The organism is Cohnella panacarvi Gsoil 349, from assembly GCF_000515335.1.
Classification (GTDB): Bacteria; Bacillota; Bacilli; order Paenibacillales; family Paenibacillaceae; genus Cohnella; species Cohnella panacarvi.
This window is the reverse complement of sequence record NZ_KI911563.1, coordinates 865,744-921,359: the sequence shown is the minus strand read 5'-3', so window position 1 is coordinate 921,359 and position 55,616 is coordinate 865,744. Positions and strand designations below refer to the sequence as shown.

Annotated in this window: 63 protein-coding genes and 1 tRNA gene (1 of these 64 running past the window's edge); 61 read left to right on the top strand and 3 right to left on the bottom strand. The window is 56.5% G+C overall.

What is annotated here, in order from left to right:
- A protein-coding gene (locus tag COHPA_RS0104320; protein ID WP_027084972.1) for a hypothetical protein crosses the window boundary here: on the bottom strand, positions 1–445 show its 5' portion. The gene continues 62 nt to the left of window position 1, outside the view; the window shows 445 of its 507 coding nt (coding positions 1–445); its start codon is at positions 443–445; its stop codon lies off the left edge, out of view.
- Positions 446–770: 325 nt separating this feature from the next.
- Here COHPA_RS0104320 and COHPA_RS0104315 point away from each other — a divergent pair, with 325 nt between their 5' ends.
- The 10 genes from COHPA_RS0104315 to COHPA_RS0104270 all read left to right on the top strand — a co-directional run bounded on the left by COHPA_RS0104315 (position 771) and on the right by COHPA_RS0104270 (position 9,081).
- The gene (locus COHPA_RS0104315; RefSeq protein ID WP_027084971.1) at positions 771–983 is read left to right on the top strand and encodes a DUF2768 family protein; all 213 of its coding nucleotides are present in this window, start codon (positions 771–773) and stop codon (positions 981–983) included.
- Between the two features lie 27 nt (positions 984–1,010).
- The gene (locus COHPA_RS0104310) at positions 1,011–1,304 is read left to right on the top strand and encodes a 2Fe-2S iron-sulfur cluster-binding protein (protein WP_027084970.1); all 294 of its coding nucleotides are present in this window, start codon (positions 1,011–1,013) and stop codon (positions 1,302–1,304) included.
- A gap of 28 nt (positions 1,305–1,332) precedes the next feature.
- Positions 1,333–1,938 (top strand): nucleotidyltransferase domain-containing protein, encoded by a 606-nt coding sequence (locus COHPA_RS0104305; RefSeq protein WP_027084969.1) that lies wholly within the window; start codon positions 1,333–1,335, stop codon positions 1,936–1,938.
- Positions 1,935–2,294, top strand: a complete 360-nt coding sequence (locus COHPA_RS0104300; RefSeq protein ID WP_027084968.1) for a 2Fe-2S iron-sulfur cluster-binding protein — start codon at positions 1,935–1,937, stop codon at positions 2,292–2,294. The genes COHPA_RS0104305 and COHPA_RS0104300 overlap by 4 nt, the downstream gene beginning before the upstream one ends.
- A gap of 24 nt (positions 2,295–2,318) precedes the next feature.
- Positions 2,319–3,062: a DUF3939 domain-containing protein gene (locus COHPA_RS0104295; protein ID WP_027084967.1), complete on the top strand. Its 744-nt coding sequence runs from the start codon at positions 2,319–2,321 to the stop codon at positions 3,060–3,062.
- Between the two features lie 241 nt (positions 3,063–3,303).
- Positions 3,304–4,782, top strand: a complete 1,479-nt coding sequence (gene spoIVA, locus COHPA_RS0104290; RefSeq protein WP_027084966.1) for a stage IV sporulation protein A — start codon at positions 3,304–3,306, stop codon at positions 4,780–4,782.
- Positions 4,783–4,949: 167 nt separating this feature from the next.
- Positions 4,950–6,083, top strand: coding sequence for a sugar ABC transporter substrate-binding protein (locus COHPA_RS0104285; protein WP_027084965.1), 1,134 nt, complete (start codon positions 4,950–4,952; stop codon positions 6,081–6,083).
- Between the two features lie 133 nt (positions 6,084–6,216).
- A complete protein-coding gene (locus tag COHPA_RS0104280) occupies positions 6,217–7,710 on the top strand; it encodes a sugar ABC transporter ATP-binding protein (RefSeq protein ID WP_035120041.1) in 1,494 nt (497 codons plus the stop codon).
- Positions 7,707–8,693 carry an ABC transporter permease gene (locus COHPA_RS0104275; protein WP_027084963.1) on the top strand — a complete coding sequence of 329 codons (987 nt, stop codon included), beginning with the start codon at positions 7,707–7,709 and terminating at the stop codon, positions 8,691–8,693. Before COHPA_RS0104280 ends, COHPA_RS0104275 begins: the two co-directional genes overlap by 4 nt.
- A gap of 115 nt (positions 8,694–8,808) precedes the next feature.
- Positions 8,809–9,081, top strand: a complete 273-nt coding sequence (locus COHPA_RS0104270) for an HU family DNA-binding protein (protein WP_027084962.1) — start codon at positions 8,809–8,811, stop codon at positions 9,079–9,081.
- 74 nt (positions 9,082–9,155) lie between these two features.
- Here the strand turns inward: COHPA_RS0104270 and COHPA_RS0104265 are convergent, their stop codons facing one another.
- The gene (locus COHPA_RS0104265; RefSeq protein ID WP_156926592.1) at positions 9,156–9,554 is read right to left on the bottom strand and encodes a hypothetical protein; all 399 of its coding nucleotides are present in this window, start codon (positions 9,552–9,554) and stop codon (positions 9,156–9,158) included.
- Positions 9,555–9,936: 382 nt separating this feature from the next.
- Between COHPA_RS0104265 and COHPA_RS0104260 the strand changes: the two genes are divergently transcribed.
- The 35 genes from COHPA_RS0104260 (at position 9,937) to COHPA_RS0104090 (ending at position 39,361) form a co-directional block, all read left to right on the top strand.
- A tRNA-Pro gene (locus tag COHPA_RS0104260) sits at positions 9,937–10,013 on the top strand.
- Positions 10,014–10,107: 94 nt separating this feature from the next.
- Positions 10,108–10,329: a trp RNA-binding attenuation protein MtrB gene (gene mtrB, locus COHPA_RS0104255; RefSeq protein ID WP_027084960.1), complete on the top strand. Its 222-nt coding sequence runs from the start codon at positions 10,108–10,110 to the stop codon at positions 10,327–10,329.
- 94 nt (positions 10,330–10,423) lie between these two features.
- A complete protein-coding gene (locus COHPA_RS0104250) occupies positions 10,424–10,957 on the top strand; it encodes a hypothetical protein (protein ID WP_027084959.1) in 534 nt (177 codons plus the stop codon).
- A 126-nt stretch (positions 10,958–11,083) separates the two neighbouring features.
- Complete coding sequence (locus COHPA_RS0104245) at positions 11,084–11,962, top strand: heptaprenyl diphosphate synthase component 1 (RefSeq protein ID WP_035119373.1); 879 nt, start codon at positions 11,084–11,086, stop codon at positions 11,960–11,962.
- 7 nt (positions 11,963–11,969) lie between these two features.
- Complete coding sequence (locus COHPA_RS0104240) at positions 11,970–12,689, top strand: demethylmenaquinone methyltransferase (RefSeq protein ID WP_035120040.1); 720 nt, start codon at positions 11,970–11,972, stop codon at positions 12,687–12,689.
- Positions 12,686–13,561 (top strand): UbiA-like polyprenyltransferase, encoded by an 876-nt coding sequence (locus COHPA_RS0104235; protein ID WP_027084956.1) that lies wholly within the window; start codon positions 12,686–12,688, stop codon positions 13,559–13,561. The genes COHPA_RS0104240 and COHPA_RS0104235 overlap by 4 nt, the downstream gene beginning before the upstream one ends.
- Complete coding sequence (locus tag COHPA_RS0104230) at positions 13,555–14,160, top strand: UbiX family flavin prenyltransferase (RefSeq protein ID WP_035119372.1); 606 nt, start codon at positions 13,555–13,557, stop codon at positions 14,158–14,160. The genes COHPA_RS0104235 and COHPA_RS0104230 overlap by 7 nt, the downstream gene beginning before the upstream one ends.
- A complete protein-coding gene (locus COHPA_RS0104225) occupies positions 14,153–15,040 on the top strand; it encodes a menaquinone biosynthetic enzyme MqnA/MqnD family protein (protein ID WP_027084954.1) in 888 nt (295 codons plus the stop codon). Before COHPA_RS0104230 ends, COHPA_RS0104225 begins: the two co-directional genes overlap by 8 nt.
- Positions 15,037–16,011, top strand: a complete 975-nt coding sequence (locus tag COHPA_RS0104220; RefSeq protein ID WP_027084953.1) for a polyprenyl synthetase family protein — start codon at positions 15,037–15,039, stop codon at positions 16,009–16,011. The genes COHPA_RS0104225 and COHPA_RS0104220 overlap by 4 nt, the downstream gene beginning before the upstream one ends.
- Positions 16,012–16,074: 63 nt before the next feature.
- Positions 16,075–16,518, top strand: a complete 444-nt coding sequence (ndk, locus tag COHPA_RS0104215) for a nucleoside-diphosphate kinase (protein ID WP_027084952.1) — start codon at positions 16,075–16,077, stop codon at positions 16,516–16,518.
- 62 nt (positions 16,519–16,580) lie between these two features.
- On the top strand, positions 16,581–17,360 hold the full coding sequence (locus COHPA_RS0104210; protein WP_035120036.1) for a CheR family methyltransferase: 780 nt from the start codon (positions 16,581–16,583) through the stop codon (positions 17,358–17,360).
- 63 nt (positions 17,361–17,423) lie between these two features.
- Positions 17,424–17,585: a hypothetical protein gene (locus COHPA_RS25780; protein WP_169733245.1), complete on the top strand. Its 162-nt coding sequence runs from the start codon at positions 17,424–17,426 to the stop codon at positions 17,583–17,585.
- An 89-nt stretch (positions 17,586–17,674) separates the two neighbouring features.
- Positions 17,675–18,844: a chorismate synthase gene (aroC, locus tag COHPA_RS0104200; RefSeq protein WP_027084950.1), complete on the top strand. Its 1,170-nt coding sequence runs from the start codon at positions 17,675–17,677 to the stop codon at positions 18,842–18,844.
- 2 nt (positions 18,845–18,846) lie between these two features.
- Entirely contained in the window at positions 18,847–19,953 is a 1,107-nt protein-coding gene (gene aroB, locus COHPA_RS0104195; protein WP_027084949.1) for a 3-dehydroquinate synthase, read from the top strand.
- 6 nt (positions 19,954–19,959) lie between these two features.
- Complete coding sequence (gene aroH / locus COHPA_RS0104190; RefSeq protein ID WP_027084948.1) at positions 19,960–20,331, top strand: chorismate mutase; 372 nt, start codon at positions 19,960–19,962, stop codon at positions 20,329–20,331.
- 490 nt (positions 20,332–20,821) lie between these two features.
- Positions 20,822–21,478, top strand: coding sequence for a MarR family transcriptional regulator (locus COHPA_RS0104185; RefSeq protein ID WP_027084947.1), 657 nt, complete (start codon positions 20,822–20,824; stop codon positions 21,476–21,478).
- Positions 21,479–21,755: 277 nt separating this feature from the next.
- Positions 21,756–23,318: an anthranilate synthase component I gene (trpE, locus tag COHPA_RS0104180; RefSeq protein ID WP_027084946.1), complete on the top strand. Its 1,563-nt coding sequence runs from the start codon at positions 21,756–21,758 to the stop codon at positions 23,316–23,318.
- Positions 23,319–23,371: 53 nt separating this feature from the next.
- The gene (trpD, locus tag COHPA_RS0104175; RefSeq protein WP_027084945.1) at positions 23,372–24,418 is read left to right on the top strand and encodes an anthranilate phosphoribosyltransferase; all 1,047 of its coding nucleotides are present in this window, start codon (positions 23,372–23,374) and stop codon (positions 24,416–24,418) included.
- Positions 24,408–25,214, top strand: coding sequence for an indole-3-glycerol phosphate synthase TrpC (gene trpC, locus COHPA_RS0104170; protein ID WP_027084944.1), 807 nt, complete (start codon positions 24,408–24,410; stop codon positions 25,212–25,214). The genes trpD and trpC overlap by 11 nt, the downstream gene beginning before the upstream one ends.
- Positions 25,211–25,879, top strand: coding sequence for a phosphoribosylanthranilate isomerase (locus COHPA_RS0104165; RefSeq protein WP_027084943.1), 669 nt, complete (start codon positions 25,211–25,213; stop codon positions 25,877–25,879). The genes trpC and COHPA_RS0104165 overlap by 4 nt, the downstream gene beginning before the upstream one ends.
- Entirely contained in the window at positions 25,876–27,111 is a 1,236-nt protein-coding gene (gene trpB, locus COHPA_RS0104160; RefSeq protein ID WP_027084942.1) for a tryptophan synthase subunit beta, read from the top strand. Before COHPA_RS0104165 ends, trpB begins: the two co-directional genes overlap by 4 nt.
- On the top strand, positions 27,108–27,944 hold the full coding sequence (trpA, locus tag COHPA_RS0104155) for a tryptophan synthase subunit alpha (RefSeq protein ID WP_027084941.1): 837 nt from the start codon (positions 27,108–27,110) through the stop codon (positions 27,942–27,944). The genes trpB and trpA overlap by 4 nt, the downstream gene beginning before the upstream one ends.
- A 222-nt stretch (positions 27,945–28,166) precedes the next feature.
- Positions 28,167–29,258 (top strand): histidinol-phosphate transaminase, encoded by a 1,092-nt coding sequence (hisC, locus tag COHPA_RS0104150; RefSeq protein WP_027084940.1) that lies wholly within the window; start codon positions 28,167–28,169, stop codon positions 29,256–29,258.
- 4 nt (positions 29,259–29,262) lie between these two features.
- The gene (locus COHPA_RS0104145; protein ID WP_027084939.1) at positions 29,263–30,384 is read left to right on the top strand and encodes a prephenate dehydrogenase; all 1,122 of its coding nucleotides are present in this window, start codon (positions 29,263–29,265) and stop codon (positions 30,382–30,384) included.
- A gap of 813 nt (positions 30,385–31,197) precedes the next feature.
- Positions 31,198–31,794, top strand: coding sequence for an RNA polymerase sigma factor (locus COHPA_RS0104140; protein ID WP_035120031.1), 597 nt, complete (start codon positions 31,198–31,200; stop codon positions 31,792–31,794).
- The gene (locus COHPA_RS0104135; protein WP_027084937.1) at positions 31,791–32,393 is read left to right on the top strand and encodes an anti-sigma factor family protein; all 603 of its coding nucleotides are present in this window, start codon (positions 31,791–31,793) and stop codon (positions 32,391–32,393) included. Before COHPA_RS0104140 ends, COHPA_RS0104135 begins: the two co-directional genes overlap by 4 nt.
- Positions 32,390–32,986: a histidine phosphatase family protein gene (locus tag COHPA_RS0104130; protein WP_027084936.1), complete on the top strand. Its 597-nt coding sequence runs from the start codon at positions 32,390–32,392 to the stop codon at positions 32,984–32,986. The genes COHPA_RS0104135 and COHPA_RS0104130 overlap by 4 nt, the downstream gene beginning before the upstream one ends.
- A gap of 118 nt (positions 32,987–33,104) precedes the next feature.
- A complete protein-coding gene (locus COHPA_RS0104125; protein ID WP_027084935.1) occupies positions 33,105–34,325 on the top strand; it encodes a hypothetical protein in 1,221 nt (406 codons plus the stop codon).
- A gap of 134 nt (positions 34,326–34,459) precedes the next feature.
- Positions 34,460–34,642, top strand: a complete 183-nt coding sequence (locus tag COHPA_RS0104120) for an IDEAL domain-containing protein (RefSeq protein ID WP_027084934.1) — start codon at positions 34,460–34,462, stop codon at positions 34,640–34,642.
- Positions 34,643–34,792: 150 nt separating this feature from the next.
- Entirely contained in the window at positions 34,793–35,224 is a 432-nt protein-coding gene (locus COHPA_RS0104115; RefSeq protein ID WP_027084933.1) for a DUF2487 family protein, read from the top strand.
- Between the two features lie 255 nt (positions 35,225–35,479).
- Entirely contained in the window at positions 35,480–36,010 is a 531-nt protein-coding gene (locus COHPA_RS0104110) for a Rieske (2Fe-2S) protein (RefSeq protein WP_027084932.1), read from the top strand.
- A gap of 23 nt (positions 36,011–36,033) precedes the next feature.
- A complete protein-coding gene (gene qcrB / locus COHPA_RS0104105) occupies positions 36,034–36,705 on the top strand; it encodes a menaquinol-cytochrome c reductase cytochrome b subunit (protein ID WP_027084931.1) in 672 nt (223 codons plus the stop codon).
- 19 nt (positions 36,706–36,724) lie between these two features.
- Positions 36,725–37,600 (top strand): c-type cytochrome, encoded by an 876-nt coding sequence (locus tag COHPA_RS0104100; RefSeq protein ID WP_027084930.1) that lies wholly within the window; start codon positions 36,725–36,727, stop codon positions 37,598–37,600.
- A gap of 92 nt (positions 37,601–37,692) precedes the next feature.
- Positions 37,693–38,337 carry a DUF1405 domain-containing protein gene (locus tag COHPA_RS0104095; RefSeq protein ID WP_027084929.1) on the top strand — a complete coding sequence of 215 codons (645 nt, stop codon included), beginning with the start codon at positions 37,693–37,695 and terminating at the stop codon, positions 38,335–38,337.
- Positions 38,338–38,389: 52 nt separating this feature from the next.
- Positions 38,390–39,361 (top strand): sporulation protein YpjB, encoded by a 972-nt coding sequence (locus COHPA_RS0104090; protein WP_027084928.1) that lies wholly within the window; start codon positions 38,390–38,392, stop codon positions 39,359–39,361.
- A 23-nt stretch (positions 39,362–39,384) separates the two neighbouring features.
- Here the strand turns inward: COHPA_RS0104090 and COHPA_RS0104085 are convergent, their stop codons facing one another.
- The gene (locus COHPA_RS0104085; protein WP_027084927.1) at positions 39,385–40,254 is read right to left on the bottom strand and encodes a YitT family protein; all 870 of its coding nucleotides are present in this window, start codon (positions 40,252–40,254) and stop codon (positions 39,385–39,387) included.
- 88 nt (positions 40,255–40,342) lie between these two features.
- Between COHPA_RS0104085 and COHPA_RS0104080 the strand changes: the two genes are divergently transcribed.
- The 16 genes from COHPA_RS0104080 to COHPA_RS0104005 all read left to right on the top strand — a co-directional run bounded on the left by COHPA_RS0104080 (position 40,343) and on the right by COHPA_RS0104005 (position 55,539).
- A complete protein-coding gene (locus COHPA_RS0104080; protein ID WP_027084926.1) occupies positions 40,343–40,711 on the top strand; it encodes a nucleotide pyrophosphohydrolase in 369 nt (122 codons plus the stop codon).
- Positions 40,712–40,755: 44 nt separating this feature from the next.
- A complete protein-coding gene (locus COHPA_RS0104075) occupies positions 40,756–41,304 on the top strand; it encodes a tetratricopeptide repeat protein (protein WP_027084925.1) in 549 nt (182 codons plus the stop codon).
- Positions 41,305–41,309: 5 nt separating this feature from the next.
- The gene (dapB, locus tag COHPA_RS0104070) at positions 41,310–42,113 is read left to right on the top strand and encodes a 4-hydroxy-tetrahydrodipicolinate reductase (protein WP_027084924.1); all 804 of its coding nucleotides are present in this window, start codon (positions 41,310–41,312) and stop codon (positions 42,111–42,113) included.
- Positions 42,114–42,151: 38 nt separating this feature from the next.
- A complete protein-coding gene (locus tag COHPA_RS0104065; RefSeq protein ID WP_027084923.1) occupies positions 42,152–42,574 on the top strand; it encodes a methylglyoxal synthase in 423 nt (140 codons plus the stop codon).
- Between the two features lie 5 nt (positions 42,575–42,579).
- Positions 42,580–43,272 carry a bacillithiol biosynthesis deacetylase BshB1 gene (bshB1, locus tag COHPA_RS0104060; protein ID WP_084760938.1) on the top strand — a complete coding sequence of 231 codons (693 nt, stop codon included), beginning with the start codon at positions 42,580–42,582 and terminating at the stop codon, positions 43,270–43,272.
- Between the two features lie 52 nt (positions 43,273–43,324).
- A complete protein-coding gene (gene bshA, locus COHPA_RS0104055) occupies positions 43,325–44,488 on the top strand; it encodes an N-acetyl-alpha-D-glucosaminyl L-malate synthase BshA (protein ID WP_027084921.1) in 1,164 nt (387 codons plus the stop codon).
- A 33-nt stretch (positions 44,489–44,521) separates the two neighbouring features.
- Complete coding sequence (locus COHPA_RS0104050; RefSeq protein WP_027084920.1) at positions 44,522–45,802, top strand: CCA tRNA nucleotidyltransferase; 1,281 nt, start codon at positions 44,522–44,524, stop codon at positions 45,800–45,802.
- 91 nt (positions 45,803–45,893) lie between these two features.
- Complete coding sequence (locus tag COHPA_RS0104045) at positions 45,894–46,865, top strand: biotin--[acetyl-CoA-carboxylase] ligase (protein WP_084760348.1); 972 nt, start codon at positions 45,894–45,896, stop codon at positions 46,863–46,865.
- Positions 46,866–47,257: 392 nt separating this feature from the next.
- The gene (gene panB, locus COHPA_RS0104040; RefSeq protein ID WP_027084918.1) at positions 47,258–48,121 is read left to right on the top strand and encodes a 3-methyl-2-oxobutanoate hydroxymethyltransferase; all 864 of its coding nucleotides are present in this window, start codon (positions 47,258–47,260) and stop codon (positions 48,119–48,121) included.
- Positions 48,118–49,044 (top strand): pantoate--beta-alanine ligase, encoded by a 927-nt coding sequence (panC, locus tag COHPA_RS0104035; RefSeq protein WP_027084917.1) that lies wholly within the window; start codon positions 48,118–48,120, stop codon positions 49,042–49,044. The genes panB and panC overlap by 4 nt, the downstream gene beginning before the upstream one ends.
- On the top strand, positions 49,029–49,412 hold the full coding sequence (gene panD, locus COHPA_RS0104030; RefSeq protein ID WP_027084916.1) for an aspartate 1-decarboxylase: 384 nt from the start codon (positions 49,029–49,031) through the stop codon (positions 49,410–49,412). The genes panC and panD overlap by 16 nt, the downstream gene beginning before the upstream one ends.
- A gap of 69 nt (positions 49,413–49,481) precedes the next feature.
- The gene (locus COHPA_RS0104025) at positions 49,482–50,126 is read left to right on the top strand and encodes a tetratricopeptide repeat protein (RefSeq protein WP_027084915.1); all 645 of its coding nucleotides are present in this window, start codon (positions 49,482–49,484) and stop codon (positions 50,124–50,126) included.
- 37 nt (positions 50,127–50,163) lie between these two features.
- Complete coding sequence (gene dinG / locus COHPA_RS0104020) at positions 50,164–53,055, top strand: ATP-dependent DNA helicase DinG (protein ID WP_027084914.1); 2,892 nt, start codon at positions 50,164–50,166, stop codon at positions 53,053–53,055.
- Entirely contained in the window at positions 53,052–53,708 is a 657-nt protein-coding gene (locus COHPA_RS0104015; protein WP_027084913.1) for a redox-sensing transcriptional repressor Rex, read from the top strand. Before dinG ends, COHPA_RS0104015 begins: the two co-directional genes overlap by 4 nt.
- Positions 53,699–55,009, top strand: a complete 1,311-nt coding sequence (locus COHPA_RS0104010) for an amidohydrolase (protein ID WP_035119371.1) — start codon at positions 53,699–53,701, stop codon at positions 55,007–55,009. The genes COHPA_RS0104015 and COHPA_RS0104010 overlap by 10 nt, the downstream gene beginning before the upstream one ends.
- Positions 55,006–55,539, top strand: a complete 534-nt coding sequence (locus tag COHPA_RS0104005) for a cell wall elongation regulator TseB-like domain-containing protein (RefSeq protein ID WP_027084911.1) — start codon at positions 55,006–55,008, stop codon at positions 55,537–55,539. The genes COHPA_RS0104010 and COHPA_RS0104005 overlap by 4 nt, the downstream gene beginning before the upstream one ends.
- Positions 55,540–55,616: the final 77 nt, after the last annotated feature.

Genomic DNA, 55,616 nt, shown 5'->3' with positions numbered 1-55,616 from the left:
AAAACAGCGGGTCTTGAATCATACCGAATGGAGATTTCCAGTTCGCATATTCTATACCTTGTATGCAAGTGCCATCGTCATTGAATTGGGTATAGCGAACAATGAATTTATAGTTTTGGTTAGACCTGAACTTCTTTTCATCGACTTTGCAATGAATTTTTTTCCCGGGTTTGTCGGTCCATGCCTCGCAAGTAGCAAGCGGTTTGTCTGTCTCGTCATTGTCGTTAGGATAGAATAATTGTCCTTTAATTTTAAATTTCATCATATGATAATTGGAAGTGTATGCGGCTGTTTCTATGATGATATATTTGTTATCCGCGGGATCGATGCGAAAATCGGCTTTAACTACGGGACTAGGTTCATTTGCTAAATCATTGGCGGATGCCGAAACAGACCCTAGTGCTGCGGCGAGGATCAGCATCAATACAACTACAATTTTTTTCATGAATTTTCTCTCTCCACTCTTTTTCTCTTTTTTTTAATTGTATTACCTCTGAAGTCCTGATTCAGCGTTCGACTTGTATCCTCCCTTCGAAAGCGATGGAAAAATCGGGTATTCAACTATAACTTTATTTGCCTGTTCGACCATTGTCTATAGGACAAACTTGCTTTATTTTTGTTGATTTAGGCAAATTATGGGACCAAATACATAGGTAGAAAATAATAGGTTGATCGCTTCTTAACGCTTTTCATAAGGATTTTGTTTAATGACTCGGCTAATGGTATAATATTGTGCATTTGAGGGAAACGGACGAGACGGAGGATCATCTATGTTCGAACTTATTCAGCAATTTCCAGCCGCGTTAGACCCGATGACCAAGATGTGGCTTTCGTTCAGAGGCATCGGGCTCATGGTCGCGGCAGCGCTCATCGTCATGTTCGCGCGAGCCAAAACCAAAGGCATAATAAAGACGGTGCTTATGATCGTCGCGACGATCGTGCTGCTGTACGGCGTGGGCTTCAGCATCATATCCATCATATAATACCTTACATCGCGGGAGGACTTCAGCTTGATTACGCTATCGGGGAGAACCCACACGAAAACCGTCGAAGGCACGATCGGGTCAAGCCTATTGAACTTGGCTCAACAATCCGGCATCGACTGGTTGTACAATTGCTCGAGGGGAACTTGCGCGAAATGCCGGTGCATCGTGACCGAAGGCGCGTCGTTGCTGGCGGAATCGACGGATGAAGAGTGGGACCGGTTAGGTCCCGAGGAACTGGAGGCCGGTTACCGGCTGGGCTGCCAAGCGATCGTCGCTAAACCCGGCGACATTGTCGCCAAGAACAAACCTTACTTTTAACCTTAGCATAGAAACGGAAGTGACCCTTATGCCTACCGGTAATCCCGTGTCCGCGCTTCGCCGCTTGGCGGAGCTCCTGGAAGGCTGCGATTCGCGATGGGTCGTCGGCGGCAGCACGGGGCTCGCGCTCAGAGGGGCGAAGCTGGAACGCGCGCCCCGGGATTTGGACGTATACGCGGATAGGAAAGCGATTCGCGCGATTCATCAGCGGCTCGCGGTTTATGCATTGGACGGACCTGCCGACAACGAGACGGATCGCTATCGGTCGGTATTATCCCATTACAAGCTGGAGGATACGATCGTAGAGCTCGTCGGCGATTTCAGAATCGCGGCTCGCGGGTCGGTCTACCGGACGGAAGTCGAGCATTCGTTATATCCAAGCGGCGATCCCGCGAACGCCGAAGGAATGACGGTGATGCTCATTCCGCTAGGACACGAGCTGATCTTCAATCTGCTCCGAGACCGCATGGATCGCGCCGAAGTCGCGGGCCGCTTAATCGCGGCGGACGCCGAGCGCCAGCTGCCGCTGCTCCGCGCGCTCATCGAACGGAACCGCGTGGCGCCGGACGTCGCCGAGCAAGCCTTTCGGCTCGCCGCCGGCGTCGGGAGCCAGCCCGAGGAGGCGCCTGAATGAACGCCAGGAAGCCCGTGGTCACGTTTATGCCCCAGAAGCTTACGATTGCCGTTAGACCCGGCACGACGCTGCTCGATGCGGCCAAGCGGGTTCATGCCGGCGTGAGAACGCGCTGCGGCGGAGTTGCCGGGTGCCTGATGTGCAAGGTTCACGTAGCGAGCGACCAAGCAGGCAGCTTGCAGCCGCCGACCCATGCGGAGAAGGTCAAGCTCGGTCCGTTGCTCGAAGCAGGCACCAGGCTGTCTTGCCAAGCGCGGGTAACGAACGACGTGACCGTAACCGTTCCGGAAGACCCGCTCAAAGCGGCGATCCGCAAGAAGCTGGCCGAGCAAGAGGAAGACGAATGGTTTAGATAGAGCGTTTAGGAGGACAAGGGGTCCATGAAGTTCCGCCATTTTTCACGCATCTCAGTTGCAGCTCTTCTTATCGTGCCGTTATTGACGTTATCCGGGTGTCTTTACCCCGATGACCAACCCCCCCGCGGCGATGCGTCCTCGCGCGAGGCGGTGCTGACCGTTCAAGACGCGGTAGACCGTTATTACGAGCAAACCGGCGTGCTGCCCATCGAGAACGCGGACGAATTCACGCCGCTGTATGAGAAATACAAAATCGATCTCGGCAAGCTGCAGAGCGGGGACTACCTGGGCAGCGTACCGCGGATAGCCTTCGAGAAGGGCGGCCGTTTCCGGTTTCTGATCATCGACGAGGAGACGAAGCCGCAAGTCAAATTGCTCGACCTGCCCGTCTATCAGCAGGTAGGGGAAGTGCAGAAGAAAGTCGTCGAATATTTCGCTTCGCATAAAGGCGTTATTCCGGCGGGAGAACAAATGTATCCCGGATACGTCAGCGTCGACTTCGATAAGCTCGGAATCGATGCCCCGGATATTCGCAGCGTTTATTCGCGACAGCCGGTTAACCTTATTATGGATATCTCGGGCAAAGTATACATCGACTACGGCATCGACATCATGACGGCGATCGGCAAGTCCGAGACGTCTCCGGACGGAGACTCCGATCTGCGCCGGTATCTTATTGACGCTTCCTATTACGTGCCGGTCAAAGCGGCGGAATACCGATGGGTAGACGACGCGCCGCAAGCGGTCGATCCGTTTTCGGCGTCATAGCGGCCGAGGCAACTTTTTTTCCGAAGGGAGAGACATACGTCTCTCTCTTTTTTCATATGCTCATGGGGGAAACAATAGGAGCGCCGGCGGGCGTACGTCGGTATGGCAAACATTTTGTGCGGCTTCGTCATATTTAGGGCGATTAGGCACATACAATGTTACCAGTCCAAATTCGTGTACGAGTTCCGCCCAGCAAGGCGGGTCACGAAACGTTTCGCGATTACGATGGGAGGGAATCTCAGTGGAAAAAGTGGACATTTTCAAAGATATCGCCGAGCGCACCGGCGGCGACATCTACCTCGGGGTCGTGGGTGCCGTCCGTACGGGCAAATCGACCTTCATTAAACGGTTCATGGAAACCGTCGTGTTGCCGAATATCGCTTTCGAGGCAGACCGCGTCCGCGCGATCGACGAGCTGCCGCAAAGCGCCGCCGGGCGTACGATTATGACGACGGAGCCGAAGTTCGTGCCGAACAACGCCGTTCAGCTTAAAGTGGCGGAAGGGCTCGAAGTGAACGTTCGTCTCGTCGATTGCGTTGGATACACGGTCGAAGGCGCCAAAGGGTTCGAGGACGAAGGCGGACCGCGCATGATTACGACGCCTTGGTTCGAGGAACCGATTCCGTTCCAGGAAGCGGCGGAGATCGGCACGCGCAAAGTGATCCAGGAGCATTCCACGCTCGGCGTCGTCGTGACGACGGACGGATCGATCGCCGAAATTCCGCGCAGCGCTTACATAAGCGCGGAAGAACGAGTCGTCAGCGAGCTGAAGGAAGTCGGCAAGCCGTTCGTGCTCGTCATCAACTCCGCGCGTCCGAAAAGCGAAGAGACGCTGGCGCTTCGCAGCGAGCTGGCCATCAAATACGATATTCCGGTATTGGCGCTCAGCGCAGCCACGATGGGCGAGGAGGAAGTGTACGGCGTCCTGCGCGAAGTGCTCTACGAATTCCCCGTTCACGAAGTCAACGTCAATCTTCCGAGCTGGGTTATGGTGTTGAGCGAAAATCACTGGCTGCGTTCGAGCTACGAGAATTCGGTTCGCGAGACGGTCAAAGATATTCGCCGCCTGCGCGACGTCGACCGCGTCGTCTCCCAATTCGTCGAATACGAATTTATTGCCCGCGCGGGCTTGAGCGGCATGAATCTCGGGCAAGGCGTCGCCGAGATCGATCTGTTCGCGCCGGACGAATTGTACGATAAAATTCTTACCGAAGTCGTCGGGACGGAAATTCGCGGCAAAGATCACCTGCTGCAGCTCATGCAGGAGTTCTCGCACGCGAAACGAGAATACGACCGGTTCGCGGAAGCGCTCGAGATGGTCAAGACGACCGGCTACGGCATCGCCGCGCCGTCTCTTGCCGAGATGCAGCTCGACGAACCGGAGCTCATCCGCCAAGGCTCGCGTTTCGGCGTAAGGCTGAAAGCGACGGCTCCGTCGATTCATATGATCCGCGTCGACGTCGAGTCCGAGTTCGCCCCGATTATCGGAACCGAGAAGCAGAGCGAGGAGCTCGTTCGCTACCTGATGCAAGATTTCGAGAAGGATCCGATCCGCATTTGGGATTCCGATATTTTCGGACGCTCGCTGCATTCGATCGTGAGGGAAGGCATTCAAGGCAAAATCGCCATGATGCCGGACAACGCGCGCTACAAGCTGCAAGAAACGCTCGGGCGCATTATTAACGAAGGCTCGGGCGGTCTCATCGCCATCATTTTGTAAAAGAATAGGGCTGTCAATCGCCGCTTTCCTTGCTATAATGGGAAGCGGCGCTTTCGTGCGCAAATTTCGACATTTAAATAATGAAATCCGATTGACATAGTAGGATTAACCAATTATATTAAGTTATATCTTAATAGAACCAAGACATCTGGGAGGCAGAGAGAAACATGAAGAAGTCGCTATACTTAACGTTTGCGTTGCTGTTAGGGGTTGTATTGGTACTCGCGGGCTGCGGCAACAAAGACAACAATAACGCCGCATCGTCCGAATCCGCCGCCGCGCCGTCCAGCGCCGCAGCATCGTCCGCAGCAGCCGAGACGGCGGCGAACTCGCTGACCGGGAAGAAAATCGCGCTGATCATGCGCCTCAACACCGGCACGTTCTCCGCGCAATACGTGGACGGCGTCAAGAAACAAATCGCGAAGTACGGCGGCGAAGTGACCGTTCTCGGATCCGACAACGATCTGAGCAAAATGACGGCGAACCTCGATTCCGCGGTTAACCAGAAGTTCGACGGCATCCTGCTCGACCACGGCGATCCCGCCGCTCTGACGGCAGGCGTACAGAAGGCGCTCGCCGCTGGCATTCCGGTCGTCGCGTTCGACTCCGCCCTGAACGGCGTCGAAGGCGTAACGAACCTGGCGCAGAACGACCAGAAGCTCGCCGAGCTTACGCTCGAGAAGCTGGCCGAAGAAGCAGGCGGCAAAGGCAATATCGTTAAAGTATGGGTTGCGGGCTTCCCTCCGATGGAAAGCCGTCAAATTTCCTACAAAGCGTTCATGGACAAATATCCGGACATTAAAGAGATCGCGGCGTTCGGCAATGCGAGCAACCCGCAGTTGGATACGCAAAGCCAACTGGAAGCCGTTCTGAAGAAAAACCCTAACAAAGGGGATATTACGGCTGTATGGGCGGCGTGGGACGAATTCGCCAAAGGCGCGGCTAACGCGATCAAGCAAGCCGGCCGCGACGAAATCAAAGTATACGGCATCGACCTTAGCGACGAAGATTTGAAAATGATTCAAGATCCGACTAGCCCTTGGGTTGCATCCGCAGCCGTAGATCCGGCTTCGATCGGCCAAGTGCAGGTTCGTTACCTGTACCAGAAGCTGAACGGCGACGCGACCGATGCGGTCGTCGAGCTTGAGCCGGTATTCGTACACCGCGACATGCTGCCGACGGACAAAGTCATCACGACGGCCGAGCTTTCCCAGTACGTCGAAGGCTGGGGCAGCAGCGATCTGGGCAACACCGACGCATTGAAACAGCTTGAAGCCGACGTGGTTGCAAGCGCGAAATAATCTTTCGACTCATAGGGGTTAAGCAGGGGCACGGCGCGGATTTATTGGCGTCGTGCCCTGCTGTACGATTGAAATGAAGAAACGGAGGCGGTAGACCGTGGCGCATTCGGGCACATCATTGGCGGAATTGAACATGCGCGGCATCTCGAAGTCGTTCGCCGGCGTTCCGGCGCTCGCGAACGTCGATTTCGGCGTCCGCGGAGGAGAGATCCACGCGCTGCTCGGCGCCAACGGCGCCGGCAAGAGCACGCTCATGAAAATATTGTCCGGCGCTTACGAGGCGGACGAGGGCACGGTCGAAATCAACGGGATTTCTTACGTCTTCCGCTCGCCGGCGGACGCGAAGGCAGCCGGAATCCACTGCGTCTATCAGGAAGTGGATACGTCGCTCGTTCCGCACCTCAGCGTATCCGAGAACATCTATTTGGATCGGATCGCTTCGTCCACGGGCGGCTCGTGGATCCATTGGGGAAAGCTTCATGAGAACGCCAAGCAGCTTCTCGAACGGCTGGGGCTATCGAAGTTGCAGCCGAAGACGCTTGTCCGCGATCTGACGTTATCCGAGAAGCAGATGGTGCTGATCGCGAGATTGCTCGCGGAGCAAGCTAAGTTCGTCATCTTGGACGAGCCGACGGCGCCTCTTAGCATCGAGGAGACGAACGCGCTGTTCGCGATCATGAGGAGCTTGAAATCGGCCGGCATCGGCGTCATCTTCATTACGCACCGGCTTCCGGAGGTGTTCGAGATTTGCGATCGCATCACGGTCATGCGCGACGGAAGCCGGGTGCTGACCGAGCAGTCGTCCGAGCTGGACGCATCCGGCGTCGTCCGGGCGATGCTGGGCAGAAGCTTCGAGGAGGAGTTTCCCAAGCTTCCCGCAACGATCGGAGAGACGGTACTGTCGGTACGCGGGCTCGAGTCGGGCAATCGCGTGAAAGGCGTCGACCTCGAGGTGAAGCGGGGAGAGATCGTCGCGGTCGTCGGCCTCGTCGGCGCCGGCAAAACCGAATTGTCCCGTGGGCTGTTCGGGGCCGATCCGATCTCGAGAGGAACCGTCGAAGTGGCGGGGCGATCCGTCGACGTTCGTTCGCCCGCTGACGCCGTGCAGGCCGGAGTCGCCCTCGTACCGGAAGAGCGCCGCAAGGAAGGCATCTTGGTCGGCTCTTCCGTCTTGCATAACTTAAGCTTGCCGGGATTGAAATCGATGAGCCTCTTTGGCTGGATGAAGGGCAAGCAAGAGCGCGGCTTCGCGAACGATCAAATTCGCGAGCTCGGGATCAAGACGACTTCGGCGGATCAGATTACGGGCTTCCTCAGCGGGGGCAATCAGCAGAAAGTGTCGATCGGCAAATGGCTCGGGACGGAGACGGACGTCGTGCTGTTCGACGAGCCGACGAAAGGCGTCGACGTCGGCGCCAAACGCGACATTTTCCGCATCATCGGCACGCTTGCCCAGCAAGGCAAGGGGATCTTGTATTTAACCTGCGAATTCGCCGAAGCGCTCGGCATCGCCGATCGCATACTCGTCATGTGCGACGGGACGATCGTGAAGTCGTTCGCCCGGGGGCAAGCGACGCACGAGGATTTGCTCTATTACGCCAGCGCCGGCAAGGAGGAACTCGCATGAAAAAGCAACTGCTGCAGTTTTCGTTCAAATACGGGGCGCTCGTCTTCATCGGACTCGTAATCGTCTTTTTCTCGCTCCAGAACGAATACTTTTTTACTTATAGCAATTTAACGGATATCCTTCGTTCGATTTCCATCGTGACGTTCGTGGCGATCGGCGTAACGATCGCGCTGACGGTCGACGGCTTCGACTTGTCCGTCGGCGCTACGGTATCGTTGTCCACCGTCGTAACCGCGACGATGATGGTCTGGTACGAGATGCCGCTCGTCGTCGTGCTCATCGTTCCGATCTTGGTCGGCGCGCTCGTCGGACTGTTGAACGCCTTGCTTATCGTCAGAATCCGGATTCCGGACCTGCTGGCGACGCTCGCGGTCATGTACATCGTGAACGGTATCCATAAGACGTATACCAAAGGCTACTCCATCTATAACAATATGCCGCTATCGGACGGCTCGACCGCTCCGGGAACGATGCGGGAAGATTTCCTGTGGATCGGCCAAGGCAAGCTGTTCGGCGTTCCGTTCCCGGTCATTCTGATGCTGATCGCCGTCATCGTCATGCACTTGTTCTTCAAGTACACGCGATGGGGGCGGCAAATGATCATGACGGGCGGCAACGAAGAGGCGTCCAGATTGTCCGGCCTTCGCGTTAAGCGAGTCAGAACGTACGCTTACATCGCTTCGGGCATCTTCGCCGCTATCGGCGGCATCCTATTCGCCGCGCGGATCGGCTCTGGCCAGATCGACGCCGGAGCGCCGATGCTGATGGAGGCGGTGGCCGCCGTGTTCGTCGGCTATTCCGTGTTCGCGGCCGGACGCCCGAACATTATCGGCACGTTCGTAGGCGCCGTCCTGATGGGCGTCATGGTGAACGGGATGACGATGATGAACGTCCAGTATTACACGACCGATATTATTAAAGGCGCCGTGCTCGTATTGGCTCTCTCGGTCACCTTTATTCACCTGTATCGGAGAAAGTCTTAATACCAAACGCGTAAAACCGCGCCGCGCTTGAAACTTCGCGGACCCCGAGTGTATAATTTCCGTGTAATCGGTTAAACAGATAACATGCCATATACCGCCAGGGGAGGTGAATGACATGAATAAAACCGAATTGATCGCCAAGGTGGCCGAATTGGCCGACTTGTCCAAGAAGGACGCGACCTCGGCCGTCGACGCCGTATTCGACGTCATTTCCGAAGCGCTCCAGTCTGGCGACAAAGTTCAACTCGTCGGCTTTGGAAACTTCGAAGTACGCGAGCGTTCCGCCCGCAAGGGACGCAACCCGCAGACCGGCGTGGAAATCGACATCCCTGCTGGCAAAATCCCTGCGTTCAAACCAGGGAAAGCGCTCAAAGAAGGCATTAAATAATCGAACATCAGATTATGCTCGAAGGCCCTGCCCAGCGATGCTTACGCGTCGGAGGGCAGGGCCTTTTTGGGCGATTATTTCGGGTTAGGCTTCTTGGCGGAAGCGGATATATACCGGACGGCCAATATCGTCGAGGCGAATAGGAACACCGTTAAGGCTGCTGCCTCCGTAGGGATCGTTTTGTCGGCCGAGGCGCGTAAATCAGGATCATGCATGATCGCGATTGCTTTATCCAAAGAGACTCCGTCGAACGCTTTCGCTAGCAGGTGCTCATCGCCGTTTTCCGGTTTCGACCATCCGCCGTAACGCACTGTTCCGTTCTCGCCCACGACGAGGAGGCCTTCCACAACGCCGATCGTTCCATATACGTCTTCGCCGTAGTCAACGATCTCGGGTTGGAGCATGAGGATGAAATGTTCCTCTTTATCGTTAGCCCCGTTTAGGTTCAATACTTTGATTTTCTTATGCAACATCGCCGAATCGCCTTTTATAACTTGAACAATTTCAACTTCGGAAAGTACCCCGGGAATATACCGCTCTTCGAATACAACGGCCTGCGTTTTTCTTGCCTCGACGATCGAATCCGATTCCGCGATCATTTCTTTTAGGGAAACGAAATACCTTCGAGTTAAAGCGTAACCGGTGTCGGTAACAGCGGAGGCAAGCATAGATACGATAGCGATAGAAACTAGAATGCGCCATAGACGGCAGTTCATGCCCATTTCACCTCATCTTTCATTGTATCGCATGATTGACAACATTTACCTGAAGGATATTTACATTATCCTTCATTAATTTAGTGAATTGTTGCACCCGTATTTTGGCCTATGCTATAATTTCACACATACTAAGATTCGGGACGTGGCGCAGCCCGGTAGCGCGCACCCTTGGGGTGGGTGAGGTCGAGAGTTCGAATCTCTCCGTTCCGACCAGATTGACAGGCGCGAACCATCCGATTAACAGGACACCTTGTTGATAGGGATGGTTTTTTAATCTAATGACGAGAATCGAAGGTGACAACTCCCTATGAACTCAGGCGATCAAGAATACTTCGTCGTCAAGGCGAAGGATAACGGCGTGCAGGTCATCGGCTTAACGCGCGGTCAAGACACGAAATTCCATCACACCGAGAAACTGGACAAAGGCGAAGTTATTATCGCCCAGTTCACCGAGCATACGTCGGCCGTGAAGGTGCGGGGACGCGCGACGATCATGACGAAGCACGGGGTCATCGAAGCAGGCGAGTAACTTCGCGACACCGGGAAAAGAGCAGGCATAGCCTGTTCTTTTTTTTGTATCAATAGAGTAACGGGACTTGCGCACACAATGGGGGGTGGCCTGCTTGTCGATATTTCATTGGCGCAGCTATGGGTTGTTGTTCGTCTTAGGGATAGCCGCGATTGTCGGGCTCAGCGGGTTAAACGCGGCGGACGATGCGCTGGAGCAACGGCGCGCGGCGTCGGCCGTGTTCGAGCCGTTGCATGCGAAGATGCTGCGCGACGATAATCTGATCGACGAGATGGCCGATCTATCGGCTAGAGTAAGGCTGCTCCGCGTCCGCTGGGATCACGGCATCCTGGCCGTGGATCTGGCCGCGTCCGCTCCGGCCGATCTTTGGCTTGACGCGAAATCGCTCATTACGTTCGCTTTCAAAGACAAAAACAACGTGGGCCAGCTGCTTATTCGCGTGTTTAATGGAAACAATGAAGATCACGTGTTGCTGTCCTCGATCGAGACGCTGAAGAGCGATTGGGCGGACAAACAGATCGATCGGCTGCGTCCGACCGATCTGGAGCTGGATCAAGGCGTCGCCTCCCGAATCCGGATGACCGTTACCCCGGCGGGCGAGCGTTGGAAGCGAAATTTTGCAAATTAATGAACAACGGTTCGGGCTTATGCGAGCCTAACCCGGATATGTTATAATAGATCAAATCAACGTCCTTTGCCGCCCGTTAGCCGCAGGCCGCATCGGACTTGGGGCAACAGGTTCGGAGGCGGAACGATGACAAGAGCTCGAATAGCCCAAATGGCTAACAAATATATGAGCCACGACATGATTACCCTGCATACGGAGTTGCCGGATTTTCCGGAAGGCAGGATTTCTTTGTTATATGCGGTATTAAGCCATCAGCCCGCGACGGGTCATCAGAAAGAACTGCTATCGGTCGTAACTTCGCTCGTCCAGATGGGACTGGATACGCACGATCTGGTTGACAATAGCCCGGCGCCCGCGAATTCCGGCATCATGGCGATGCGGGCACAGCAGCTTAAAGTTCTCGCGGGGGATTATTTCAGCAGCAGATTCTACCATCTGCTGTCCCAAGCGGGACAACTCGATATGGTTCGCCGGCTAAGCGAAGCGGTGTGCGAGATTAACCGGGCCAAGATGAACCTCTACGTCCGTATGACCCAGATGAAGCTGGACGCGGAGCAATATTTGCTGCACGCTGCCGAGATCAAGTCGGGGCTTTTCCTTGCGTTCACGGGCGCCATGGGCGGCATGTACGAACGCGTATGGCCGGAGCTGGTCGAACGGTTCAGCCGCTGCGAGGTGTTGCTGCAGGAGCTTGCCCGCGTCGATAAGCCGGCGAAGCTCGAAGGCAGCTGGGGCATGTGGCACATTCTGCAGGACGGGACGGAAGAAGACCGCCGGGCGCTGCAGGATCGTAAGGAAGATTTCGGCGTAATCAAAGGTTTATGGAAAAAATACGCGGTCGCGGAGAAGCTGACGCAGCTGCTTCGGCACTCGACGACGCAGTTGCAATCGTTAGTGCAAAGGCTGCAATCGGACAAGCTGATGCGAGAGCTGCAGCCTCTGATCGAGCCGTTCGTTCAGGCGGCGGCACCGCAGCCGCAGGCGGCATTGAAGGAGCTGGGATAACAACATGATGGATGCGGAATCCAAACAGCGCAAAGTACATGCCGTCTTCGAGGACATCGCGCCGAAGTACGATTTCATGAACAGCGTGATCAGTTTCAGAAGACACAAGGCATGGCGCAAGTTCACGATGCGCAAGATGAACGTGCGGCCGGGCCAAACCTCGCTCGATCTCTGTTGCGGGACCTGCGATTGGACGATCGCGCTCGCCAAGGCGAGCGGCACGGGCAAGACGATCGGACTCGATTTCAGCCGGAACATGCTTGACGTCGGACAAGCCAAAGTCGATAAAGCCGGATTGTCCGATCAAATCTCGCTCGTGCAAGGCAATGCGATGGAGCTGCCGTTCGAAGATAACAGCTTCGATTACGTGACGATCGGATTCGGCTTGCGCAACGTGCCCGATTACGAGCAAGTGCTCCGGGAGATGCTGCGCGTAGCGAAACCGGGCGGAAGGATCGTCTGCCTCGAGATGTCCAAGCCGACCTGGCAACCGTTCAAAGGCATTTATTATTTTTACTTCGAGAAGCTGATGCCGTGGATCAGCAAAGTATTAGTCAAGAAGTACGAGCAATACAGCTGGTTGCCGGAGTCGCTTATATCGTTCCCCGACATGAAGGCGCTCGCGGACATGTTCCGCGGCGTAGGCATGCGCGACGTCAAAGCTTATCCTTTCTTCGGCGGCGTGGCGGCATTGCATATCGGCACGAAGGGAACGGACAAGGCATGATATCCAAAATACGCACTTTTCTTGAAATGATCAAATTCGAGCACACGATATTCGCTCTTCCGTTCGCCTATATGGGCGCCATTCTCGGTGCCGTCGTCGTCGATAAGCGGCTTCCGGAGTGGAGCGAGTGCGGTTGGATCCTGATGGCGATGGTCGGCGCGCGCACCGCCGCGATGGGGCTTAACAGGGTCATCGACAAGGCGATCGACGCGCGCAATCCGCGCACGGCGAGCCGGGCGATTCCCGCAGGGCTGATCAAGAGCACGGAAACGATCCTGTTCATCGTGATCTCGTTCGCGCTTCTGTTCTGGGCCGCTTCGCAATTGAACAGCTTGTCCGTCAAGCTGCTTCCGATCGCCGTATTCATGACCGTCATCTATTCCTACACGAAGCGTTTCACATGGGCTTGCCACATCGTCCTCGGCCTTACGATCGGCCTTGCGCCGCTCGGCGGCTGGGTCGCCGTTACGGGAGAAGTAACGTGGACTTCTATTATTCTTTATTTGACCGTAGCGATATGGACCGCAGGCTTTGATATTATCTATGCTTGCCAAGACATCGAATTCGACCGCAAGGAAGGGCTGCATTCGATCCCCGCGCGCTTCGGCATCGCGGGGGCGCTCGCGATCGCGCGCGTATTCCACGCCATGACGACCGTAGGCTTCGCTTTGCTGTTCGTGTTTACGGATCTCGGCTGGCCGTACTTCGTCGGCATGGTGATCGCGGCCGGTCTTCTGCTCTATGAACACCGTCTCGTCAAGCCGAACGACCTGAGCAAGCTGAACGCGGCATTCTTCACGATGAACGGCGTTCTGAGCGCGGTCGTGTTCGCGTTCACGTTCATCGATCTCGTGGTGGTGAGAACGTGGTAAGAAGATGGGTTGTCGGCATGACGGGCGCCAGCGGCGCTCCTTATGGGGTCAAGCTATGCAAGGAACTGCTGGCGGCCGGAATCCACGTGCATCTCGTCATCTCGGATGCGGGCTGGCGCGTATTGAAGGAAGAGCTGGGCTGGGACGCCGCACGCCGGCAAGACGCTCTCGCGGCGGCTTTCGAGGGCGCTGCCGAAGAAGGCAGGCTGACCTATCATCCGCTTAACGATATCGGCGCCAGCATCGCCAGCGGATCGTTCCTCGCCGAGGGCATGGTCATCATCCCTTGCTCGATGGGTTCGCTGTCCGCGATCGCCGGCGGCGCTTCCACGAATTTGCTGACCCGCGCCGCGGACGTCATGCTTAAGGAAGGCAGGCCGCTTCTGCTCGTGCCGCGCGAAACCCCGCTTTCCGCCATACATCTTGAGAACATGCTGAAGCTCGCGCGCCTCGGCGTGCGGATCATTCCCGCAATGCCGGCATTCTACAACGGTCCGCAGACGGTCGAAGACATCGTCGGCTTCCTCGTCGGCAAAGTGATGGACAGCATGGGCATCGCACACAACTTGTTTAGAAGATGGGGAGAATCCGATGAGTAACGGCCTGTCGCGCCCGATTACGATCGGGCGCATATCATACACGAACTCTTGGCCCGTGTTCCACCATTTCGATGCGTCCACGCTATGCGAGCCGGCAGCAATCGTATCCGAGCTGCCGGCCGCGCTCAACCGCAAACTTCGCGAGGGCGAGATCGACATGGCGGCTATCTCTTCATACGCTTACGGCTTGTCCTCCGACGCGTATTATTTGCTGCCGAATTTATCGGTGAGCGCGCACGGCCGCGTGCAATCGATCCTGCTGTTCCTGAAATCGCCGCTGGAGAAAGTCATCCGCGGCCGGATCGCGCTAACGACGGCGTCCGCCACTTCCGTGAACTTGCTGAAGATCATCATGGAGAAGTTTTACGGCGGCAAGCCAACCTACGAGGACGCCGAGCCGTCGCTCGAGCCTATGCTCGAGAACGCGGACGCGGCGCTGCTGATCGGCGATCACGCGATTCGCGCCTCCTGGACGAATCAAGGATACCGCGTGCTCGATCTGGGCGAATTGTGGAACACATGGACCGGGCATTGGATGACGTTCGCCCTGTGGGCGGTGCGCCGAGAGACCGCGCATGCTCATCCCGAGGCGGTTCGCGCCATTTACGAAGGCTTGACGCGGAGCAAACGGATCTCCTACGAGAATCGGGAGCCGATCGTAGCCAAGGCGTTGCAGCAAATCGGAGGAACGGCCGAATACTGGCACCGTTACTTCTTCGAGACGTTGAACCATGATTTCGGTCCGCGACAGAAAGCGGGCCTAGAGCTTTATTTTCGCTATGCGCAGGAGCTTGGTTTAATGGACAGGCCAGTAGAGCTGCTGGAGCTGCCGCTGCCGAAAGTCGCGGGAACTTACTATAGTTCGCAGGTGAACCTATGAAAATGATGCAACTCTATGCCGCTCTTAAGCCGGATTTGCAAGCGATAGAGGAACGTATGGCGGCGGTCGTCACCTCCGATCTTCCGATGCTCAGCGAAACTTCGCTGCATTTGTTGAAAGCCGGGGGCAAACGGTTGCGGCCTATTATCGTCTTGCTTAGCGGCAAATTCGGGACTTACTCGCTCGAGACGCTGAAGCGGGTCGCGGTACCGCTGGAATTGATCCATATGGCAACGCTAGTGCACGACGACGTGATCGACGACGCGGAAACCCGCCGAGGCCAACTCACCGTCAAGTCCAAGTGGGATAATCGAATCGCCATGTATACCGGGGATTATATCTATGCCAAGGCGCTTACCGTCGTTACGGAGCTGGAGAACGTTAGAATCCATCAGATTCTGTCCGGAGCGATCGTGCAGATGTGCATCGGCGAGATGGAGCAAATCCGCGACTTCTTCAACGTGGAGCAAAGCGTGCGCAATTACTTGCTGCGCATTCGCCGCAAGACGGCGCTCTTGATCGCGATCAGCTGCCAGCTCGGGGCGATGGCGACGGGCGCGCCGGACAAAGTCGCGGGCGCCTTGTACCGCTTCGGCTACAACGTCGGCATGTCGTTCCAGATTACCGACGATCTGCTCGATATATGCGGTACGGAGAAGGCGATCGGCAAACCGCCGGGCAGCGACTTGAGGCAGGGCAACATTTCGTTGCCGGTGCTTTACGCGCTTACCGACGAATCGGTCAAGGAACGGCTGCTGCACGAGATCGGTCTGATCCGCGAAAGCGACGGACAAGGCGGCTCGGCGAACGCGGTCAAGCTCGTCCGTTCCAGCCGCGGGGTGGAGCTGGCCGAACGGCTGGCCGACCGTTATATTAACAAAGCCCTTCAAGCGTTGAAGGATTTGCCGGATATTCCGGCTAAGCGTAATCTGACCGAAATCGCCCGTTTTGTTGCCAAAAGAAGTTATTAGAGCGTTAAATTGTGTGATAAAATGAAGATCGAACGACGATTGGCGATAGAGAGGAGAGAAATGATGGAGAGAACCTATTTGATGGTAAAGCCCGACGGCGTGCAGCGCGGATTGATCGGCGAAATCGTATCCCGGTTCGAACGCAAAGGACTGAAGCTCGTCGCGGCTAAGCTGATGAACGTATCGCCCGAACGGGCGAAGCAGCATTACGCCGAACACGAAGGCAAAGACTTCTACGAGCGGTTGCTCGCGTTCATTACCTCGGGACCGGTCTTCGCCATGGTGTGGGAAGGCGATCAAGCCGTCGCGCTATGCCGCGCGCTCATCGGCAAGACGAACGCGCTGGAAGCCGCTCCCGGCACGATTCGCAGCGATTTCGCGATACATACGAATTTCAACTTGATTCACGGATCGGATTCGCACGACAACGCGGAGCGGGAGATTGGAATCTTTTTCTCCGAAGATGAACTGGTTTCCTACGATAAAGCGATACAAGCTTGGATATAACGAATAGGGAGAGAGCCTGCGTCATGGGAGACAGAGGAACGAATCCGCTAACGATCAACGGCATGCCCGAGGACGAAGACTTCGCCCGGTTCGTCGCGAACATCAAGAAGTTCACGTCGATCGACTTGTCGCAATACAAGGAGAACCAGATGCGCCGCCGGTTGACGACGCTGCGCATGAAGAACGGCTTCGCGAGTTTCGATGCATATTTCGCGGCGATTACGAGCGAACCGCGTCTTCGCAACGAGTTTCTGGATAGAATGACGATCAACGTATCCGAATTTTGGCGCAATCCGAATCGCTGGCAAGTGCTCAAAGATCGGTTTTTTCCTCGCATGATCGAAGAGAACGCGCGCCTGAACATTTGGAGCGCCGCATGTTCGACGGGCGAGGAGCCTTACACGATCGCGATGATCCTCGATTCGCTGGGAGCGCTGGAGCGCACGTCGCTGCTGGCGACCGATATCGACGACGGGGTTCTTGCCAAAGCGAAGGAAGGCAGCTATCTGGAACGTTCTTTGCGCGACGTGCCGAACGAATACAAGGCGAAATATTTCAAAGCGTCCGAAGGCGCGTGGAGCGTCGCCGATAAATTGAAGCGCGCGATTAAATTCCAGAAGCAGAACCTGCTTCTCGACCGGTTCGGCGACAAGTATGATTTGATCGTATGCCGCAACGTCATGATCTACTTCACCGAAGACGCGAAGCATACGCTGTACGGCAAATTCGCGCAGGCGCTCAAGCCTGGCGGACTGCTGTTCGTCGGCAGCACCGAACAAATTTTTTCCCCGGGACAGTACGGACTCGAAACCGCCGATACTTTTTTTTACAGAAGAACGTAATCCGCGTATGTTCGTTACTCTTGCAACCGATAATACGATTATCGAGATTGACGGAGGGAACGAATGGACAAACGAAAAGTCATTGCCGCTTACCGGCGAGGTTTGATCTCGGTACAGGAATGCGCGCAAATTCTTGGCTTGGACAATACGCAGCTTTTAACTTATATGAGAGAAACCCGCGCGACATCCCCGGCGGGACTCGCGAAACAGTCCGTCAGAACTTGACGGGCTGTTTTCTTGTCAAACGCTTTAACGCTGTAATATAATGAGCAGAAGACGTTCACGGGTTTAGTGGCTAAAGGGAGGAACTGAGTTTGACTTTACGTTATTTGACCGCGGGGGAAACGCACGGTCCGCAGCTTACCGCAATTATCGAGGGATTGCCTAGCAATTTGGAGCTTGATTTCGAAGCTTTGAATTTTCAATTGCAACGCCGCCAGAAGGGACATGGCCGAGGCCGCCGCATGCAAATCGAGACGGATGAGGCGCAAATCGTCGGCGGAGTAAGACATGGTAAGACTACGGGCGCGCCAGTCGCGCTGGTCGTCGAGAACAAAGACTGGAAACATTGGACGACCGTCATGAACGTAGAGCCGATCGAAGGCGGAGACGAGGCGAAGCGCCGCGTCCATCGCCCGCGTCCCGGACATGCGGACTTGAACGGCGGCATGAAATATAACTTGAAAGATTTGCGCAACGTGCTCGAGCGCTCCAGCGCGCGCGAGACGGCGGCCCGCGTGGCGGTCGGCGCGATCGCCCGTCAATTTCTGGCGAAATTCGGGGTCAAGGTCGCCGGTCATGTCGTGTCGATCGGGGATGTGGTTGCTCAAGCGCCGAATTTGCCGATCGATGAGCTGATCGAGCAAACCGAAGCGTCGCCTGTTCGCGTCGTCGACAAAGACGCCGAGCAGAAGATGATGGATTTGATCGACAAGACGAAAGCGGACGGAGATTCGATCGGCGGCATCGTCGAGTGCATTATCGAAGGTCTGCCGGTCGGTCTTGGCAGCCACGTGCAATGGGACCGCAAGCTGGACGGGCGAATCGCGCAAGCGGTCGTCTCGATCAACGCGTTCAAGGGCGTCGAGATCGGCATGGGCTTCGAAGCCGGCCGTATTCCGGGCTCCCAGGTGCACGATCCGATCATGCACAGCGCGGACAGAGGCTTCTATCGCGCATCCAACAATGCCGGCGGCTTCGAAGGCGGCATGACGACGGGCGAACCGATCGTCGTGCGCGGCGTCATGAAGCCGATTCCGACGCTCTACAAACCGCTAGCCAGCGTGGATATCGATACGAAGGAACCGTTCACCGCACAAGTAGAGCGCTCCGATGCATGCGCGGTTCCCGCCGCAAGCGTCGTGCTGGAGCACGTCGTCACTTGGGAAGTGGCGAAGGCGTTCATCGAGAAATTCGGCGGAGACTCGATGGAAGAGATCGAGGCGAACGTTCGCAACTACTTGAGCCAATTGGAGGCTTATTAATAATGGCTGATGGGGTTCTGGAGCTTAAGGTCGATCTCGGGGAACGCTCCTACCCGATTTACATCGGCTCCGGATTGCTTGACGGAATCGGCGCTCGCTTCGCGGAACGCCGGTTCCCGGTCAAGTCGCCGGTCATGATCGTCGCGGATGAAGCGATCGTCGACTTGTACGCGGAGAAGGTTGAGAAGTCGCTCGATGCTGCCGGTTACAAGGTGACGACGGTCGTCGTGCCTTCGGGCGAGACGTCCAAGTCTCTCGAAATGCTGGACGAACTGATCGGCGCAGCGCTGCAGGCAGGATTGGATCGCAAATCGACCGTCATCGCCCTGGGCGGCGGCGTAATCGGAGATTTAGCCGGATTCGTAGCCGCTACATACATGCGCGGCGTACGGTTCGTGCAAGTGCCGACGACGATTCTCGCTCACGATAGCAGCGTCGGCGGTAAAGTCGCGGTCAACCATCGGTTGGCCAAAAATATTATCGGCGCGTTCTACCAACCGGAGTTCGTACTCTACGATTTAGATACGCTTGCAAGCTTGCCGATTCGCGAGGTGCGGGCGGGATTGTCTGAAGTCGTCAAGCACGGCTTGATCTGGAACGCGGAATTCGTCCAATGGTGCGACGACAACGCGGAGCGGCTTCTGTCGCTCGATCGCGAAGCGCTCGGCTACGCCCTGTTCGAAGGCTGCAAAGTGAAAGCGACCGTCGTGTCGCAGGATGAGCGGGAGAACGACCTTCGCGCGATCCTGAACCTGGGGCATACGATCGGGCATGCTTTGGAAGCCGTCGCCGGTTACGGCGTACTGGTTCACGGAGAAGCGATCGCGATCGGGATGGTCGGCTCAGCGCGTCTAGCGGCCAAGTTCGGTTATCCTCCGCGCATCGCGGAAGTAACGGAAGCGCTGTTCCGCAAGATCGGATCGCCGGTTCGATTTCCGGCCGACATCGGCACGGACGATATCATGGACGCGATGATGCACGACAAGAAGTTCCAAGAAGGCATGATGGTGTTCGTCGTGCCTACCGATATCGGCAAAGTGGAAATTCGTAACGACGTTCCGTCTTCCTGGGTGAGGGAGATCGTGGACGGATTAAGAGAGGGGAAGTAGGCAGTGATGAGCGTAAGAGGAATTCGCGGAGCGATTACGGTTGAAGTCAACGAGGAAAAACCGATTCTAGACGCAACGATCGAACTACTGGCCAACATCGTGGAAGTCAATCGGATCGTACCCGAGGACATCGCGTGCGTCTGGGTAACGGTAACCCAAGATTTGGACGCGACGTTCCCCGCGCGCGCCATTCGGCAAATGCCGGGGTGGGAGCTCGTGCCGCTCATGTGCTCGCTCGAGGTGCCCGTCAAAGGCAGCCTCGAGAAATGCGTCCGCCTCATGGTGCTCGTGAACACGGAAGCCGCGCAATCGGACATCCGCCACGTCTACCTCGGCGGCGCCCAAGTACTCCGCCCGGACCTGAGCGCAGCGAAGTAATAAGGCTCAATCTTAGTGCCGGACAAGCTGGCAGTAGCTTGGTTGAGCGAAATAAGCGCACATGGTGTCACTAAATGCGCCGGAGTAGCTCGGTTGAGCGAAATAAGCACACATGGTGTCACTAAATGCGCCGGAGTAGCACGGTTGAGCGAAATAAGCACACATGGTGTCACTAAATGCGCCGGAGTAGCTCGGTTAAGCGAAATAAGCACACATGGTGTCACTAAATGCGCTGGAGTAGCTCGGTTGAGCGAAATAAGCACACATGGTGTCACTAAATGCGCCGGAGTAGCTCGGTTGAGCGAAATAAGCACACATGGTGTCACTAAATGCGTCTGAGTAGCTCGGTTGAGCGAAATAAGCACACGCGGTGTCACTAAATGCGTCGGTGTTACATGAATAGTTCTTTTACATATTTTGCGCGTGAAGAACACGTCGTTTCCTTCTATTCGAAGGGACGACGTTTTTTTATTTGTAAAGGAGGATGTCAATGTTCGAAGTAGAGTACCAAAAGTTTCTGCAGGAGCAAATACGGAACGCTAGCGGGATGAGACTAGAGATGATTAAAAAACACGGCGTAGGTGAAAAGAAGTTGCTCGAATTGCTGTGGTCAGTCTTCAGGTCGTTCGATGGATTTGTGCTGGAGTATGAAATCGTTACAAGTACTGGTGTGCGGAATTTTATCGATGTTTATTATTTGCCACTGCGCATTGCGTTCGAAGCAGAGGGGTTCGTCGTACATGCAGAGAAAATAACGAGGGATCGGTTCGATTCGGAAAGGAACAAGATTCGATCTATTGGAACGGCAGGTTTAACCTATTATCCTTTTTCATGGGATGAGATGGACAAGAAACCGGAAGCATGCAGAAGGGCGATTTACGAGTTACTTGGACACAGATCTTCTGGTACTAGCAAGCAATACAAAGAGTTGTCTCCTAACGAACGGGAAGTGATTAGGTTTTGTCTGCGAGTAGATTCTAGAATCGACGTTGCAGATGTGAGAGATATGTTGGGTTGCAGCAGCGGTCTAGCTAGAAAAGTTCTCAAAGAGCTCGTCGACAAACAACTGCTTCGACCCGCAAAGCCCGAAGCGCGCAGGCAACACCGCTACCTGCTCGACCAAGACGCGCATAAATTGCTCAGATGACTCTAAAAAGAGTTGACGCGCTTGCGACGGCGATGCTATATTGAGATACATATTAAGCGATGCGGAACGGTCGGCCACAGGGACGACAACTTACGCGGAGCCAGCCGAGTAGAGTAGAGCCGAGATGAGCGGAGCGATCGCGCCACTTGTAGCGCATGGGCGTACTATGTCCATGTCACAAGCCGATGGCGCAGGCAGCACCCTTATCGGAATCGACGCGCGCCTCTGCGAAGCAGGGGTGCTTTTTTATTGGCTGAATACAAGGGAGAGATGACCGATGAACGATCAGGAATTGCAAGGCATTATCGCGCTCGCGGGCAAATACAACGTGATACCGGTCGTGCGCAGGTTGCTTGCCGACACCGAAACGCCGATTCGCGTGTTCCAGCACTTAAGCAGCGACAAACGCGCGTTTTTGCTGGAGAGCGTCGAAGGCGGAGCCAAATGGGCGCGCTATTCCTTCATCGGCACCGACCCTTTTCTCGTTCTTAGGCTGAAGAAAAATAAACTGTCGCTCGAGCAAGACGGCAAGACGGAATACCACGTCACCGATCGACCGCTCCAGTTGCTCCGGGAGAAGCTGCGCTCCTACCGAAGCCCGCAGATCGCCGACTTGCCGCCTTTCACCGGCGGGGCGATCGGATTTTTCGGCTACGATCTCCTGCAATATTACGAGCGCAAACTGCCGCCGCACGGCATCGACGATCTGAACATGGACGACATGCAATTCATGTTCTGCGACCAAGTGATCGTGTTCGACCATTTCAAGCAGTACGTCCTCGTCATCGGCAACGTGCACGTCAGGGATGGCGCATCCGACAAGATGATCGAGGAAGCCTACGCCGAAACATGCGAAGCGATCGACGCGACGATCGAGCGCCTGCAGCAGCCGTTGCCGCCGGTCAAGTCGAGAGGTACTCCGCCGCAAGATCCGGACCTTGGCGAGATCAAGTCGAACTTGACGAAGGAGAAGTTCCTGGACAACGTCAATCAGGCGAAAGAATACATCCGGGCGGGCGATATTTTCCAGGTGGTATTGTCCCAACGGTTCCATATCGAAACCGAAGTCGAACCGCTTCACGTCTACCGCGTGCTGAGAACGATGAACCCTTCGCCGTACATGTACTACTTGAAGCTTGACGACGAAGTGATCGTGGGAACGTCGCCCGAGCTGCTCGTAAAAGTCGACAATGGCAAAGTCGAGACGCGCCCGATCGCGGGCACGCGTCCTCGCGGGAAGACGCCGGAAGAAGACTTGGCGCTGGAGAAGGAGTTGCTCGCCGACGAGAAAGAACGCGCGGAGCACGTCATGCTCGTCGATCTGGGACGCAACGATATCGGCCGAGTGTCCACGTACGGTACGGTCAAGTGCGACAGCTATATGGAAATCGAGCGCTACTCCCACGTCATGCATATCGTCTCGAACGTGACCGGACAGCTGCGTCCGGACAAAGATTTCTATGACGCGTTCTTGTCCTGTCTGCCTGCGGGAACCGTATCCGGCGCGCCGAAGCTAAGAGCGATGGAGATCATCGCCGAGCTGGAAAATGAGGCAAGAGGCGCGTACGCGGGCGCGATCGGATATCTCGGGTTCTCCGGGAATCTGAACACCTGCATCACGATTCGGACGATTATTTTCAAGAACGGCAAAGCTTACGTCCAAGCCGGTGCCGGAATCGTATGGGATTCCGTGCCGGAGAACGAATACGAAGAGACGGTAAATAAGGCGAAGGGAATGCTCAAAGCGATCCGCGCGGCGGAAGCGGCATTCCCGCCATCGCCGGCGAAGTCGACGATAGCCGTAATCGGAGACAGACGCACGAACCTGGATTACGATTGATCGCGCAATACGCCGCAGTACGATGAGATGTGAGAGAGAGGACGGATGACGAGATGAGCGAAACGATGACGGTTACGCTGCCGCAAGCGCTAGCAAAGCTGATGAAAGGCGAAAACCTGACGCGTGACGAAGCGTTCGGCGCGATGACGACGATTATGAAAGGCGAGGCGACACCGGCGCAGATCGGCGGAACGATGGTCGCGCTACGGATGAAGGGCGAGACGGTCGACGAAATTACCGGATTTGCCGAAGCGATGCGTTCTTACGCCAACACGGTGCGCACCGAACGCGAGGACTTGCTTGACACGTGCGGAACGGGCGGGTCCGGCATTCATAAGTTCAACATCTCGACCGTGTCCGCGGTTATCGCGGCCGCGGCAGGCGCCCGCGTCGCCAAGCACGGCAACCGCGCGATGTCCGGCAAAGCCGGAAGCGCGGACGTGCTCGAGGCGCTCGGCGTCAACATCAACTTGACCGCGGAGCAAGCCGCGACTTGCCTCGAGCAGACGGGCATCACGTTCATGTTCGCGCAGCTGTATCATCCGGCGTTGAAGCACGCCGCGGGTCCTCGCCGCGAGCTGGGCGTTCGTACGATCTTCAACATGCTCGGACCGCTCGCCAATCCGGCGAATGCCGACCGCCAGCTCATCGGTCTGTATGACCGTACGCGCACGGCAACGGTTGCCCAAGTGCTCGGCCGCCTCGGATTGAAGCGCGCGATGGTCGTCGGCAGCCACGACGGGCTGGACGAAATCAGCATTTCCGCGCCGACTCAAGTGTCCGAGCTTCGGAATGGCGAAGTAACTACTTATGATATAACGCCCGAGCAGCTCGGGCTGACGACGCTTCCGCTGAGCGAGGTGCAAGGCGGAGACGCGACGGAGAACGCCGCGATCATCCGCAGGGTGTTGTCGGGGGAGCGAAGCGCGTATCGCGACGTCGTGCTCGCGAACGCCGGGGCTTGCATTTATGTGTCCGGGCGTGCACAATCGTTAGCAGACGGCGTGCGGGTCGCCGCGGAGACGATCGATTCCGGACGCGCCGAAAGCAAATTGCAGCAATGGATTGCTACGACGGGAGAAGTGAGCCATGTTTCTTGATCGGATCGTTGCCACCAAGCGCCAAGAAGTAGAGGCGCTCAAACAAACTTTATCGATAGCCGATGCGGAGAAGTCGATCTCGGCGTTAGCTCCGTGCCGCGGCTTCGAGCGCGCGCTCGCCAGTCGCAACCGTCCGGTCGGGCTGATCACGGAAGTGAAGAAGGCAAGCCCCTCCAAAGGATTAATTCGCCCGGATTTTCATCCGGTATCGCTTGCGAAGCAATATGAAGCCGCGGGTACCGACTGCATTTCCGTGCTTACGGATACGGATTATTTTCAAGGCAGCAACGCGTACTTGACGCAAATCCGCGAGGAAGTGAAAGTGCCGCTCCTTCGCAAAGACTTCACGATCGACGAACGGCAAATTTACGAAGCGAGAGTCATTGGCGCGGACGCGATCCTTCTGATCGCAGCTATCCTATCGAAACGGCAGTTGTCCTCTTTCCATGCGCTTGCCCGCGATCTCGGCTTGGACGTCCTCGTCGAAGTGCACAACCGTCCCGAGCTGGAGACGGTGCTAGAGATCGGACAAGCGACGCTGATCGGCGTCAATAACCGGGATTTAAAGACGTTCGTGACGGATCTTAAAGTAACCGAGCAACTGATCGGCTTAATGCCGAAAGGCGTGCTGGCCGTCAGCGAAAGCGCAATCTCCTCGCCGGATGACGTAGCGTTCGTTCGGGGGGCAGGCGCGCAGGCGGTCCTCGTAGGCGAGCACTTCATGCGCCGGCCGGACGTTCAGGCGGCAGTCAACGATTTGCTAGGACCGGCGTCGAAGGCAGGCGCGGCGGGATGAGCGTTCAAGCCGAACAGTCCAAAATAAAAATATGCGGCATTAAAGAAGAAGCGACGTTGATCGGAATGGCCGGTCTATCCGTCGACTACATCGGGTTTATGTTCGCCGAGAAAAGCCGCCGGCGGGTGTCGCCGGCGCAAGCGGGTCAACTGCATGAATTATCGCGCTCGATTAAGATGGCGGACGGCTTGCCGCCGCGAACGGTCGGCGTGTTCGTCAATCCGACGATGGAGCTGATTGCGGAGACGCTTCAGGCTGTACCCCTCGATGTCGTGCAGCTTCACGGCGAGGAATCTCCGGACTTCTGCCGGCAAGTCGGCGACAGGTTCGGGATCGAGATATGGCGCGCGCTGGCGGTGACGGAAGATCCCGGGCCGGAACGCTTGCAAGCTTTCGCAGGCGCCGTCACGACGATTCTACTCGACACGGCCGGCGGCGGAACAGGCGTCGCTTTCGGTTGGGACGTCATACCGGCGTACCAAGTCGAAGCCGCCAAACACGGTTTGAAGCTAATGATCGCCGGGGGGCTCAACCCCGACAATGCCGAGCGGTTAATGGCAAGCTACCGTCCCTACGGCGTCGACGTTTCGAGCGGCGTAGAGACGGACGGCGTCAAAGATAATGCCAAAATCTCCGCCTTCGCGGAAAGGGTGAAACGTTCATGACACAAGCATCGCAAGCGCCTACGGCGCAATCCGTACCCGACGAGCACGGCCGATTCGGCCCCTTTGGCGGCAAATACGTACCCGAGACGTTAATGAACGCTCTGATCGAGCTGGAAGAGGCGTATCTCAAATACAAGGACGATCCGGAATTCATCGAGGAAGTCCGTTATTTATTGAAGCAATATTCCGGCCGTCCGACGCCGCTCTACTATGCCGAACGTCTATCGAACCATCTCGGCGGAGCGAAAATCTACTTGAAGCGCGAAGATCTGAACCATACCGGGGCGCACAAAATCAACAACACGATCGGACAGGCGGTACTGGCTAAGCGCATGGGCAAGAAAAAAGTCATCGCGGAGACGGGAGCGGGCCAGCACGGCGTCGCATCCGCGACCGTAGCTGCGCTCATGGGACTCGAGTGCAAAGTGTTCATGGGCGAGGAAGACACGAAGCGCCAAGCGCTGAACGTGTTCCGCATGAAGCTGCTCGGCTCCGAGGTTATTCCGGTTACGTCCGGCACGCGCACGCTCAAAGACGCATGCAACGAGACGCTCCGTTATTGGGTCAGCAACGTTAACGACACGTATTACATCCTCGGTTCAGTAACGGGGCCGCATCCGTATCCGATGATGGTTCGCGACTTTCAGCGCATTATCGGTCTTGAAGCTCGCGAGCAAGTGCTCGAAGCCGAAGGCCGCTTGCCGGACGTCGTCGTCGCCGCCGTCGGAGGCGGAAGCAACGCGATCGGCATCTTTCATCCGTTCATTGACGATAAGACGGTTCGGTTGGTTGGGGTAGAGGCGGCAGGCCGAGGCGTTGATACCGAGGAGCATGCGGCGACGATGACCAAAGGCCGTCCGGGCGTATTCCAGGGCTCGATGAGCTACGTGCTTCAGGACGAAGGCGGCCAGGTGCTGCCGGCGCATTCGATTTCCGCGGGACTAGACTATCCGGGCATCGGACCGGAGCATGCGTACCTGAAAGACGTCAAACGCGCGGAATACTTCCCGATTACGGACGCGGAGGCGCTGGATGCGCTGGGCATACTGTCCCGGATGGAAGGTATCATTCCGGCGCTGGAATCCGCTCATGCCATCGCGCAAGCGATGAAGCTGGCTCCAACGATGGCCAAAGACGAGATTATGATCGTCAACTTGTCCGGTCGCGGCGACAAAGACGTCGAATCGATCATCGCCTACCACGCCAAGTTGGAAAAGGGGGAGAAGCTATGAGTACGACGACCGCCCCTAACGCGATCGATGCCGTATTCGCCGAGTTGAAGGCGAGAGGCGAAACCGCGCTCATTCCGTTCATGACGATGGGAGATCCGGATCTGGATACGTCCGTCGCGCTCGTGCAAGCCGCGGAGAAAGCCGGCGCGCATATGATCGAGCTCGGCGTCCCCTATTCCGATCCGCTTGCCGACGGTCCTGTCATCCAACGCGCCTCGGAACGTGCGCTTAAGAACCGCATCGGTCTCGTCGACTGCATGGCCGTGGCCAGCAAAGCCCGCGAACGCGGCGTGAAGATGCCGTTCATTTTATTTACTTATTACAATCCGGCTCTTCAGCTCGGCTTGAACGCTTTCTTCTCTTTGCTGAAGGAACACGGCTTTAGCGGTGTGATCATTCCCGATCTTCCCCTCGAGGAAGACGGGGAAGCGCGGGCGATCGCCGAGGCGTCCGGCATCCATCTCATTCCGCTCGTCGCTCCGACATCCGAAGCGAGAGTGGAGCGGATTGCCGCCAATGCCAAAGGCTTCGTCTACTGCGTCTCGTCGCTGGGCGTTACCGGCGTCCGCACTTCGTTCCACGAAGGCATCGAAGGCTTCCTGGCCACGGTTCGCAAAGCGGCCAAAGTGCCGATCTGCGTCGGTTTCGGCATCTCGTCGCGAGAGCACGCGGAACGGTTCGCCGGGCTGTGCGACGGCGTCATCGTCGGCAGCGCGATCGTGCGCAAAGTGGAAGAAGCGTTGCCGCAGCTTGCTTCGGCGGAAACAAGCGAACGAGACAAAGGAGTTCAAGCCGTACAATCGTTCATCGCCGATCTGAAACCGCGAAAGTAATGAGAGGATTTTAAACTTTACAGCGTTGAAGCAATGAGTAATAATAGAATACACATTCCATACGGAGCGACGGTAGCATCGCCTAAATCAGGCGGTTGCGGACACGCTCCGTTTGCCGTAATCGAGGGTGAGTTAGTGCGAACCCGACGAGGATTCAAATGTATCGAGGGTGAGTTAGTGCGAACCCGACGAGGATTCAAATGTATCGAGGAGGAAACCCCAATGCAAGTGAAACCGAATATCGCGAACCTGCCGGTGTATCAACCGGGCAAACCCGTCGACGACGTAAAGCGTGAGCTGGGCCTTAGCGAGATCATCAAGCTGGCGTCCAACGAGAACCCGTTCGGCTGTTCGCCGAAGGCTAAATCTGCCATCGAGCAAGAGTTGAACCAGCTCAGCATCTACCCGGACGGCGCCGCCGTCCATCTTACGAACGAGCTGGCCAAACATCACGGCGTCAATGCCGACCAAATTATTTTAGGAGCAGGCTCGGACGAAGTCATTCTGATGCTGGCGCGCGCGTATCTCTTGCCAGGCGACGAGACGATCATGGCCGACCTGACCTTCTCCCAATATAAGCACAACGCGCAAGTCGAGAACGCGGTCATTATCGAAGTGCCGATGAAGAACGGTACGCACGATCTGCCGGCGATGCTCGCCCGCGTCACGAACAAGACCAAAATCATCTGGGTGTGCAATCCGAACAATCCTACGGGAACGATCGTAACGAAGCAAGAAGTCGAGGATTTCCTCGCGAAAGTGCCTCAGAACGTGATGGTTGTCCTTGACGAAGCATACTGCGAATATATCGAGGACCCTGCGTATCCGAACGGACTCGAACTGCTGCAACGTTATCCTAACCTCGTCGTCCTGCGCACGTTCTCGAAGATTTACGGCTTGGCCGCGCTCCGCGTGGGCTACGGTATCGCTCGCGCCGACGTGATCCGCGCCGTCAATCCGATCCGTCCGCCGTTCAATACGTCGCGCGTCGGCCAAGCGGCTGCGGCTGCGGCGCTGGAGGACGAAGCGTTCATCGCGTCCTGCCGCGAAGCGAATAAGAAGGGCCTTCAATATTTGAACGCCCAATTTGCAGAGATGGGTCTTACGCCTTTCCCGGCATACGGCAACTTCATTATGGTCGACGTGAAGCGCAACGGCTACGACGTATACAACGCGCTGTTGCGCAAAGGCATTATCATCAGAGCGGGCTTCGGAGAGAGCTATATTCGCATCACGGTCGGCAGCCAGGAGCAGAACGAGAAAGTGATCGCTGCGCTGAAAGCCGTGCTGCAAGAAGTCGAGGCAAAGGTGTGAAGGCATGAGCGGCGAGTTTAGCGAGTTTAACGGTACGGTGCGGGTCGCCATATTCGGCGTCGGACTCATGGGCGGATCGCTCGCGCTATGCTTTAAAGGCAAGCCCGGCTTCCGAGTCATCGGCCATTCCGTTAACCCGAAATCGGTAGAGAAATACATGGCTCACGGCGTAGTAGACGAAGCGACGACATCGTTGGAAGAGGCGGCGAAGGATGCAGACTTCATCTTCGTCTGCGTGCCGGTCGGCATGCTCGACGATTATATGGACAGCTTGTCCCGCATCCGGCTGAAGCCCGGCTGCATCGTGACGGACGTCGGGAGCACGAAAGCTTCGGTCGTCCGTCACGCTTCGCAGCTTGCGCTGCAGGGCGGCGTCTTCATCGGCGGCCACCCGATGGCCGGAGGGGAGCGTTCCGGAGTCGAAGCGGCAAGCTCGCATCTATACGAGAACGCTTATTACGTGCTGACGCCGACTTCGGATACGCCGCCGGAAGCGCTGGCGCGCCTCGAGAAGTTGCTGAAGTACACGAAAGCGCATATCGTGAAGGTCGACGCGGTCCTGCACGATACGATCGTCGGGGCGATCAGCCATTTGCCGCACGTCATCGCGGCTGCTCTCGTCAACCAGATTGCCGGTTACAACGAGAGCAACGGCCTATACGCCGTATTGGCGGCCGGCGGATTCCGCGATATTACGCGTATCGCGTCCAGCGATCCGATCATGTGGCGAGATATTCTTCTGAACAACCGCGACGTCGTGCTAAAGCTGATCGAAGATTGGCAGCAGGAGATGAACCGGTTCTCGGCTCAGATCGCCGCAGGCGACGGAGAGGCCGTGGCGGAGCAGTTCCGTACGGCGGGCGAGTTCCGAAGCAGTCTGCCCGAACGTCGCAAAGGCGTCATTACTTCTATCTACGAATGTTATGTCGACGTCCCAGATCATCCTGGCATCATCGGACGAATCGCGACCGAGCTTGGCGACGCTGCGATCAACCTCAGCAACCTGCAAATTATCGAAAGCAGGGATGACGTCCCCGGCGTTCTGAGACTAAGCTTCCGCAAAGAAGACGATCTCGAGAAAGCCGTTCAGCTTCTCACGAAGCTGAATTATACCGTCCATAAGTAACGCGGTTACGCCGCCCGGCCGATTGGCTGGGCGGTTTTTTATTCGGGAATTTTCGGGCAGGGCAGGTGTAACACTCCTGAGCGAAGGGGATATCGATATAAAGGTTGAATAAATAAATACCAATCGACAGTTATTTATACCCGTACTCCTCTAAAAGAAATAATAACAGCACAACGATAGTTAATTTGAGCGCAAACCGCCGATAGACCGACTTTCCCCTTCGAATAACTGCGTATGGTTGTTATTTTGCGATAAACGGAAGTTACTAAGAAAATAAATGCTAATCGTTGTTATTCGGCAGTCAAGTCAAGCCAAACCAAGTCAAGTCAAGTCAAGTCAAGTCAAGTTTCCGATGGTTTCGTTGGCAGTAGGAGCGCGAATGAACGGGGGTCAAGGATAAGCTTATTTCTTGCAAGGCAAGCAAATGAAAACGCTTAAAAAATAGTATTGACAAAATGAAAACGTATACAATATAATAAAAGTACAGTATGGTTTCTCTCCACTCCTATCCAATCCTAGCACTATGTGCAACCACCCCTCCGGGGTGGTCTTTTTTTTTCTCTCCGATAGATAATTTCTTTGAGGTTCCTGAGCATATCATGAGAATTAGGACATATTTCCCTTGGATATTTGAGAAAGTTTTAAGGTCATTTAATGAATACCTGTGATACAATAGCAGAGATCATTTGTAAAATACTGGCTTCCTATAGGGAAATGCGCGATAGGCGCGCAACTTTTTCGTCCGCTGTCGGTACAATGGTATATACCGGCTGCGCACGTTCACCCTACACGGGGGGAGGGTCGCGGAAGATGATGACCGATTCCCAGCTCATTCGGGAAATCAAAGACGGCAACGTTGAGCTATACGCCACGTTAATGGGCCGTTATCAGAAGAAAATATTAGCCTTCGTATTCCATATGTTGAAGAGCGCCAAGCTCGAGCTGTTGGCCGAAGACTTGAGCTCGGAGACGTTCTACAAAGCTTACCGAAGCTTGCATTCCTTCAGGGAAGTAGACGCTTCATTCTCTACATGGCTGTACACGATCGCCCGCAACACGGTGCTTAGCGAGCTTCGCAAACAGAAAGCGACCCATATGTCGCTTGATGACACGACATACGTTCCCGCGGCGCCGGCCGAGGCGGCTCCCGAGCAGCAGTTGCTGCGCAGCGAGAAGGTCACGATGGTTCGGGAAGCGATCAACAGCTTGCCGGAGAAACAGCGATCGGCTCTTATTCTAAGGGAGTACGACGGGATGGATTATCAGGAGATCGCCAACATTCTCGGTCAGACCGTGAGCTCGGTGAAATCGCTGCTGTTCAGGGCTAGAGCGAGCGTGAAGGCGCAATTGGAGAACTACTTTACGGAACCGGCGATCATGAAAGAGTACGAGGAGATGAAATTGCGATGAGATGCGAAGAAGCTGGAGAATGGTTCGGGGTCTATTGGGATCTGCCTGAGGATTCGCCGGAACGATTAGCCGTTGATTTGCATGTTCGGAATTGCAAGGCATGCGCGGAGGAATTCCGCATCTGGGAAGAGAGCGCGGCGATTATCCACGAGCTGCCTTCGGACGATCGCGCATTCGAGGAGCCTGCCGCGGTTCAATGGGTGAACGATAACGTCATGAACCGAATCTACTCGGAGCAAAGTTGGTACTTGCCTCCCGTTCGCCGGACTTACGCGTTCAGCTACGGCTTTAAACGGAAGATCGCCGGGTTGTTAGCCGCCTTGCTGGCGCTTTTCGTCAGCGGTTTCCTCTATACGACGATCGAAGGCGCCGACCGCTCCGAAGAGCGGATATCCGGCGTCATGGATACGGCCAACGCTTTCAGCACCGATCACGGTTTCGGGAACAGCATGCATCTCGAAGTGCCGGTAGCGAGCTTGGGCGACTCGATCATGCTTAACGTAACGCCGGCGATGCCGCAGTATTGGGTTGCCCTCTCGATGCTAGGGATTGTCATGACGCTGCTCATTCTGAACTGGCTTTCCAGGGTCCGCTCATGACCAAGGCGGGGACAATCGGATGGATCCGGCATGGCGTCACGGAATGGAATCAACTGGGCAAAATTCAAGGCGTGACGGACATCCCGCTTAGTCCAGAGGGAATCGAGCAAGCGAAGCTGCTCGCGGAGCGGCTTGCTAACGAAAGCATGCGGTGGGACGGCATCGTCGTCAGCGATTTGGATCGGGCGGCGACAACCGGCCGAATTATCGCGCAGCGGCTTGGCCTGCGGCTCTTGACCGACGCAAGGCTGCGCGAACGGTCCTTCGGCCAAGCCGAAGGGATGACGCTCTCCGAACGATTAGAGCGTTGGGGCGAAGATTGGCGCAAGCACATCCCCGATCAAGAACAGACGGATTCGGTCGTGAAGCGAGGACGGCAATTCGTGAACGAACTCTTCTCGAACCATCCGGGCGAATCCTGGTTAGCCGTATCGCATGGGAGCTTCTTGTCCGCGATGATCCATTCGATGCTCGGCGAAGTTCCCGAAGGTTATATCCAGAACGTCTCGCTGACGGTACTGGAGCAGCAGGGCGAAGGCTGGAAGCCGCTCATTCATAATTGCACGCTGCATTTGCAAACCGCGAACTCGTAGAACGGAACGACTGCCCCGAGAGAAGGGGCGAGTCGTTTTTTTGTTGTCCGACAACGTTTAAAGCCCGCCGCATGGGCCGATAATGGACATTAAATGCTCCATGAGGCGGGGAATGCCTATGAATTTAGCCGAAATGCTCGTCTATGCGGACATCGCCGAACTGACGGCCATCGCGGAGACTTACGAATGCACGTGCAGCAGCCATTCCAAGAACGAGCTGATCCAATCGATCCTGTCCACGGTCGGGCGAAGAGATGTCATCGAATCGAGAATCGGCGAGATGACGGCCGCGGATTTGAGGTTCTTGAATTCGCTGCTATTCGAAAGCCGAGGCTCGTACAGTCTCGAAGAGCTGAAGGCGCGCGCGCTCGCCGGCGAACCGGCGGCTCCCAAGCCTGCGAACGATAACCAGCAAGCCGTTCCGATTGCGACGGAAGCCCCATCGAGCCGTTCCCGCAAAGCCAAAAGCAAATTGCCGGATGCGCCCCTCGCACCCGAAGATGTCGCTCGCCGCGCTATCGCCCGTTTCAGAAAATTCGGCTGGCTGTTCTGCGGCTTTTCTCAGCAAACCCGATATTTGTACCAAGTGCCCGAAGACGTCAAGAAAAGGTTAAGCGATGCATTGGAACGGCGCTACCGTACGATGCTGGAAGCAAGAGAAGAGCCGCCCGCCTATCGGGACGAAGGCACGCTTATGCTGGACGACTTGCTGCAGCTGCTTAAATTCGTTAGAGACAACGATTTGCAGATTACTTCCGAAGGCGTGCTCTACAAGCGTCAAATCGGGCAGTTGATCGAACGTCTCGCCGTCGGCGAAGCGATTCCTACGCGCGGGGGCTGGCGGTTCGGCTACGGCAGGCATTTTCGCGATTACCCTGACCGTCTCTCGTTGCTATACGATTTCGCGTACTATCACAAGCTGGTAGACGAAGGGGCGGATCGCTTGACGATTACCGAAGCGGGCCGCAATATCGCCGATGGGTTCGCGCGACCCGATCCGCAGGAGCTGTTTCGATTCTGGCAACGTTTGTACAAGGGGCCGATTCCGAACGTATCGACGCTGGTCCAATGGGTCATGCGCTTAGCTTCGGAGTGGGTCACGGTCGAATCGCTGTTCGCGATCTTGCAACCGCTCGTCCGTTCCTACTATTACGATACGAGTAGAGACGTATTCGAGCGGCGCGTTCTCGCGATGCTGATGCACCAGGGCATGATTAAATGGGGACAGACGGCAGCGGGGGAGGACGTCGTTCGCGCCACTATGCAAGGGAAATCGCTTGTTGCGGGAAACGTCCTCGCTTTCGAGGATACAATCGTGCTGAACAAGGAAGCGAATTAGGCATATGCACATTGATGGGAACGCGGGCTTTCGTCTTGTACTCGAGACGACGCGGTGAATATGATTTTAGTAGGGGCCAGCGCAAACGCATCCAGGAGCGGCCCTTTACGCCGGATTAATCGGAGGTGCAACGAATGGACAACATGAAAGTCGCCTATGAGACGATGCTGGGGTTGGCGGCAGAAATGGTCCTGGACGAAGCGCTGCGCAATTACCGGACGGAGAAGATTTATCACGCAATCGATGAAGCGCTCGCCCAAGGAGATGTCGAATCATTTCGGCGACTAACCGACGAATTGAAGACGATACGGCCATAGATTTCGCAAGACCGCACGCCGGTCAACTCATAGTTCTAGGCAAGCCCGACCTCGCGGTTGGGTTTTTCTTTTAATGCAGACGTTTTTGCAGTAGGATGTAGGTTGTAGGTTGTAGGTTGGACGCAGTCGATCGCGCAAGGAGAGAGAAAGATGAAGTTTAACGAAATAAGCGAGGAAAGCTGGGCTGAACTGCAGCCGTTCCTCGACACGTGCTTGCTTCCGGTATCCGGGTTAACCGGCGCGGAGTCGCCATGGGAAGCGACGGAACGAATTCTTAAGACGGGCGACTGGTTATCGCCGCTGGAGAAAGCTTTCCACGGGCGGACGGTCACGATGCCCGCCTACCATTACGATCGGGCCGGAGGAGACGGCTCCGAAGGGGCGAAAGAACTCGTCGCGCGGCTGAAAAAGAGCGGTTTCCGTTACGTGGTCGTCGTGAGCGGACAAGCAGGAGGCGTTCCGGAAAGCGTTACGGAAGCGAGTCTCGTCGTTCAGCCGGCCGACGACGCGGAGCAGCCGGATCCCGACGCCCTGCGACAAGCCGTTATGGCGATGTGGCGGGCGGGCGCAGGCAAAGATTAAGCGCAGCTTGCATGCGATGTTGTTATCGGGACGCATAAATAAGCCGCCCTGTAGCAAACAATATGGCGAGATATCCCACGGAGAAATGTGACAATTTGAGAACATTTTAACCCTGCATTTCGCACGGGGCGGGGAAACTCGGCGGCCGATTCTTGACGCTCTATATCGCGTGGGCTATTATAGTTATGTCCTTGTGAACAAACTGTTAAAGTCCGTATCGGACAAGAGATTGGTGGGGCAAAGGGGGTAGAATGAATGGACCACAATAAGCAGCAAGATACCGCGCACGCACCGGCTCAGCGCAAAGAAATGACAAGAAGGCAGTTTTTGTCGTATACGCTGGGCGGAGCAGGGGCCTTCATGGCAGGCGGCGCCATTTTACCGATGATCCGCTTTGCTGTAGATCCTATATTGCAAAAGAAGGAAAAAGGTAATTTCGTTAAAGTTATCGAAGAAAGCAAAGTGACGAGCGAACCGACCGAGGTGAAGTTCAAAGTTCATCAGGTGGACGGCTGGTACGAGAGCGATCCGAAGCTGTCCGCATGGATCGCGAAAGGCGATGACGGCAAAATCTTCGCTTTGTCCCCCGTATGTAAGCACCTTGGATGTACGGTGAGCTGGGCTGCGGAATCCCCGACGGAGTACCATTGTCCTTGTCACGGGGCAAGATATACCAAAGACGGAAAAACCTTGGCGGTCGCACCTAAATCGCTGGATGAGTACGAAGTGAAATTGGACAACGGCTGGGTGTACCTCGGACCGATTGAGCCGAATACTCGCGCGTAGCAGAAGGAGGGCTTCTCAGTCCCATGTTCAAAAGTATGTACAATTGGATTGACGAACGTCTCGACATCACTCCGATGTGGCGCGATATCGCCGATCACGAGGTGCCTGAGCACGTTAACCCGGCTCATCATTTCTCGGCTTTCGTCTACTGCTTCGGCGGGTTGACGTTTTTCATTACCGTCATTCAAATTTTGTCGGGTATGTTTCTGACGATGTATTACGTGCCGGATATCATTAACGCTTATTACAGCGTTGACTATCTCCAGCATCAGGTAGCCTTCGGTGCGATCGTTCGCGGCATGCACCACTGGGGCGCAAGTCTAGTAATCGTAATGATGTTCCTACATACCCTTCGGGTGTTCTTCACCGGTTCCTACAAGGCGCCGCGCGAAATGAACTGGATCGTCGGTATGTTGATTTTCTTCGTCATGCTGGGCCTCGGTTTCACGGGATATTTGCTTCCTTGGGACAACAAAGCTTACTACGCGACGAAGGTAGGTCTGGAAATCGCGGGCTCCGTGCCGTACTTGGGCGATTACATCAAGGAATTGATGAACGGCGGTACGATCGTAGGCGCGCAAACGCTGACCCGGTTCTTCGCTATCCACGTGTTCTTCTTGCCAGGCGCGTTGCTCGCCCTGCTTGCCGGACACTTCATTATGATTCGTAAACAGGGCATCTCCGGGCCGCTGTAACAGAAGGGAGTGGCTAGCGTTGGCACATAAACATGATCCTAATGAGAAAATCGTATACGTAGGCGACTCGCGCATTCGGAAACGCGCCAAGTCGAACGTTTCGCCGCCGGATTACACCGCATTCCCGGGCAAGTCGGAAGCTTTTATCCCGAACTTCTTGCTCAAGGAATGGATGGTAGGCGTCGTCGTATTGGTCGGTTTCCTCGTGCTCGTTATCGCGGAACCGGCTCCGCTCGGCTATCCGGCGGACCCGCTTAACAGTTCGTTCATCCCGATGCCGGACTGGTACTTCCTGTTCTTGTACCAGCTCCTCAAGTATCCTTACGCATCCGGAGACTATATCGTGCTCGGGATTCTAGGTCTTTCCGGTATTCCGTTCATCGCCCTCTTGCTTGCGCCGTTCCTCGACACGGGCAAGGAGCGCCGCTTCTACAGACGTCCGATCGCATCTTCTTTGATGCTCGTATCGCTCGCCGCGATCGCTTATCTGACATGGGTGTCTTGGGACCACTATCAGCACGAGCTCGCGAAGAACGGAGTCATTCCGGAGCATATCGAGCGCGAGATCAAGAACGAAGAGTCGATCGAGAAGGGTCTCGGACGCTGGGTACCCGGCAAAGAGAAGATCCCTGCGATGGTCGAAGCGGAAGACGTTGCTTTCACGGAGACGATGACGCAAGCGGCATGTATCACTTGCCACGGCTCCGAGCTTGAAGGCGGCGTAGGGCCTGCGCTTCGCGGCATCGGCGACGCGCGTTCGAAAGAAGAGCTCTTCGATGCGATCATGAACGGCAAAGGCGAAGGAATGCCTCCTTTCAAAGGAACGCTTACGGATGATCAAATCGAGAAAGTCGCGACTTGGCTGTCTAAGCAGAAAGCAGCCGCGGCAGAGTAACGACGGACATAATCAGTTCAATCCCGAATGGTGGCGCCGGCAAGACGAGCGTCACCATTTTTTCTTAATGCGTTTGTTTAGGAGGAGTCCGATTGAGTTGGCTTTTGCTGCAATCCAGAACGCTCTTGTTGCACCGCAAGACGCTATGGCTCATGATGATCATCTACATTCCAGGGACGGCATACGGTTATTACTGGTATAAGAATCAACTGATACGTACGTGGGACGACCATCCGATGTGGCATATTCCGTTCGTTCCGGATAGTCCGACGGCTTCGCTCTTTTTCGCGCTCGCGGTATTATGGCTTTGGCTGCAGCCCGCACACTCGGAATCGGCTGTCGCGGGTACGGTCCGCGGAATCGTGGAAGCGCTCGGCGTCGTGACGTCGGTCAAATACGGCATATGGGCGACCGTCATTATTTTCTGGGGACAAGCCCAGGGCGATATTCTCGTATGGGAGCATTGGATGCTCGTGATCGGGCATTCGGCGATGGCGGTTACCGCTCTGCTCTACGCGAGGTTTTTCACGTTCGGTTGGGTTTCGTTGATCGTCGCCGCGGGCTGGACTTTCCTGAACGACACGATCGATTACACGTTCGATGTGTATCCTTCGCTTCCGTGGCAGCTGGACGACGACCTGCTGGCGGTCGGATGGTTTACTTTCCTGCTGACGGCCTTTAGCGTGTCGGCGGCAGCGTTGGCTAGATTCGCGACGAACGAGAAAAAGCTGGACTAGCCGTTCTAGTCTCGGATAGACCCTCATACGTTAAAGGTAGGAGGGGATGTCCGTGAGAGGGCTGAAGAGCGCGCGAAGGTTGGGATTAAGCGTCGTATCGGCAGTCGCCTTGCTGTTAGCGCTGCCTGGCGCGGCAAACGGCGGCGTCTACGATTCGGATGCCGTGCAACACGGCTCGGAGGCACGGGATATCGCGGATGTTTCCTCTTCCTCCTTGGAGGAATACGATCATTTTTTGCGTTCGGCAACCGTATTGTATCGTGCCGTCAATGAGGACGACGTCTCTCTCATGTCGCAAAGCGCGGTCGTCGTGCAGCAACGGTATGATTCGCTTCCGTTGTCGGATGCGGCTTTAATAGACGGCATGCAAGCGCTTGGGGAGCAATTGAAGCAGACGAAGCGTTCGATTGCCCTTGCCGCGCCGGACAAGCGGCGGTTGAAGGAGGAAGCGGCTTCTTTATTGCTGGCTGCGGACGCGATGGCGAATCCGACGCAGCCGCTATGGCACGACTATCGTACGGTAATCGCGGAAGATTTAAGAGCGTTGCGCGTTGCGCTTAACGGGGATGGCGGGGAAACCGTCCGAGGAGCTGACCTGATCGGTGCCGGGGTAGCGGTAAACCGTCTGCGATCCCATTACGGGCTCATCCGGACGTCCGCGCTCTTGGAGACGGCGCCTCTAAACGTCGTTCGCGGCGACAGCGTCCTGCGCTACGCCTCCATCGTGATCGGTTCCGAATCCAGCAATCTGGCGCTCGCCCACGGGGCGTTGCAGCCGCTCGAGGAAGCGCTGCTTGCGGTATTCCCCGGCGCTTCGGACGAACCGTCCGCCGTCGTGCCCGCCGTTGCCGGAGCCTCCTGGGGGTGGACCGCGATGATGGGATCGTTCATCGTCACCGTTCTAACGTGGGCCGGTTGGCGCAGATACAAGGATGAAGGCGTTGCGGGCATGACGAGAAAGAACGACGGCGAAGTTCGCGAAGACGCCGCGGAACGTCTGCTGAAGCGGTGGAGAAACCGTTAATGTGCAAGCCGTGTCCAAGCTGTTTATTCCTCGCGGAACCCTTCTCCCAGCACGTCATGCACGTCGTTAATGACGATGAAAGCCCGTTTGTCGTGAAGACGAACGAGGCTTTTTAATTTGCGGATTTCGAAGCGGCTGACGACGCAGTAGACGATTGTTTTCGGTTCTTTGGAGAATCCGCCGACCGCGGGCATCAGGGTGACTCCCCGATCGAGCTCGCGGGTGATCTCGGCGGCGAGCTTCTCCGGCTCATGGCATAGAATCGTGAACGCTTTAGCCGCGTAAGCTCCCTCTTGGATGAAATCGATCACCTTGGAAGCGATAAAGACGCTGACGAGCGTATACAACACTTTTTCCTTCGGGATGAACAGCAGCGATATACCCAAGATAAGCACGTCGAGCGAAAGAATGATCTGTCCCATGCTCCAACCACGCATCCGATGGAGTATGCGGGCGACGATATCGACTCCTCCCGTCGTGCCGCCGCCGCGGAACACGAGTCCGAGTCCGGCGCCCAGCGTAACCCCCGCATAGAGAACGACCAGGATGAAATCTTGCTGCGAGCGGAATGGAGTCATTCCGCCTTCCTCCACGAGCTTCTCGGCTACCCATAGGAACGCGGAGAGCAGCAGCGTGCCCGCGAACGTGTAGATCATGGCGCTCTTGCCCAATTGGCGCCAGCCGAGCAGGAAGAGAGGCAGATTGATGAGGAGAGACGTTAAGTACACGGGCAGATCCGCCGCGTAATTCAGAAGCACCGCTACGCCGGTTACGCCGCCTTCCATCAGCATGTTCGGAATGATGAAATATTGAAGCCCGAAGGCGTATATGGCCGTGCCGGCGACAATGAGACTCCAGCTTTTAACAGCGTTCCACAAACGAGTGCGGTTCATCGTCAATCCCTCCAAAAATGCATTTGTTTTCGATAACGTCTTACGCTAACATAGGATTGAAACCTTCGCGAAAGGAAAGAACCGGTAGATGGGAGAATCCCGCATTGCAGATAAGACGTTAACGCAGCGTCCTCTGTCCGATATTCAGCGCGAAGTCGACGCTTATATCGGTCAATTCAAGGAAGGATACTTCTCGCCGCTCGCGATGCTGGCCCGAATGACCGAGGAAGTCGGGGAACTCGCCAGGGAAGTGAACCACGAATTCGGCGAGAAGCCCAAAAAGCGCGACGAAGCCGACAATTCCATCGAGATGGAGCTCGGCGATATTCTCTTTATCGTCATTTGCTTCGCGAATGCTTTGGGCATCGATCTGACGGAAGCCCATCGCAAAGTGATGGAGAAGTTCAATACGCGGGACGCCGACCGATGGACCAAGAAGGACACCGATAACGGCTAGATTTCATATGCTGTACCATCCCTGATTAAAGGAGGATGGTCGGCATGGACGGAGAAGCCTACGTCCGGCAAGCGTACGAAGCCATCTTACAGGGCGATTTCGAGCTTGCCTTGAACGGTTTCCAACAAGCGATCGCGGCGGAACCGAACAATGCGTCTTATTATTATAAAGGCTCCGTAACGTGCGCGCGCAGCGGAAAGCTTCCGCTGGCGATGGCTTACGCGCTCAAGGCGCTGGAACTTGCGCCGGAAGATCCGACTTACGTGCTGCACTACCGGACGATCAAGGCCAAGCAGCTAATATCCGATGCGAGATTCAGACTTCAGGCCGCTGCGCCGAACATGGAGCTGTGCATCGAAGAACTGAAAGAGGCGACTCGGCTCGATCCGCTCTCCGTGGAAGCCTACTTGCTACTCGGCGTCGTCTATCGGCTGCGCCGAGATTATCGGAGCTCCTTGGCGTATTTGCGAGAGGCGGAGGCGCTCGAGCCGCAGAGCGAGGAAGTTCGCCGATTGCTTCGCGAAGTGAGAGCCGAGCGGCGTCGTTCCATCAAACAGCAATATACGAACCCCAATCCGAAAAGAAACAGGTGATACGCATGTCGCAAATCATTAAGGTCGCGGTTGCCGGCGCAAGCGGGCGCATGGGCCGCGAGGTCGTACGAATGGTATTGGAGGACCCCGAGCTTAAGCTCGTGGCCGCGGTAGCCAGAAGCGCGGGTCCTGTCGACGCAGGATCGCTTGCCGGCAAGCCGACTACCGGCGTGATCGTCCAACCGGACTTGGAAGACGCATTAAGGTCGTCGCAAGCGGACGTCTTGGTCGATTTCACGGCTCCGAGGTTCGCCATGCCGAATACGGAAACCGCGATCCGCTACGGCGTTCGTCCGGTAATGGGCACGACCGGCTTTACGCCGGAGCAGATCGTCGACTTGGACAAGCAATGCAAGGAGCGCGGAATCGGCGGCTTAATCGCTCCGAATTTCTCGATCGGGGCGATTCTGATGATGAAGTTTTCCGCGATGGCTGCCAAGTATTTTCCCCATGTGGAAATCATTGAATACCATGGAGATCAGAAATTAGACGCCCCGTCCGGCACGTCGATCAAAACCGCGGAATGGATCTCCGAGGCGCGCCAGGAGCTGCGGCAAGGGAATCCGAACGAAGAAGAAGTGATCGAGGGAGCAAGAGGCGGATACTACAACGGCTTCCGCATACATAGCGTAAGGCTTCCGGGCGTATTCGCCCAGCAAGAGGTCGTATTCGGCGCATTCGGGCAGACGCTGAAGATCCGCCACGATTCGTATGACCGGGCAGGCTACATGCCGGGCGTCAATACGGCAATCAAGAAGGTAATGTCCACGACGGGAATGGTGTATGGGTTCGAGCATTTTCTAGACTAACGCGCGGGCGCAAGACCCGGCAGAGGAGAATCGCACCTATGATGGATATCGCACTTATCGCGCATGACCGCAAGAAGGACGAGATGGTGAACTTCGCCATTGCCTACGAGCACGTGCTCAAGCATCATCGCTTATACGCGACCGGTACGACGGGCACTAGAATAATGGACAACACGGAGCTGTCCGTACACCGATTCATGTCGGGGCCGCTAGGCGGAGACCAGCAGATCGGAGCGCTCGTCGCGGAGAACAAAATGGACCTCATCATTTTCCTGCGGGACCCGCTTATGGCTCAGCCTCACGAGCCCGATATTATCGCGTTGCTTCGTCTTTGCGACGTGCAAGGGATTCCGGTGGCGACGAACGTGGCGACGGGAGAGTTGCTTATTAAGGCGCTCGAACGCGGAGATTTCGCATGGCGGGAGCTTGTGCACAAATATAAGCCGGGGATCGAAGAATGAGCGATATGAAATTGGACATGCTCGTTTTCGCGGCGCACGCGGACGATGCGGAGATCGGCATGGGCGGAACGATCGCCAAGCACGTCCAAGCGGGGTTTAAAGCGGGCATTATCGATCTGACCCGCGCCGAGATGTCATCGAACGGGGACGTGGATACCCGCTTGCGGGAAGCGGGGGCCGCTTCCGAGACGCTCGGCCTGGCGGTTAGGGACAATCTTGGGCTGCCGGATCGTCGCCTGGCTGCCGTTCCGGAGATGATAGACCGAATGGTCGCCGCCATTCGGACGTATCGTCCGCGCCTTGTCTTCGCACCCTATGGCATAGATAGGCATCCGGACCATGTCGCCTGCAGCAAAATGGCCGAAGAAGCCGTCTTCAGCGCCAAGCTGCGGCGATATATGCCGGAAATGCCCGCTTGGAACGTGGACCAGCTTATTTTTTATTTTATTAACGATGCCCACGTGCCGCAGCTTCTTGTGGACATTAGCGACACGCAAGAGATTAAGATGGAAGCCTTGAAGGCGTACCGTTCGCAATTCATGCCGGCGGGCGATCGGGCGGATTGGGTGGAAACCCCGCTTACCGCGGCTTATCTGGAAGCGGTCGTCGCCCGGGATCGGCTGCTCGGGCAACCGAAGCGACTCGCTTACGCGGAAGGCTTCATCCCGAAAGGTCCGATGACGGTCGATCGCTTCTAACGGATAACCCCTAGAGAATACATTGAACACAGCACGAGAGGAGGCCGCTCGGATGAGTCGTCCGCTTAAAATCGGTATAACCTGTTATCCCTCGCTCGGCGGTTCCGGCGTAGTCGCCACGGAGCTTGGCAAAATTTTGGCCGAGAAAGGTCACGAAATTCATTTTATCACCCAAAGCATGCCGTTCCGACTCGGCAAATTCCATCGGAACATCTTCTATCACGAGGTAGAAGTTTCGGATTATTACGTGTTCAGATATCCTCCTTACGATCTATCGTTAGCGAGTAAAATGAACCAAGTGGCGCGTCTGCAAAATCTCGATATTCTTCATGTCCATTACGCGGTGCCTCACGCGATCTGCGCGTTCTTGGCGAAACAGATGTCGGGCGACCGGCTTAAAGTCGTAACGACGCTGCACGGGACGGATATAACCGTGCTCGCGCAGGACGAGTCGCTAAAGGATATTATCCGTCTCGGTATTCGGAACAGCGACGCGGTGACGGCGGTAAGCCGGGATTTGATTCGCGAAACCCGAGAGCTTCTCGATATTACCGAACCGATCGACCTGACCTATAATTTCGTGGACAAACGCATCTACTATCCTCGTTCCTGCTCCGACCTGAGAGCGGAATTCGCGGGACCGGGCGAGAAGATTCTGATGCATATTTCGAACTTCCGGCCGGTTAAACGGACGGGAGACGTCGTCGATATTTTCGCGCGGGTGAGCGCCAAGGTGCCGACCAAGTTGCTGCTCGTCGGGGAAGGGCCGGACCTGCCGAAAATCCAGCAGAAGGTACATAAACTCGGGCTGGCCGACCGCGTGCATTTTCTTGGCAAGCAAGACGATGTCGCGCACGTCATCTCCATCGCGGATCTGATGCTGCTCCCATCGGAGAAGGAAAGCTTCGGTCTTGTCGGACTAGAGGCGATGGCTTGCGGCGTGCCTACGATCGGCTCGACCGCGGGCGGTATACCGGAGCTCGTACAACATGGCGCCACCGGATATTTGTCGCCGATCGGCCATACCGAGGAAATGGCTAACCATGCCATTAAGCTGCTGACGGACGAGAGCCTGTACCGCAGCTTTAGAGAAGCCGGGTTGCAACGGGCGCATACGCTCTTCTGCGACGAGGTGATTACGAAGCAATACGAGGACATCTATTATCGGGTGCTAGGGCTGCCGACGAGAGCGCCGGTAACGGCTTGCCAAGCTTAATCGCGCCCGCATCTTCGGAGGTGCGCGGGGCGTATGGGTGAATCTTACGAGAAGCTGTGGGGAGAAGGGCTGAAGCTGCTTCGCGTGCTGACCGAGGCAGGCTACGAGGCTTATCTGGTGGGCGGCTGCGTTCGCGATCGCTTGATCGGGCGGCCGCTGCACGATATCGATATCGCGACGTCCGCGCTGCCGGGAGCGGTGCAGGCGTTGTTCCCGCGTACGGTCCCGACGGGGCTGCAGCACGGCACGGTAACGGTTATGATAGACGGTACGCCGTTCGAGGTAACGACGTACCGGACGGAAACCGGATATTCCGACGCGCGCAGGCCGGACGAAGTGAGCTTCGTCAGCGACGTCCGGGAAGATTTATCCAGACGCGATTTCACGTTTAACGCAATGGCGGTCGGGCTGGACGGCGAGCTGCTGGATCCGTTCGGCGGCCGCGAGGATTTGTCGGCGGGCATCGTGCGCACCGTCGGCCGAGCCGCCGAGCGGTTCGGAGAAGACGCGCTGCGCATGCTTCGCGCGATCCGGTTCGGCGCGGAGTTCGGTTTCGAGCTCGCCGCGGATACGTGGGACGGCATCGCATCGCAGAAACAGCGGCTCGCGCATGTCGCGATGGAGCGAGTCGGCGCGGAGTGGGACAAGATGATGTCCGGACAGGGACCGGATCAAGCTTGCGCATGGCTGCGAGATAGCGGACTGCTGGCGTATACGAAGGAGCCGTTGCCGGTGCGGGCGGCGAAATGGACAAGCAGTGACGCGGAAACGGCGATTCGCTTATCCGTTATCGAAGACATCGACGCGCGTTGGGCGGCTTATTGGATTTGCGCCGGCGCATCGGAGGCCGAGGCGGCGGCATCCTGCAAGGCGCTGCGCATGAGCGGCAAGCGAGGTGCCCGGATTGCCGGCGTTGTTGGATTCGAGCGGCGGTTAACCGAGAATGGGGCCAGCCGCAGGCTTGCGGCACGGAACCTGAACGGCGTTTGCGACCGCGAGACGTGGATCGAGGCCGTGCTGGATTACGGGGTGGCTGCGGCGGAAGATTGGCTCGCGATTATGGAGGCGGCCCGTGGCGACAAGATAGGCTGCGCGGAACGACATTGGCTGGATGGCATGCCGATTACGCGTATCTCGGAGCTTGCCGTTCGCGGGGACGAGCTTGCGAAAGCGCTCGGCAAGCCGCCGGGCCCTTGGGTCGCGCGGCGGCTGAGGCGGCTGCTCTCGGAAGTCGCCCATGGACGGCTGGCGAACGCTAAGGATGCGTTGTTGAAAGCCGTGTCGATCCTCCAGTCGGAGGATAACGGAACGTAGTTCCGCTTATGGGACAACGATCGGATTTACGTTGCTATAACGGAACAAAGATCCGTTATGAACCTGTCCAACAAGGAAGCGAGGAGATTGCGTGAGTACCGTTACATTGCTCAGCCTGCTGGAGTCGGAGCCGGGCGAATACGTGTCCGGGGAAGAGATTAGCAGGAAGCTGAACGTGAGCCGCACCGCGATCTGGAAGCAGGTCCGCAAGCTGGAGGCGGAAGGTTACGAGATCGAAGCGACGCCGAGGCTCGGATACCGGTTACTGGGCAAACCTTCTCGCTTGACGGTGCAGGAGCTGCTGCCGAAACTGAATACGCGCAGCTTCGGAAAGAATCTGCGTTTGTTCGACGTCGTAGGCTCGACGCAGGACGAGCTGCGCGCGCTGGCGGAGCAAGGCGCGCCGGAAGGGACGGTCGTCGTCGCCGAGCAGCAGACGAGCGGACGCGGACGGATGGGACGCGCTTGGGTGTCGCCTGCCGGCAAAGGCGTATGGATGAGCTTGCTGCTTCGTCCATCGGTGCCGTTGCCGCTCACGCCGCAGCTTACGCTGCTTGCCGCCGTCGCGCTTAGCCGGGCGATCACGCGCCTGGTGCCGCTTACGATCGGAATTAAATGGCCGAACGATCTGCTGGTGGACGGCCGCAAAATCAGCGGTATTCTGCTCGAGTCCGCGGCCGAAGACGAACGGTTGCGTTACGTCGTCGTCGGACTCGGCATTTCCGCGAATTTGGATGCCGAGGATTATCCGGAGGAGCTCCTGGAGAAAGCGATCTCGCTCAAGATGGCTGCAGGACAGCCGGTACCCCGAAGCGAGCTGATCGCCGCCGTGCTCGAACAATTCGAGCAGTTGTACGCGTTGTATCTCGAGCAAGGTTTTGCCCCGATTCGCGCCTTGTGGGAAGCTCATGCCGTAACGTTGAACCGTACGGTAACGCTGACGACTCCGCAAGGCCTCGTCGAGGGCGTGCCTCGCGGGCTGGACGATATGGGCGGCCTGCGCGTGGAGCTTCCGGACGGCAGCTTCCGAACGATCTACTCTGCCGAAGTGGGAACTAGGTGATCATAGTCGGGATTCCGAGGAATTAGAGGTACATATGCCTTTATTGCGGCGAGCTCCGTCCGGTACAACGAACCGAAAATATGCCGGCTATGCCGCTGCACGATCAATTTCGGCAGCGGCGTCCGCTCCATAGACGCTCTTGACGAATTGTGCTACAATTGTCGTGCGAGGCGGTATCCATGAGAACCGCACTTGCGGGAAGGGCACACTAAGGAACGCGATAACTGAATACCGTCAAAGATTCGCGGCGGATTCTGCTCTGAGCCGAAAGGACCGAGACAGAAGGACGTGAAGGACGTTCTATGTTGAATGGAAACCTTTTTTGCTCGTGAGCAAAAAGAGGTTTTTTTTGTTTGTTGCAAAATATTATGAAAATTTAGGAGGGTACTCCCATGAAACAAGCGTTGACCCTACCTCGCTTGAAAGCGATGAAAAACCAGAACAAACCGATCGCCATGGTTACCGCTTACGATTATCCGTCGGCTATGCTGGCGGAGGAAGCCGGCGTGGACATCATTCTCGTCGGAGACTCGCTCGGCAACGTGGTGCTCGGCTATCATACGACCGTACCCGTAACGCTCGAAGACATGATCTACCATACGCGGGCGGTCGTTCGCGGCGCGCCCGGAACGATGATCGTCGCCGATATGCCGTTCGCGACGTACCGGCTCGGGCCGGAAGCGACGCTTCGCAACGCGGCCAGGCTTATGCAGGAAGGCGGCGCCCACGCGGTGAAGCTGGAGGGCGGCGCGGAGCTGGCGGATGAAATCCGGATACTCACGCAAGCCGGTATTCCCGTGCTTGGACATATCGGCTTGACTCCGCAATCCGTTCACCAGATCGGCGGTTACCGCGTTCAAGGCAAGACCGGCGAAGAAGCGGAGAAAATGCTGCAAGACGCCAAGGCGTTAGAGCAAGCGGGCGCTTTCGGCGTCGTGCTCGAGCTCGTGACCGAGGAGCTGTCTGCAGCGGTGTCCCGCTCGCTGTCCATTCCGACGATCGGCATCGGGGCAGGGCGCGGCTGCGACGGGCAGGTGCTCGTATTCCACGACTTGTTGCGCTACGGCTCCGGCATCCGAGACAAGCGCTTCGTGAAAAGTTACGCCAACATCGGGGATACGATCCGCGATGCCATTGCCGACTACGTGAACGACGTGAAGACGAAAGCATTTCCCGAGGAGAAGCACGGTTTTCCTCTAGAGGATAAGAATATCGCCATGCCCGCCAAAATGTACGGTGGAGGCGAAGGTAAATGATGACGCACGCGAAGACTCCCGCCATCGTCAGAACGATCGCTGAGCTTCGGCAACGGATTAAAGCTTATAGGCGCGCCGCTTCGGCCGAGGCGACAGTGGGCTTCGTGCCGACGATGGGCTACCTGCACGGAGGCCATGCCAGCCTGCTGCGTCGTTCCGTTCATGAGAACGGATTGACCGTGCTGAGCATATTCGTTAATCCGCTCCAATTCGGTCCGAACGAGGATTTGGCGAGATATCCGCGCGATGAAGAGCGAGACGTGACGCTTGCCGCGAGCAATGGCGTAGACATCGTATTTTTGCCGTCCGTAGAGGAGATGTACCCCGTTTACCCGCTCTTGACCACCGTCTCGGTATCGAGCGTATCGGAGCATCTCTGCGGAGCAAGCCGTCCCGGGCATTTCGACGGCGTCGCCACCGTCGTGGCCAAGCTCTTCAATATCGTGCAGCCCGATCGGGCTTATTTTGGCCTTAAAGACGCACAGCAAGTCGCGGTGATCGCGCAAATGGCGGCCGATCTCAGCATTCCGGTAGAGATCGTCCCTTGCCCGATCGTGCGCGAGCAGGACGGACTGGCGCTTAGCTCGCGCAACGTGTATTTGAGCGCCGGGGAGCGCGAGCAATCGCTCGCCTTGTCCCGCTCGCTCGCCAAAGCCGAGCGGTGGGTCGCCGCGGGAGCGACGGCCCAAGAGCTGGCGAAGAAGCTTGCGGAGGATATCCGCCAAGCGCCTTCCGCCGACATCGATTACGTAGAGATCGTAACTTATCCGGGCATGCAGCCCATTATCGGCAGCGGGGCGCTGCGCGAATATGCGGACAGCGTCTTGATCGCGTTAGCGGTCCGATTCGGCCGCACGCGTCTGATCGACAACCTTATCGTAAAACCTAAAGAAGCAGGTGATCTCCTATGTTCCGCCAAATGATGAAAGCCAAACTTCATCGCGCAACCGTAACGGAAGCGAATTTAAATTACGTGGGCAGCATTACGATCGACCAGGATTTAATGGAACTTGTCGATATTCTGCCTGACGAGAAGGTACAAATCGTAAATAATAACAACGGGGCGCGGTTCGAGACGTATACGATTCCAGGTCCGCGCGGCTCCGGCGTCATCTGCCTGAACGGCGCGGCGGCTCGGCTCGTACAGCCGGGAGATCAAGTCATCATCATCAACTACGGATTATTGACGGACGAGGAGGCGCGCCGCCATAAGCCGCGCGTCGCCATCCTGGACGAGCGCAATCAAGTCGTCAAATTGTTGGCGGAGGAGCCGCATTCGACCGTTATGTAACGCGTATGAAACACCCCCTCGAAACGCAGAATGAGCAGTACAGTTTCGAGTTAGAGGGGGAACAAAGCCATGATCCGCCAATGGTTCGCAACCATGAACGAAATGCTCGACGAACTCATTATTCGTTATCCGCAAGCATCAGGCGAGGAAAAATGCCAGCTCCAAGAACAATGGAACATGCTGAAATCGTTAAGTGATGATATGATTGAATCATGGCTTCAATTCGAAGACCGCATGGCTTTCTATCGGGAGCTTCAGCAACAGTCGGGCGAACAGCAGTTGAAGCATGACCCGCAGGCGCTTATGAGCCCATTCGTCAAAGGTCAAGGTTATTTTAAACTCCACATGTTCGCGCAAGCCTCCGTACATCTGGAGGAAGCGATATCCTCGTATCCGGATTTTATGGGGGCCAGGCTGTTTCTCGCCATGTCTCGAATGCACTTGAAGGAATGGGGCGAAGCCCAGCGGCATTTCCAACTGATCGCCGCCATCGCGGAGGAAAGCAAGCTCCGAGCGATCTCTTATAACGCGCTTGGCTGTATTCAGGCGGTCTATGCCCATTTGGATCAAGCGCGTAGCTACTTCCGCAAGGCGATCGATACGGATCCGTCCTTCGCGGAACCAAGACGCAATCTCGAATGCTGCGAGCAGGGCTTCGGCCAGTTGCAGCTACAGTTCGGAAGCGCCGAGCTGCAGGCGATCGATACGCATTAACCGGCAGCAAACCGTCCGAACGGAAAGGAAGTCAGGCATGAAGTTCGCCGTGCTCGATTTTGAGACAACCGGCTTATCGTCAGATAAAGACCATATTATACAAGTCGGGCTCGCCTTAGTCGACGAGACCGGCATGCCCGGTGAATCCTACGGCAGCTTCGTGAAGCCCGAAGGGCCGATACCGGCCGAGATCACGCGGCTTACCGGCATCAAGGACGAAGACGTGGCGGAAGCCCCGTCGCTGGAGGAGATGCTAAGCGAGCTCGTTCCGCATTTGAACGACGCGATCTTAGTCGGCCACAGCGTGGAGTTCGATGCGAATTTTTTACAAGCCGCCCTTGATCGGAGCGGCTATTTGCCTTTTTCGGGAAGACTGCTCGATACGCTTGAGCTGAGCAGGCTCCTGTTCCCGACGCAATCCTCGTACGCCTTAAGCAACATAACGCAGGCGCTGGGCATCGCGCACGATCGTCCGCATCAAGCGGACAGCGACGCGCTCGCGACAGCCGAGCTGTTCGCCTTATGCGTGAATAAGCTGCGCGCGCTTCCGATGTTCACGCTTCAGCGGCTCAGCAATATGTTCGATCCCGACCGTTCCGATCTCGGCTGGTTTATCGCCCATACGCTGGCATGGCGGGAGACGCAGCCTTTCTTACCGGAGACGGATATTCATCATTTTCGCCAGTTCGCTATGAAAGTAACGGATTGGGGAGATGAGGGCGCGGACCGCGAACGCGACAATAACGCCGCCGCGGCCATCGAAATTTTGCGCGACATGACATTCGACGAATATATCGGGCATGTGCGATCGAATTTGAAGGAGCTGCTTCCGGCCTACGAGTCCAGGGAAGGACAGACGATCATGTTCCGCGAGGTTATGGATGCGCTGCAGGATGACGCCCATCTGCTCGTCGAAGCCGGCACGGGTACGGGCAAATCGCTTGGGTACCTGCTTCCGTCTCTCTATTATGGGCTGAAGGAGTCCAAAAAAATCGTAGTCAGCACCCATACGATACAGCTTCAAGAACAGTTAAGGGAGCGAGATTTGCCGTTGCTTCAGAAGGTGCTTCCGATGCCGTTCCAAGCAGCCGTGTTCAAAGGACGCAACAACTATTTATGCTTGCGCAAATTCGAGAACCGGCAGCATATTCCCGAGCATGCGATCAATCGGGAAGAAGCGATCGTTCGCGGCGGCATGACGGTATGGCTCGGGGAGACTTTAAGAGGCGAAGCGGAAGAGCTCAATATTGGCGGACGCAACAAAGAAGAATGGGACGTCGTCGCCAGCGACGCCGCGTCCTGCTTGAACAGAGCGTGCCCTTGGTTCCGCAAATGCTTCTATCATCGCGCAAGGAACGAAGCGGGAAAAGCGGATCTGGTCATTACGAACCACGCGCTCTTGTTCACGGACCTTAGAGCGGAGCATCGCTTGCTGCCGGCTTACGAGCGTCTGATCGTAGACGAAGCGCATCACCTGGAAGAAGTCGCGACGAACCACCTCGGCCAGAAAACGGGGCATTCGGCGCTCGTCATCCCGCTCCAACGCTTGCTCAAGGATGCCAGAACCGGACTCATTCCGCAGCTCATTAGCGCCATCTCGGCGACGAGCGTCGTCGAGGCGTCCGAATGGGTCGAGAAGCTGGAGCTGGTTATGCCTAAGCTCCAAGAAATCCGCGAAGCGTGGGAGCGGTGGATGGAGGCGCTGTACGCGATGCTGGCCGCTCATTCGGCGGCGGACGAATCCGGCAATCTCACGATGCGTATGAAACCGGAGTCGTTGCCGCCCGAATGGGATAGCTTATCGGTGGACGGGAACAACGTCATTCAACTGCTGTCGGACGTCATACGGCCGCTCGAGAAGCTGGCCGCGGAAATTCGCGATTCAACGGACGAGCTGACGATGCAAGGGATGCTAACGGACTTATCCGGCGTGCTGAAAGACCTTCAGAACATCCGCGCCGACGTTCAGTCTTTCACCGCGCTAGGCAAACCGGAATTCGTCTATTGGCTCGAAGGCCATTATCAATATCGAGGCCGATCGGTATGGATTTACGGAGCGCCGGCGGACGTCAGCGACTTGCTGAAGGAAGGCGTATTCGACCGGAAGTCGAGCGTCGTCATGACTTCCGCGACGTTGACGGTCGACAAGTCGTTCCGTTACGTAACGGAGCAGCTCGGCCTGAACAGCGCGGAGCGGGACGGCAAGCTCAAGACGGCGCTCTTGCCCTCGCCGTTCAAGTACCGCGAACAGGCGCTCGTGCTTATTCCGCGAGATTTTCCTAATATTAAAGGGAAAGACGGGGACGCGAAGTTCGTCGGCGCGCTCACTGAATCGCTTGCCGAGGCGGCCAAGACGGTCGGCGGACGAATGCTCGTTCTATTCACCTCCAACAAGATGCTCAGAACGGTATACGATCCGTTGAAGCTCATGTTAGAATCTTCGGGAATACAAGTGCTCGGCCAAGGCGTCGACGCCGGCAGCCGCAGCAGGCTGACGCAGCAGTTCATGGGCAACCCGGCCTCCGTGCTGCTCGGCACGAGCAGCTTCTGGGAAGGCATCGACTTGCCGGGAGACGCTCTGACGTGCCTGGCGATCGTTCGGTTGCCGTTCCAGCCGCCGAACCATCCAGTAGCCGAAGCGAAAGCCGAGAAGCTTCAGGCCGAGAATAAGAGCCCGTTCATGAAGCTGTCTTTGCCGCAGGCGGTCATTAAGTTCAAGCAAGGCTTCGGCCGCCTCGTACGAACCGCTACCGACCGCGGAATCGTGCTGCTATACGACACTCGGGTCATCGACACGAATTACGGCAAGTATTTCCTGTATTCGCTGCCCGGACCCAAAATGGAGCACCTGCCAACCGCCGGCATTCCCGCAAGAATCCGCGAGTGGCTTGCGCCTGCCGTTAACGTAGAGGAGGAAGCCTCAACATGAAGTCGTTCAAAATATCCGAAGCGGTCATCCGCCGTCTTCCGATCTATTTGCGATTCCTGAACGATCTGAGCTTAAGCGGCATCCAGACCGTATCTTCGCAGGATCTCGGAGAGAAGCTCGATCTGAATCCGGCGCAAATCCGCAAGGATCTCGCTTATTTCGGAGAATTCGGGCGCAAAGGCGTCGGCTACAACGTCGATTATTTGATCGAGAAAATCCGGCATATCCTGAAGCTGGACAAGCCGCTTAACGTAGCGCTCGTCGGCACCGGCAACTTGGGCCGCGCGCTGTGCAACTACAATATGTACTTGAAGGATAATATGAAGATCGTAGCCGTCTTCGACGCCGACGAGGCGAAACGCGGCACTAAAATCAATCATCTGACGGTGCAGCCGATGCGCGAGCTGAAAGACGTGGTCAAGTCTCTGGAAATATCCGTAGGGATCATTACGGTACCCGCCCAGGAAGCACAGACCGTCGCGGACCAATTCAGCGTATCGGGCGTCAAGGGGATTCTGAATTTCGCTCCCGTCGTGTTGAGAGCGCCTGCGGGCGTTAGAATTCACCACGTGGATTTTACGGCGGAGCTGCTCAGCTTGGCTTATTATATGGACGATTCTATCGAAGATAAAAGCGAAGGGGTATTCGAGTGAGAAGATGGCTGATCAATAACGGTACGTTCCTTACGATGGACGATACGAATCCGCAATTCACGGGCTGGCTGGCCGTAGACGGCGCACGCATCGCCGCCATGGGCGAAGGTCCGGCCCTGCAACACGAGTTGAACGCCGCCGACGAGATCGTCGACGGAACCGGCTATCTCTTCATGCCCGGACTCGTGAATACGCACGGCCACGCGGCGATGTCGCTGCTCCGCGGCGTAGGCGGAGATTTGGCGCTGCAAGACTGGCTGCACAATCATATGTGGCCGATGGAAGCGAAGTTTACCGGCGACGACGTGTATTGGGGCACGGCGCTCTCCGCCGTGGAGATGATCAAGAGCGGTACGACGACGTTCGTCGATATGTACGATCATATGAACCGCGTTGCCGAAGTGGTCGAAACGTCGGGCATGCGCGCCAGCTTGACGCGCGGCGTGATCGGGCTGTGCCCGGAAGACGTGCAGCGCGCCAAGCTGGCGGATGCGATCGGCTTCGCCAAAGACTGGCACGGCGCGGCTGACGGACGCATTAACGTCATGATTTCCCCGCACGCGCCTTACACGTGTCCGCCGGATTACATCGTGAAATTCGTTCAAGCCGCACATGATCTGGACTTGCCGATGCATACGCACATGTCGGAAACCGCGGCCGAAGTCGAGCAGAACGTACGCGATTACGGCTGCCGGCCGGTAGAGCATCTGGATCGCCTCGGCATGTTCTCGCGCCCGACGCTCGTCGCGCACGGCGTTCACTTGACGGACGAAGAAATCGCGCTGCTGGCCGAACGCAAGGTTGCCGTCTCGCACAACCCGGTAAGCAATCTGAAGCTCGCCAGCGGCGTGGCGCGCGTGCCGGATTTGCTAAAAGCGGGCGTAACCGTAGCGCTAGGCACGGACGGCGCGGCAAGCAACAACAACCTGAATCTTTTCCAAGAAATCACGACCGCGGCGCTCATCCATAAAGGGGTGTCGGGCGATCCGACCGTCATTCCGGCAGCCGAAGCGCTGCGAATGGGGACGGCTTACGGCGCGAAGTCGATCGGGCTCGGAGGCGTCACGGGCCAGCTTATACCGGGGCTGAAGGCGGATCTGATCGCGCTCACGCTCGGCAAGTCGCATTACGTCCCTCGGACGGATCTTGTGTCCCATGTCGTCTATGCGTCCATGGGGTCCGATGTCGCGCACGTCTGGGTCGACGGCCGACAGCTGCTTAGGAACGGACAATTGCTTACGCTGGACGAAGAGCGGATTATGGCGGAAGCTCAGCGTTGCTATGAGAGGCTGCGGGGATGAATTTAAGCCGGAGCGAGAGCCTTCGTCGAATTCCGCGCATCTCTTGGGTGCGATGGATGATCGTTATCATCGGTTTTATCGTGTTCATAGCGGTATCATTCGTCTTGTACATTCGCTCTGCCGACTCCGATTACCGCCAAGCGGAGCGCAGGGCGATCGCGATCGCGAAGCAACAAGGCGAGCTGGTCGAGATCGACCGAGCTGAATTGCATACTTGGCAAGAGAACGTGTGGATCGTAAGCGGGGAAGACGCGCTAGGGGAAGCGTGGATGATATGGGAACGCGAGACAGAGCTGCTTAAGCTCAAAGTCAGCGAGAACGTGTCCAAATCCCGCATGATCCGATTGTTCGCGGACAGCCATGGAGGCGAGAAGCCGAATCGCATTCTGCCGGGTTGGTTCCAGGGCGCTCCGGCTTGGGAAATCCGTTATTGGAGCGAGACGGGCAAACGCCATGAGGCGATCGATTTTTATTCCTTCAAGGACGGGACCAAATTGAAGACGTACGAGCTGCCGACGCAGCGTTCATAGAGCTTTAGGGCGTGGATGGAGCAGATGTAATTTCTGCGCCATCCTCATTTTTTGTTAGTCTAGCGCCGTATTCTTCA

Coding starts and splice junctions, on each gene's coding strand:
- COHPA_RS0104145 (WP_027084939.1), top strand. CDS start 29,263: ATGAGCGGCGAGTTTAGCGAGTTTAACGGTACGGTGCGGGTCGCCATA.
- COHPA_RS0104305 (WP_027084969.1), top strand. CDS start 1,333: ATGCCTACCGGTAATCCCGTGTCCGCGCTTCGCCGCTTGGCGGAGCTC.
- COHPA_RS0104065 (WP_027084923.1), top strand. CDS start 42,152: ATGATGGATATCGCACTTATCGCGCATGACCGCAAGAAGGACGAGATG.
- COHPA_RS0104115 (WP_027084933.1), top strand. CDS start 34,793: ATGAAGTTTAACGAAATAAGCGAGGAAAGCTGGGCTGAACTGCAGCCG.
- COHPA_RS0104185 (WP_027084947.1), top strand. CDS start 20,822: ATGTTCGAAGTAGAGTACCAAAAGTTTCTGCAGGAGCAAATACGGAAC.
- COHPA_RS0104075 (WP_027084925.1), top strand. CDS start 40,756: ATGGACGGAGAAGCCTACGTCCGGCAAGCGTACGAAGCCATCTTACAG.
- bshA (WP_027084921.1), top strand. CDS start 43,325: ATGAGTCGTCCGCTTAAAATCGGTATAACCTGTTATCCCTCGCTCGGC.
- panD (WP_027084916.1), top strand. CDS start 49,029: ATGTTCCGCCAAATGATGAAAGCCAAACTTCATCGCGCAACCGTAACG.
- COHPA_RS0104210 (WP_035120036.1), top strand. CDS start 16,581: ATGCCCGAGGACGAAGACTTCGCCCGGTTCGTCGCGAACATCAAGAAG.
- bshB1 (WP_084760938.1), top strand. CDS start 42,580: ATGAAATTGGACATGCTCGTTTTCGCGGCGCACGCGGACGATGCGGAG.
- COHPA_RS0104315 (WP_027084971.1), top strand. CDS start 771: ATGTTCGAACTTATTCAGCAATTTCCAGCCGCGTTAGACCCGATGACC.
- COHPA_RS0104085 (WP_027084927.1), bottom strand. CDS start 40,254: ATGAACCGCACTCGTTTGTGGAACGCTGTTAAAAGCTGGAGTCTCATT.
- qcrB (WP_027084931.1), top strand. CDS start 36,034: ATGTTCAAAAGTATGTACAATTGGATTGACGAACGTCTCGACATCACT.
- COHPA_RS0104265 (WP_156926592.1), bottom strand. CDS start 9,554: ATGTTGCATAAGAAAATCAAAGTATTGAACCTAAACGGGGCTAACGAT.
- COHPA_RS0104270 (WP_027084962.1), top strand. CDS start 8,809: ATGAATAAAACCGAATTGATCGCCAAGGTGGCCGAATTGGCCGACTTG.
- COHPA_RS0104275 (WP_027084963.1), top strand. CDS start 7,707: ATGAAAAAGCAACTGCTGCAGTTTTCGTTCAAATACGGGGCGCTCGTC.
- COHPA_RS0104165 (WP_027084943.1), top strand. CDS start 25,211: ATGAGCGTTCAAGCCGAACAGTCCAAAATAAAAATATGCGGCATTAAA.
- mtrB (WP_027084960.1), top strand. CDS start 10,108: ATGAACTCAGGCGATCAAGAATACTTCGTCGTCAAGGCGAAGGATAAC.
- dinG (WP_027084914.1), top strand. CDS start 50,164: ATGAAGTTCGCCGTGCTCGATTTTGAGACAACCGGCTTATCGTCAGAT.
- dapB (WP_027084924.1), top strand. CDS start 41,310: ATGTCGCAAATCATTAAGGTCGCGGTTGCCGGCGCAAGCGGGCGCATG.
- COHPA_RS0104130 (WP_027084936.1), top strand. CDS start 32,390: ATGACCAAGGCGGGGACAATCGGATGGATCCGGCATGGCGTCACGGAA.
- COHPA_RS0104220 (WP_027084953.1), top strand. CDS start 15,037: ATGAAAATGATGCAACTCTATGCCGCTCTTAAGCCGGATTTGCAAGCG.
- trpE (WP_027084946.1), top strand. CDS start 21,756: ATGAACGATCAGGAATTGCAAGGCATTATCGCGCTCGCGGGCAAATAC.
- COHPA_RS0104025 (WP_027084915.1), top strand. CDS start 49,482: ATGATCCGCCAATGGTTCGCAACCATGAACGAAATGCTCGACGAACTC.
- COHPA_RS0104110 (WP_027084932.1), top strand. CDS start 35,480: ATGGACCACAATAAGCAGCAAGATACCGCGCACGCACCGGCTCAGCGC.
- trpA (WP_027084941.1), top strand. CDS start 27,108: ATGAGTACGACGACCGCCCCTAACGCGATCGATGCCGTATTCGCCGAG.
- COHPA_RS25780 (WP_169733245.1), top strand. CDS start 17,424: ATGGACAAACGAAAAGTCATTGCCGCTTACCGGCGAGGTTTGATCTCG.
- COHPA_RS0104300 (WP_027084968.1), top strand. CDS start 1,935: ATGAACGCCAGGAAGCCCGTGGTCACGTTTATGCCCCAGAAGCTTACG.
- COHPA_RS0104285 (WP_027084965.1), top strand. CDS start 4,950: ATGAAGAAGTCGCTATACTTAACGTTTGCGTTGCTGTTAGGGGTTGTA.
- COHPA_RS0104015 (WP_027084913.1), top strand. CDS start 53,052: ATGAAGTCGTTCAAAATATCCGAAGCGGTCATCCGCCGTCTTCCGATC.
- trpB (WP_027084942.1), top strand. CDS start 25,876: ATGACACAAGCATCGCAAGCGCCTACGGCGCAATCCGTACCCGACGAG.
- COHPA_RS0104125 (WP_027084935.1), top strand. CDS start 33,105: ATGAATTTAGCCGAAATGCTCGTCTATGCGGACATCGCCGAACTGACG.
- COHPA_RS0104235 (WP_027084956.1), top strand. CDS start 12,686: ATGATATCCAAAATACGCACTTTTCTTGAAATGATCAAATTCGAGCAC.
- ndk (WP_027084952.1), top strand. CDS start 16,075: ATGGAGAGAACCTATTTGATGGTAAAGCCCGACGGCGTGCAGCGCGGA.
- aroH (WP_027084948.1), top strand. CDS start 19,960: ATGAGCGTAAGAGGAATTCGCGGAGCGATTACGGTTGAAGTCAACGAG.
- COHPA_RS0104050 (WP_027084920.1), top strand. CDS start 44,522: ATGGGTGAATCTTACGAGAAGCTGTGGGGAGAAGGGCTGAAGCTGCTT.
- COHPA_RS0104225 (WP_027084954.1), top strand. CDS start 14,153: ATGAGTAACGGCCTGTCGCGCCCGATTACGATCGGGCGCATATCATAC.
- COHPA_RS0104295 (WP_027084967.1), top strand. CDS start 2,319: ATGAAGTTCCGCCATTTTTCACGCATCTCAGTTGCAGCTCTTCTTATC.
- COHPA_RS0104245 (WP_035119373.1), top strand. CDS start 11,084: ATGACAAGAGCTCGAATAGCCCAAATGGCTAACAAATATATGAGCCAC.
- COHPA_RS0104120 (WP_027084934.1), top strand. CDS start 34,460: ATGGACAACATGAAAGTCGCCTATGAGACGATGCTGGGGTTGGCGGCA.
- trpC (WP_027084944.1), top strand. CDS start 24,408: ATGTTTCTTGATCGGATCGTTGCCACCAAGCGCCAAGAAGTAGAGGCG.
- COHPA_RS0104080 (WP_027084926.1), top strand. CDS start 40,343: ATGGGAGAATCCCGCATTGCAGATAAGACGTTAACGCAGCGTCCTCTG.
- hisC (WP_027084940.1), top strand. CDS start 28,167: ATGCAAGTGAAACCGAATATCGCGAACCTGCCGGTGTATCAACCGGGC.
- trpD (WP_027084945.1), top strand. CDS start 23,372: ATGAGCGAAACGATGACGGTTACGCTGCCGCAAGCGCTAGCAAAGCTG.
- COHPA_RS0104280 (WP_035120041.1), top strand. CDS start 6,217: ATGCGCGGCATCTCGAAGTCGTTCGCCGGCGTTCCGGCGCTCGCGAAC.
- panC (WP_027084917.1), top strand. CDS start 48,118: ATGATGACGCACGCGAAGACTCCCGCCATCGTCAGAACGATCGCTGAG.
- aroB (WP_027084949.1), top strand. CDS start 18,847: ATGGCTGATGGGGTTCTGGAGCTTAAGGTCGATCTCGGGGAACGCTCC.
- COHPA_RS0104005 (WP_027084911.1), top strand. CDS start 55,006: ATGAATTTAAGCCGGAGCGAGAGCCTTCGTCGAATTCCGCGCATCTCT.
- panB (WP_027084918.1), top strand. CDS start 47,258: ATGAAACAAGCGTTGACCCTACCTCGCTTGAAAGCGATGAAAAACCAG.
- COHPA_RS0104140 (WP_035120031.1), top strand. CDS start 31,198: ATGACCGATTCCCAGCTCATTCGGGAAATCAAAGACGGCAACGTTGAG.
- COHPA_RS0104135 (WP_027084937.1), top strand. CDS start 31,791: ATGAGATGCGAAGAAGCTGGAGAATGGTTCGGGGTCTATTGGGATCTG.
- COHPA_RS0104240 (WP_035120040.1), top strand. CDS start 11,970: ATGGATGCGGAATCCAAACAGCGCAAAGTACATGCCGTCTTCGAGGAC.